Below are 56,428 nucleotides of genomic sequence, written 5' to 3'. Positions count from 1 at the left end.
CAATGCCGGCCTGGCAACGCTGGAAGAACTGGCGGAAGCTTTCGGCTACGCGATCGCCGCCGGGCATCACTGCGTCCACGTCCCTCGCCTGCCATTCCGCGAACTCCACGGGGTAGCGCTCTGCGATCTCCGTATATAAGAGGCCCTCGAAAGCGCCGTAGCCGCGCTCGCGTAGCTCAGGGTCGGTGTGCATCGCGAGATGGGGATGGTGCGCGGCCACCGCCTGCGCGGTTTGCAGCGCGCGTCCCAGGTCGCTGGAGATGATGGCGTCCAGCGGCTCGTCCGCCAGCGCACGCGCCAGGGCTTCAGCCTGGCGTTCGCCGGTGGGGCTAAGGGGGATATCGGTGTGGCCTTGCAGGCGGCGCACGGCGTTCCACGCGGTTTCGCCGTGGCGGATCAGCAGGATTCTTGTCATTCAAATAGCGAGTAGCTGCCGATCACCTGCGCCTCGTCGAGGATATGGCCGTGAATGGCATGCAGCACGTCCTGGCAAGTGAAGCGACCTTCCAGCTCCAGGCGCGGGGTATCCAGCGCGTACAGGCGGAAAACGTAATGGTGGGTGCGCTCGTCGTTCCATGGCGGGCATGGGCCGTCGTAGCCGTAATAGTCGCCGGCCATGTCCTTGTCGCTGGCGAACCAGCCGGTGTAGTCGTTGACGCCATGGCGCAGCGGCGTTGGCAGGCTGGCCGGTTTGCCTTTTGGCGTCACTTCTTTCGAGAACTCGCCGGCGGCGATACTGGTGCGCTGGGGCGGAATGTCGATCAGGGACCAGTGGTAGAAGTCAGTGCGCGGCATGCTGGCCGGGAGCGTGTGGCCTTCCTGGTTGACGTGGGTGCCGTCGGTGGGGGCGTCGCCGTCGATGCAGAGAAGGACCAGGGATTCGGTGCCTGGTGGGACTTCGGACCAGGCCAGCTGGGGGTTCTTGTTGGCGGACAGGCGCACTTTCGTGGCCTTGTCGCGCACGGCGAAAGCAAAATCGCCGGGGATGGCGCCGCCATCCTTGAAGGAATCGCTCCAGATTTTCATCTTTATCTCCCAGCTTGCTTTTTTAAACCGGTAAACCAGTGTCAGACCCGCAGGGTCTGACACTGTCTGCTCGCCTGCCCGAGGGAGGTTCGAGGCTTTTGACTTTCGATGAAGATCAAAGGCCTGGAACCAGCCCGCGGCAGCGGGTCAGACCCCGGTTTACCGGGTTTTATTTCGGATTCACCTGCAACCAAAACGTCACCGGCCCGTCATTAGTTAAGGACACCTTCATATCCGCCCCAAACACGCCCGTGCCAACTACCGCGTGCCTGGCGCGGGCCTGCGAAACAAAATACTCAAACAGCCGCTTCCCATCCGCCGGCGCAGCCGCCGGGCTGAACGACGGCCGCGTTCCCGAATTGGTATCCGCCGCCAGCGTAAACTGCGGCACCAGCAGCAGCCCACCCGCGACATCGGTCACCGACTTGTTCATTTTGCCAGCATCGTCAGAAAACACGCGATACGACAAAAGCTTGGCCAACAGCTGGTCCGCCTCCTTCTCCGTATCGCCCTTCTCCGCGCACACCAGCACCATCAGGCCGCCGTCGATAGCGCCGGTAGTCTCGCCATCGACAACGACCTTGGCGGACGTTACCCGCTGCAGCAGCCCGATCATGCCGACAGGGTCACTTTAGCGAACTTGCGCTTGCCAACCTGCAGCACGAAGGTACCTGCCTCAATTTTCAGCGCCTTATCGCTAATTACAGCGCTGTCGATCCGCACACCGCCCTGGTCAATCATGCGCAGCGCTTCCGAAGTCGACGCACACAGGTTGGCCTGTTTCAGCAGTTGGCCAATACCCAACGGCGCACCCGAAAGAGCGACTTCCGGCAAATCGTCGGGGATGCCGCCCTTGGAGCGATTGACGAAATCCGCCAGCGCATCTTCCGCTGCCTGGCGCGAATGGAAGCGTTCCACGATTTCCTGCGCCAGCGCCACCTTGGCATCGCGCGGATTCGCTCCAGCCTCGATCGCCTTCTTCAGGCCCGCGATGTGCTCGATCGACTGCCACGACAGCAGGTCGTAGTAACGCCACATCATCACGTCCGAAATCGACATCACCTTGGCGAACATGGTGTTGGCCGGCTCGGTAATACCAATATAGTTGTTCTTGGACTTGGACATCTTCTCGACGCCATCCAGGCCTTCCAGCAGCGGCATGGTCAGGATGCACTGCTGCTCCTGGCCGTAATCCTTTTGCAACTCGCGGCCAACCAGCAGGTTGAACTTCTGGTCGGTGCCGCCCAGTTCCAGGTCGGCCTTCAGCGCGACCGAGTCGTAACCCTGCATCAGCGGGTAGAGGAACTCGTGCACCGAAATCGGGGTGCCATTCTTAAAACGCTTGGAAAAGTCGTCGCGCTCCATCATGCGCGCCACGGTGTAGCGCGAGGACAACTGGATCATGCCGCGCGCGCCCAGCGGATCGCACCACTCCGAGTTGTAGCGGATTTCGGTCTTGGCCGCATCCAGCACCAGCGACGCCTGCTTGAAATAAGTCTGGGCATTCAGCTCGATCTGCTCGCGGGTCAGCGGCGGACGGGTCACGTTGCGGCCCGAAGGATCGCCGATCATCGACGTGAAGTCGCCGATCAGGAAGATCACCTGGTGGCCCAGGTTCTGCAACTGGCGCATCTTGTTCAGCACCACGGTGTGTCCCAGGTGCAAGTCAGGCGCGGTCGGGTCCAGGCCCAGCTTGATGCGCAGCGGCACGCCGGTCTTTTCCGAGCGCGCCAGTTTTTGAGCGAATTCGCTTTCGATGATGAGCTCGTCCACACCACGCTTGGTGATGGCGAGGGCTTCCTGGACGCTATCGGTCAGCGGCAGGATTTTGTTGTCTGTATCCATTTTTGCGAAATTCTCTCAAATTGTTGGCACGGCTCAGGACTTTGTTATAATGCCCGATCCCATCAATCTTGCCCGATGAAAACGAATTAAATCAACAACTTAGAACAAAATACCAAGAATCCTAAAAGTTCAAGCGGCAAATTTTAACTGATTGCATGAACCCTATAAACAAGTTCACAAGCTCACGCTTGCACAATCTGCTCGGTTCGACGCGTAAGTCGCGAATCATTAGCGCATCGGCGATCTTCCTCGCCGTCTGCGCTTTTGGCGCCGCTGGCGTGGCTCCGCTCGCGCCCGACGCGAGCGACCTGCCCGTGAAGACCATTGCCCAGGATATCCAGCTACCTGACCTGTCCTCGCAGATCACCGCCCTGCAGCAGCAAGAAGCTTCCCAGAAATACGTCCACGAAGAAAAGATCCGCGCCGGCGACACGCTCGCGACGCTGCTCAATCGCTTGGGCGTGGAAGACGACGCTGCAGAAAACTTCATCAAGAAAGACAAGACCGCGCGCGCCATTATGCAGCTGCGCAGCGGCAAACGCGTGCAGGCGCAGACCGACGATAACGGCAACCTGCTGTGGCTGAAGGCCACCGTTGTGGACGGCAAAGATAACCCCGTCAAGAATATTATGGTCTCCCGTTCGGGCGACGCCGAGTTCACCGCCGAAGAGACCGCCGCGAAACTCGAACGCCGCGTTGAAATGCGCGCGCGTGAAATCACCACGACCCTGTATGCCGCGACCGACTCCAGCTCCGACGGCAGCAGCCTGCCCGACTCGATCGTCGCGCAGATCATTGAAATGTTCTCCACCAACATCGACTTCCGTTCCGACCTGAAGCGCGGTGACCGTTTCAATGTGGTGTACGAAACCTTCTGGCAGGACGGCGAGTTCGTGCGCGCCGGCCGCATCCTGGCTGGCGAATTCACCAACAAAGGCACCACCTACCAGAGCGTGTGGTTTGAAGACCCGCTGACCAAATCAGGCGGCGGCTACTTCAGCTTCGACGGCAAATCGCTGAAAAAAGCCTTCCTGAAATCGCCGCTGGAGTTCTCCCGTATTTCGTCCGGCTTCGGCATGCGTTCGCACCCGATCTCCGGCAACTGGAAGCAGCACAAAGGCACCGACTTCGCCGCCGCGACCGGCACTCCGATCCGCGCAGCCGGCGACGGCGTGATCGACTTTGCCGGCGTGCAAGGCGGTTACGGCAACGTGGTCGTGATCAAGCACTGGGCCAACTACTCCACCGCCTACGCCCACATGAGCCGGTTCGGCGCAGGCATGAAGAAGGGCGCGAAAGTCAGCCAGGGCGACATCATCGGCTACGTCGGCACCACCGGCTGGTCGACCGGCGCCCACCTGCACTACGAATTCCGCGTTGCAGGCGAAGCCAAGGACCCAGGCAAGCTCAACATCACCGCCCAAGCCCCGCTGACGACCGCCGAACTGACTCGCTTCAAATCGGTGGCCGGCGACATGATCCACCGCTTCGCCCTGCTGCGCCCGAACAGCAACACCAGCAACCTCGCTGCCAAATAAAAAGTCGGAGTCAGCTCCGGCAATCGGACAAAGAGGCGCACAAATGTGCGCCTTTTTTTTATTTGACTCAACTGACCCCGAACTACAATAGGACCATGAGCTTATATATCGGAATGATGTCGGGTACCAGCCTGGACGGCGTGGATGGCGTCCTCGTGGACTTCTGGGCAGGCGCCGCACGCACCATGTCGGCCGCCTATGTTGAATTCCCGCAATCGCTGCGCGACGAGCTGATGGCGCTGCAAGCCGCCACGCCGAACGAAATCGAACGCGAAGCGCTGGCGGCCAACAAGGTGGCCGAGCTCTACGCGGATTGCGTGGCCGAGCTCCTGGCCAAGGCGGAAATGAAATCGGCTGACGTGCGCGCCATCGGAGCGCATGGACAAACCATCCGCCATCGCCCCGAACTAGGCTTCACCCGCCAGATCATCAACGCCTCCCTGCTGGCCGAACTGAGCGGTATCGACGTGGTCGCCGACTTCCGTTCGCGCGACGTGGCGGCCGGCGGCCAAGGCGCGCCACTGGTACCGGCTGGTCACAAAGCCCTGTTCGGCAAGGAAGGCAAGATGCGCGTGCTGGCCAATATTGGCGGCATCGCGAATATCTCCCTGCTGCATAAGGATGGCACGGTCGGCGGCTACGACACCGGCCCCGGCAACGTGCTGATGAATGCCTGGATCTCGCGCCACCAAGGCGTGGAGTTCGACGACAACGGCGCCTGGGCCGCTACTGGCAAGGAAGTGCCGGGCCTGCTGGCCGCGCTGCTGTCCGAGCCCTACTTCGCCCAGCCTGCACCGAAAAGCACCGGCCGCGACCTGTTCCACGCCGACTGGCTGGACGCCCGCCTGGCGCCTTTCGCCGGCGCGAGGCCGGAAGACGTGATGTTCACCCTGCTCCGCCTGACAGCAGTCAGCCTCGCGCGCGAAATCATCCCGCACGAGCCCGATGCACTCTACGTTTGTGGAGGAGGCACCTACAACGCCACGCTGATGCGTGAATTGCAGGCAGAGTTAGGCGAGTCGGCCCGAGTAGAGTCGACAGACGCGCTGGGCGTGCCCCCCAACCGGGTGGAAGCGATGGTCTTCGCCTGGCTGGCCCACCGTTTCGACGAACGCCAACCCGGCAACCTCCCCTCCGTCACCGGCGCGCGCGGCGAGCGCATCCTGGGCGCCCTCTACCCCCGTTAACGCACGAGCCCGTGTCACACCTGGGGTGTGACCCCAAGGTGTGACACGGGCTGGGCCGTATGCGGTTTGCTTAGACGGAGAAGGAGGAACCGCAGCCGCAGGTCGACGTTGCGGATGGGTTCTTGATCACGAACTGCGCGCCTTCCAGGTCGTCCTTGTAGTCGATCTCGGCGCCTACCAGGTATTGGTAGCTCATCGAGTCGATCAACAGTTGAACGCCGTTCTTCACCATGGTGGTGTCGTCTTCGTTGACGATTTCGTCAAAGGTGAAACCGTATTGGAAGCCGGAGCAACCGCCACCCTGCACGAATACGCGCAGCTTCAGGTCTGGATTGCCTTCTTCTTCGATCAGTTGCGCTACTTTCTCGGCCGCGGCGTCGGTGAAAACGATCGGTGCCGGAATCACGTCTTCGGCTACTGCAGTCATGTGTTACTCCTACTTAAAATCAGTTGTCCCATTATAGTCCATGCCGGACTTGGCCGCTTTAGAGGCTGCGCACTGGCGTTGTCTCATCCACAATAACTTTGCCCTTTTCCGACAGGCTGACCTTGACCGCCACCACTTTGGCGCCTTCCGGCACTTCCAGCGTGCCATCTACGCGCTGGTAGCGATCCACTTTCAGGTCGTAGCGTTCGGCACCCTCCTTCGGGTATTCGAGCACCGCCTTCTTGCCATCCTGGATGACTGCGACCGCCAGCTTGAGCCGGCCGGCGAAGGCGGATGGGCCCTTCTTCTTCGCACCATATTGGAGCAAAACCGTGTAATGCAAGAGCTTGGGCGCAGCCATGCGGGCTTGCATGCCACGGATCACCAGGCCGGAACCGGCCTTGGCCGGCGGCAGCACTTCTTCCAGCAGGGCCAGGTCGGCATTCAACTTTGCCAATTCGGCATCGGCAGCCACCGGCACAGGTGCGGCAGCAGGAGCCGCCTTCAGCTTCGCAGCCAGCTCATCACGCTCTGCCGTCATACGGGCCAACTCCAGCTCCGTCGCTGCGAGTTGTTTGGAAACCGTGGGGCCTGATTCGCCTTTCGAAACGCCAACCACACGCTGTCCCAGGTCGACGCCCCACACCGCCAGCGCACCGCCGGCGACCAGGACCGCAGCCAGGCCAAACACGCGCACCAGCATTGGCGCGCGCACCTGCTCCATGCGGGCTTCCACTTACGGCATCAGGGCGATGGTTTGCAGGCCCAGGCCTTCGTCCAGGCCGAACATCAGGTTCATGCACTGCACGGCCTGGCCGGATGCGCCTTTAACCAGATTGTCCTGCACGACCAGCACGATCAGGGTGTCGCCATTATTCGGACGGTGCAGCGCCAGGCGCAGCATATTGGCGCCGCGGGTGCTACGCGTTTCCGGGTGCGAGCCCCATGGCATCACGTCGACGAACGGCTGGCCGGCGTAGGCATCTTCGAACAGCTTTTGCAGTTCTTCGTTCGGCACTTCCTTGGTCAGGCGCGCGTACAGAGTCGAGTGCATGCCGCGGATCATCGGGGTCAGGTGCGGGGTGAAGATCAGGTTGACCTTCTCGCTGGTGAAGCGCTGCAACTGGGCCGCGGTTTCCGGGGTGTGGCGGTGGCCGCTCACGCCGTAAGCCTTGAAGTTGTCCGACGATTCGGAGAACAGGGTGCCGATTTCTGCCTTGCGGCCGGCGCCGGACACGCCGGATTTGCAGTCGGCGATCAGGTGGCCGGCATCGATCAGGCCCGCCTTCAGCAGCGGAACGAAACCGAGCTGCATGGTGGTCGGGTAGCAGCCTGGGTTGGCGATCAGGTTTGCTTTCTTGATGTCTTCGCGGTTCAGCTCCGGCAGGCCGTACACGGCTTGCTCCAGCAGCTCCGGCGCGGTGTGGTCGATCTTGTAGGTCTTTTCGAACACGGCGCGGTCCTTGATGCGGAAGTCCGCGGCCAGGTCGATCACTTTCACGCCTTTGGCCAGCAGCTCTGGCGCCTGCGCCATGGCCACACCGTGCGGGGTGGCGAAGAACACGACGTCGCATTGGGTCAGGTCGACCTTGTCCGGCGAGGAGAAGGCGATGTTCACGCGGCCGCGCAGGGAAGGATACATCTCAGCCACCGGCAAGCCGTCTTCTTTGCGCGAGGTGATCGCGGTCAGTTCGACTTCAGGGTGTGCGGCTAACAGTCGCAGCAGTTCCACACCCGTGTAACCAGTGCCGCCGACGATGCCTACTTTGATCATGATCTCTTCCTTGCGAGGTAATTTTGAATGAGGGGTCATTTTATCAAAACCGGTAAATCGCGTATCAGGTGTCAGACCCTGCGGGTCTGACACCGGGTTACCGGTTCTAAAAACAAAAAGCCGCTGGAACCCAGCGGCTTTTTGTACGAGAGCGTAAAGATTAACGCTTCGAGAATTGCTTTGCGCGACGTGCTTTGCGCAGACCAACTTTTTTACGTTCAACTTCACGAGCATCGCGAGTGACGAAGCCGGCACGTGCCAGGTCGCCCTTCAGGCCTGCATCGTAGTCGATCAGTGCGCGGGTAATACCGTGACGCACTGCACCTGCCTGGCCGGACTCGCCGCCGCCGTGCACGTTGACTTTGATGTCGAAACGTTCAACGTTGCCGGTCAGTTCCAGCGGCTGACGGATCACCATCAGGCCGGTTTCACGGGAGAAGTACTCAGCTGCTGGCTTGCCGTTCACGATGATCTGGCCGGTGCCAGCTTTGATGAACACGCGAGCAACTGCACTCTTGCGACGGCCGGTGCCGTAGTTGTAGTTACCGATCATGTCAGTTCCTTAGAATTCGAGTGCTTTAGGTTGCTGGGCAGCGTGTGGGTGGGAACCCTCAGCGTACACTTTCAGCTTCTTGATCATGGCGTAGCCCAGTGGGCCTTTTGGCAGCATGCCCTTAACGGCTTTTTCCAGAGCACGGCCTGGGAAACGCTGTTGCATTTTCAGGAAGTTGGTCTCGTAGATGCCGCCTGGGTAACCGGAGTGACGGTAGTAGGTCTTCTCGGTTGCTTTGGTGCCGGTCACGCGCAGTTTGCCTGCGTTCACGACAACGATGAAGTCGCCGGTGTCAACGTGAGGGGTGAATTCTGGCTTATGCTTGCCGCGCAGTCGGCGTGCCACTTCGCTGGCAACACGGCCGAGGACTTTGTCCGTCGCGTCAATCACGAACCAATCGCGCTGGACTTCATGGCCCTTAGCGGAAAAAGTTTTCATGTTTGAACTTTCTGTGAAAGATAAAAAACGCTCTATCGGTGGTTCCGCCCCTATGCTTCAGCGGACGCAGCCTTCTTGTTTATTTCCCGAGCGAAAAGGAAAGCTGATGATTATAGCCCGGGCTTCCCTGCCGGGTCAACCCCGCCCTGTACCGGGTTGCCGTTGCTAAGCAGATATTGCCGGGCTACTATGGAACCCCAGAATCACAAGAGGAGACGGCCATGCGATCGCTCATGCTGGCCTCGCTGTTGACACTATCAGCAGCACCAGCCCTGGCCTTGGCCCAACCCGGCAAGGATTGCCACCTGCCCGGCACCGAAGAATCCCTGCGCTGCCTGCGCCTGGCGGTCCCGCTCGACCATCACGCCCCGGGCGCCGCCCTCAGCCTTCACGTCACCGTGGCCCCGGCCCTGCGCGAATCGGCGCGGCGCGACCCCTTGTTCCTGCTGGCCGGCGGCCCTGGCGAAGCGGGCTCCGACCTGGTGCCGCTGCTGAATACCACTTTCCGCAAGGTACGCGCTACGCGCGACATCGTGCTGATCGACCAGCGCGGCACCGGATTATCCGGCAAGCTCGATTGCAAACCCGGCAAGAATGCCGAAACGGCCACGGAAGACGAGCTGCTGGCCGAAACCCGCGCCTGCATCAAAGGCCTGAACAAGCGTTTCAATCTCTATACGACCGAGCAGGCGGCGCGCGATATCGAAGTGGTGCGCGCCGCCCTTGGCTATGGCCGCATCAACGTCTGGGGCGGCTCTTACGGCAGCCGCCTGGCCCAGGCCTATTCCCGCCTGTACCCCGGCAGCGTGCGCAGCCTGGTGCTGGACGGCGTGGCCGCGCCCGACCAGGTGGTGCCGGCCGGCGCGCACGATGCGCAGGCGGCGCTCGATGCCCTGCTCAAGCAATGCGCCGACGATACCGTCTGCGCCGCCGCCTTCCCTGCCCTGCGTTCCGAGTTCGACGCGCTGGCGGCACGCCTGGCAAAATCGCCGCAATCGCTCACCCTGCCCGATCCGCGCACGGCGGAAACCACCAAGGTCGAAATGACCAGCATGCGCTTCATCGGCACCGTGCATAACATCCTGTATTCACAGGCGGACAGCAGGCGCCTGCCTTTCCTGATCCACAGTGCCTACCAGGACCGCTGGCAGCCCTTCATCGCGCGCAGCAATGTGTCGCGCGACTTTTCCTCCGAGGGCGGGCCGGCCATGCCCTTGCACCTGGCCGTGGTCTGTGCCGAAGACTTTCCGCGCCTGACGCCTGAATTGCTGGCGGAAGACACCAAGGGTTCCTTCCTCGGCGCGCCGCAGATCATGCGCATCGGGAAAATGTGCGAGACCATGTCGGTGCCTGCCGTGCCTTACAAGGAGCCGGCCGTGATCGAGGCGCCGGTGCTGCTGATGTCCGGCGCCCTCGACCCGGTCACCCCTCCGCGCCGCGCCGAAGCTGCGCGCAAGTACATGAAGAACGCGCAGCACCTGATCGTCAAGAACGGCGGCCATATCGTGTCGCCTCTTGGCTGCATGCCGCGCCTGCTGCGCACTTTCCTCGACCAGCCGGGCGCGCCGTTGAAAGCGGAATGCCTCAACGAGATCCCGGCACCGACCTTCCAATTGAACAGCGCGGGACCGCAGCCATGATTGAAGTCAATAACCTCTGCAAGCGCTTCGGCAAGGTGCAGGCGCTGGCCGGCGCCAGCTTCACCGCGCGCGACGGCATCATCACCGCCCTGCTCGGCCCGAACGGCGCCGGCAAGACCACCCTGCTGCGCACCCTGGTCGGGCTGTTGCAGCGCGACCACGGCACCATTTCCATCGACGGTGTCGACCCCGCCGTCGACCCGATGGCGGTACGGCGCAACGTCGGCGTCCTGACCGACCAGTTCGGCCTGTACGAACGCCTGACCACACGCGAATACCTGCGCTACTTCGGCGAATTGAACGACATGGAAGATGCCGCGATCGAACAGCGCACCCGGGAAGTCACCGACCTGCTGTCGCTGGAAGACATCATCGACCGCCGCGCCAAAGGTTTCTCGCAAGGCCAGCGCATCAAGGTCGCCCTGGCGCGCACCCTGCTGCATCGCCCGCGCCACCTGCTGCTCGACGAACCAAGCCGAGGCCTCGACGTGATGAGCACGCGCGCTCTGCGCCGCGCCCTGGCCGCGCTGAAGGCCGATGGCTGCTGCGTCATCATGGCAACCCACGTGATGCAGGAAGTGATTCACTCCTGCGATGACGTGATCGTGATCGCCAATGGCACCACCGTTACCCAAGGCACCCCGCAGCAGCTTTGCGAGCAGGCAGGCCTGCCAAGCCTGGAAGACGCTTTCGTGCGCCTGGTCGGCACCGAAGAAGGGATCGAACTGTGAAGCTCAAATTTCCTATCGTTCTGCGCAAGGAACTGGTCGAAACCCTGCGCGACCGCCGCGCCCTCAGCCTCCTGCTGCTGTTCGTGCTGATGTACCCGATCCTGGTCGGCTTCATGCTGCAGCGGCAGATCGACCGCGCCACCAAGCCCGAACGCGAGGGCGTGGAGATCGCGGTAATCGGCAGCGAGCAGGCGCCGACGCTGATGAACCAGCTGCGCCAGCGCAACGTCAACATCACCGAGCTGGAACCAATGGGCGAGGAAGAAATCAATGCCCTGCTGCGCAAACAGACGGTGACCGCCGTGCTGCGCCTGACGCCGGAATTTGCGGAGAACTATCACGCCATGCGCCCGGCACGCGTCGAGCTGTGGTTCGACTCCGCCTCCGACAGTTCGCGCAAGATCGACGAGGTGGAATTCGTACTGCGCGACTACAGCCGCAACATCGCCAGCGCGCGCCTGCTGGCGCACGGCGTGTCGCCGGTCAACCTGAACCCGGTGCTGGTGCAGCGCTACGACGCCGGCACCAGTGCTTCGCGTTCCGCCAATACCATCAGCACCATGCTCGGCATCTTCTTCATCCCGGCCTTCATGTTCTGCATGAGCACTGCGGTCGACAGCACGGCCGGCGAACGCGAACGCCGTTCGCTGGAAGTTCTGATGGCGCAGCCGCTGCGCCCGGCCGATCTGATTATCGGCAAATGGCTGGCGGCCTCGCTGCTGTCGATCGTCGGCATCACGCTCGAATTGGCGATCGCGCACGGGATCCTGAAATGGCTGCCGCTGGAGGAAATCGGACTGTCGTGGCGCCTCGGCTGGCGCGACCTGGCCATGGTATGCCTGGCCTCCGCCACCTTGTCGCTGTTCGCCGCTGCGCTGGAGATCGCCCTGGCCATCAACGCCCGCTCCTTCAAGGAGGCACAGACCCTGGTCAGCTTCACCATGATCGTGCCGCTGGTGCCGGTAATCCTGGTGCCGATGATGAACCTGACCAATAGCTGGTGGATGTATATGGTGCCGGTGCTGTCCAACCAGACCTTGCTGCGCGAGCTGGCCAAGGGCGGCAGCATCGGCATGCTGCCCTTCCTGCAAACCTTCTTCAGCAGCCTGCTTTTGGCCATGCTGTGCGTCTGGTATACCGAGCGGCGCATGAAGAGCGAGAAATACATGATGACCGTATAATGCCCGGACGCATTTAACGGAGAGTTCAGATGGAAGTTAAAGTTAGCTGGAACGGCCCATCGGGCATGAGTTTCCGCGCCCAGACCGGTTCTGGCCACATGGTTGCCATGGACGGCGCCCCTGAAGGCGGCGGCCATAACCTGGCGCCGCGCCCGATGGAGATGGTGTTGCTCGGCACCGGCGGCTGCACCGCCTATGACGTGGTACTGATCCTGAAGAAGGGCCGTGCCGATGTCCGCGGTTGCGAAGTGGTGCTGCAGGCCGAACGCGCCGAGACCGAGCCCAAGGTCTTCACCAAAATTAACTTCCACTTCGTCGTTACGGGCAAGGACTTGAAGCCGGAAATGGTCGACCGCGCCATCACCCTGTCGCACGACAAGTACTGCTCCGCCAGCATCATGCTGGCCAAGACGGCGCAGATCACCCACACCTTCGAAATTATCGAAGCCTGAGCAAGGTCTCGGCAAAGCCCTGCCCGAACATGCGGGCCGTCTTGAGGTCACCGGCGGTGAATTCATGCGCCGCCGTTCCATGCCCGGCCTGCGCCATCAGGCCGGACCAGGAACCGAGGCGGTTGGCCGCTTCATCGTAGGGCACGCCCGAGTGCTGCTCTGGAATGATCGGATTGCCGGCCCATATCATCCCGTGCTGCATGCAGAAGGTGAACATCGACACCAGCGTCGATTGCTTGTCCCCTGCCGGCAGCGACGACACCGTGAAGCCTCCCGCCAGCTTGCCTTTCAACTGCTGCGTGCGCCACATTTTGCCGGTAGCGTCCATGAAGGACTTGAAGACGCCAGACACGCCGCCCAGGTAGGTCGGCGATCCAAGCAGCACGCCATCGTACTGCAGGAGCGTTTCGGGCGCCCCTGCCAGCTCCGATGCTTTCAACACATGCACTTCCGTTCCCGTCACGCTGGCGGCGCCTTGCGCGATGTGCGAAGCGATATGCTCCGTGTGGCCATGGGCGCTGTGGTAAATGACTGCGAGTTTCTTCATTGCGCGATTCCTTTGATGAGTAAAGCGGACAGGTAAAGTCCGAGTCCGAAAACGGTGTGGTTGGTCAGGCTGCGCAAGCAGTTCTGCACTGGCGCCGGTGTTTTGCGCGATGCCACGCCAAGTCCCATCGAAGGCTGCATGACGAACAGCGGCGCGCCAACGGTTGCGATGCCGACGGCCAGCGCGGGCCCGATGCTGGGTGCATGCAGCCATCCCTGGCCGGCAACCGCCACCAGCGCACCGGCAAACGCCACGCCCGTTGCGTAATGCACCAGCCACCCCAGCGCGCGCTCGCCGCTGACGGCTGGCGAAGCCGCAATCGACTGATGCGCAAAGCGGCCTTGCGCAAGGTGCCCGGCCCAGCGGCCGATGATGGCCATGTTCATGGTCTTCACGCCCATGCGCTTGAGCAGCAGCAGCCACAAGTCGAAAACGGCGGTGGCGCCAATGCCGATCATGATGATTTCCATTGCAATCTCCCTGGTTGATGGGCACACTGTAGAAGTTGAAGTCAACTTCAAGTCAAGGAATTTTTTGATGGATATTGCCGAAGTCGCGCAGCGCTCGGGCATGGCCGCTTCCACCTTGCGCTATTACGAAAAAAAGGGCCTGATCAAGCCGGCCGGCCGCCATGGCTTGCGGCGCACCTATGCGCCCGGCGTGCTCGATACGCTGGCCATCATTTCACTCGGCCAGTCCGCGGGCCTGTCGCTGGACGAAATCGGCTCGATGTTCACGCCCGACGGCGGCACCTCCATCGACCGCGCCTTCCTGCTGGCCAAGGCGGAGGAAATCGACGCGCTGGCCAAGCGCCTCAAAGCCATGAGCGAAGGGCTGCGCCACGCCGCAGCCTGCCCTGCACCCAGCCATGCGGAATGCCCGAAATTCCAGCGGCTGTTGAAGGCTGCCGCTTCCGGCGCCATCGAACGCAGCTTGCGGATGTGAGAAAGTGAGTATTTTGAAAGGCTTCCGGCCTGCTATCCTCTTGGGTTTATCCAAAAATAACTCAACGGGGAAATAACAATGAAGATTCGTAACTGGGTGGTTGCGCTTGCTCTGGTGCCGGTATTGGCCATGGCAGATCAAATGACTGCCGAACAGCGCAAGGCAGAATTCAATAAGCTGGACTGGCATACCGGGCCGCGCGCCGAAGCCATTGCCTCCAAGGCAACCCTGAAAACGCCAAGCGACAAGATCCAGTTCCTGGACGATAAGAATTCGCGCCGCTTCCTGGAGCTGACCGGAAACCTGCCGGAAAACGGCAACTACACCATCCTGGATACCGAGGGCGGCTGGTGGGCGACCTTCACCTTCGACCCAAGCGGCTACGTGAAGGAAGGCGACAAGATCGACGCCGATGCACTGCTGAAAACCCTGAAGGATAACGACGGCCCGGCCAATGAAGAACGCAAGCGTCTCGGCTTCGGCGCGCTGTACACCGAAGGCTGGTACGTTCCGCCGCACTACGACGAAAAGACCAAGCAATTGGAATGGGGCCTGAAAGTGCGCTCGGATGACGGCATTTCGCTGAACTACACCATCCGCCTGCTGGGCCGCAGCGGCGTGATGAGCGCGACCCTGGTGTCCTCGCCTGAAACCCTGGACTCCGACGTGGCAAGCTTCCGCAAAGTGTTGACCGGCTTCGATTACAACGACGGCGAGAAGTACTCTGAGTTCAAGCCGGGCGACCACGTTGCCGAATTCGGCCTGGCCGCGCTGGTGACCGGCGGCGCCGCTGTCATCGCAACCAAGAAAGGTTTCTGGGCCGCCGCGGCCCTGTTCCTGGCCAAGATGTGGAAACTGGTCGCTGTCGGTGGCGTAGCAGCCGTCGCCGGCCTGAAGTCGCTGTTCAAGAAGAAAGAAAGCAGCAATTGATTGCAATCCACGCCGAAATCCTGCTGGTAGCGGTCATGGTTGGCCTCTACCTGTACGACTCGGCGCGGCTGCTGCATTCGAATGAAGGCGTGCTGGCGGCTAGCCTGGGCGGCCGCTGGTCGCTGCATTTCGGCGCCGAGCATTACACCTTGCGCGGCAAGGAACCGTTCGTGCCCAATCCCTTGCTGCCCCACCGCCCAGTATTTCCGTTGCGCTGGAAGCAGCAGGTGCTGGCCGCGGCCCCTGCCTCGCAACGCTGGACGCCTCCCGCGTTCGGCCCTTACAAAGTGCTGGCGCCATTTGTCTGGTTGATGGCACTGGCCCTGTTTGGCCTTGTCCCTGCTGGCCTGTTTTCCCGCTATGGCACCATGGCCATCGCCGCCGGCATCCTGCTGTTCTACGCCGCCGCGCTGCTCGCGCTGGCCTACGTATGGTTCAAACGCAGCACCTTCAAGCTGACGGGCCGACAGGTCGGCGCGCTCGCCTTCGAATCCCTGACCTGCCCGCCGTTCGCCCTGAACCTGGTGCGTCACATCAGTTGGCGCGCCGCCCCAACCGAAGAATTAGTCTCCGCCAGCCGCCGCCTGCTGCGCAAGGACGACTGGATCGCCACCCTGCCCGCCGTGATCAAGCGCGTCGACAACGCCATCGCATGGGAAGACGAAGGCACGCCACGCGCCCGGGCATTGGCCGACTACCACGCCGCGCTCAACAGCGAACTCGCATCACACACCTGACGCGGAACTTTCCGCCCCCCTTCCTGTCCAAGCTCAAGGCCTCCCGCCGCAAACTGCGGCAGAGTCTAACCACTGTCAAGCGGGAGGGCGTATGGACTACGAACCACGTATCGTTAAGCTAGAGACTGAAATGGAGCATCAAAAGGAAGCCATTATCTTGTTACGCGGGGATATCAACCGACTCGACAACAAAATTGAATCGTTGCGAAGCGAACTACTTACACTGACACGCTGGGTCGCCGGATTGTCGATCACGAACGTTACCGTGATCATTGGGCTCGCGCTGAAGGCTGCCCGTGTGTTTTAGATGTAGTAGGTAGTCGAAGTCATGACCTTCGACATGGCCTTCATCGCCAACTGGATTGGCAGCGGGGTTTTCTCGGCGCCCATGTCTTCCGCCGCTTTGCCGTGTGCAATCTCATCAACGCGCATTTGCTCGACAATGGCGCGGGACTTGGCGTCCTGCGGCGGCAGGCGATCCAGGTGGCTGGCCAGGTGCGCTTCAACCTGGCGCTCGGTCTCCACGACAAAGCCCAGGCTTTGCTTATCGCCCGCCAGAGCGGCGGCCGTGCCCAGCGCATAAGCACCGGCGTAGAACAAAGGATTCAGGAAGCTCGGCTGCGAGCCCAGTTCCGACAAGCGTTGCGCGCACCACGCCAGGTGGTCTTCCTCTTCGCGGCTGGCCTTATCGAAGGCCGCACGCGCTTCGTCGCTCTTGGCAAAGCGCGACTGCGAGTTGTACAGCGCCTGCGCCATCACCTCTCCCACATGGTTCACCCGCATCAAGCCCGCGCTGTGGCGATGTTCCTGCTCCGTCATATCCGCATCGGCTGCATGCGCTGCCGGATTCGCTCGCGATGCCGAGTGCACACCAGCCAGCACGCGCAAAGCTTTGTCGGCGCCAGTGATGAAACGGTCGAGGGGATTGTGGTAGCGGTTCATGACGGTTCGTCCAGCTTGTTCGGAAAACCACATTATAGGCCGACGCGCCGGCCGCAGGCTGCCTATGGAATTCCGTGCCAGATTTCACACTCGACGATTTGCCCCGGCTTTGACGGTCCTGCAATTGAAAGCGCAGCTCGAATCCGAGGAGACTCACCTCGTGCGGTCCCATATTCGAGGCACCGAACTGGCCGACGCCATCGCCTTTTCCTCAACGATGTAGCAGAGATGGCTTGAAACGATCAGGTACCCGCTTATATCCACCGGGCGGCGCAAGGCTTGATCCGGCAACGCTAATACTTCGCTTACTTTCATCCTTCTTGTTCTTCACGCAGGATGCGCTGTTTTTCAAGCCAGTCGGCCACCGGGCCGCGGGCGTCGATCTTTGAGATGTCCTTTGCCACGCCCAGGTTCAGGCCAAGCAGGAAGGGAATAGAATCCACCGGCACCTCGGGCAGGTAATCGGCCATCGCGCGCATGAAGCGCGGCGACTCCAGCACCTCCACCACCTTTGCGCCGCTCATGAACTGCAGGATGCTGGTCATGCTGTGGCCACCCCCGATAGAGCGATAGACGAAGCGGTTGAAGGCCTTGTCGAGCGCCTTGAAATCCAGCTCTTCCTTGGTCATCAGGCTGGCCAGGTAATACAGCCCAAGCGCGGTGCGGAAAAAACCGGTGGACTCGCTGGCCGTCAGCCCGCAACGGGTCACAGTCAGGATCTTTTCCTGCACGTCAGCGTCGAGTTTTGGATGGAGTACTTGCATGTCCAGGAACTATATAGCACTTTTGTCCAGATTTGTTCCTTGCGCGGGGGTATCAACCTTGTTACCCTTGAAACTTTAATGCTAAACCAACGCTGGAAGCGCACTTTCCGTTCCCCGGAAAGTGCATCCTGGGGCGCTGAATGTGCGGGCCATCGCATACGGGCAACCGATATGTCGCGCATTCAATACAATGCCATCATGTGAAAAGGGGTTAGCGGAGCCACCATGCAATTGCGCATCAAGAATTTATCAAAGACCTATGCCAATGGGGTCGTCGCGCTCGACAATGTGTCGCTGACCATCCCGTCCGGCATGTTCGGCTTGCTGGGCCCGAATGGCGCCGGCAAGTCGACCCTGATGCGCACCCTGGCCACCCTGCAGGAATGCGATTCCGGCTCGGTCTTCTTCGGCGACCTCGATGTACTGGATGAAAAGGACGAAATCCGCCGCCTGCTCGGCTACCTGCCGCAGGACTTTGGCGTCTACCCCAAGGTCACCGCCTATGAAATGCTGGACCATTTCGCGCTCCTGAAAGGACTGTCCAACCGCGCCCGCCGCCGCGAAGTGGTCGACGGTCTGCTGCAGCAAACCAACCTGTTTGAAGTGCGCAACCAGCGCCTGGGCGGCTTCTCCGGCGGCATGCGCCAGCGCTTCGGCATCGCGCAAGCCCTGCTGGGCGACCCGAAACTGATCATCGTCGACGAACCCACCGCCGGCCTGGACCCGCAGGAACGCGTGCGCTTCCATAACCTGCTGTCCGACATCGGCGAAGACCGCACCGTGATCCTGTCGACCCACATCGTGTCCGACGTGGCCGACCTGTGCGCCAATATGGCCATTATCAACAAAGGCAAGCTGCTGGTGGCCGGCGCCACCCAGCAACTGATCGATGACGTGAGCTGCAAGATCTGGGCGCGCTTCATCGACAAGAAGGAACTGTCCTATTTCCAGCAGCGCCATGCCGTGATCTCGACCCGCCTGATGTCCGGCCGCACCCTGATCCACGTCTATAACGACGACGATCCGGGCGACGGCTTCGAGGAAGCGCTGGGCGACCTGGAAGACCTGTACTTCGCGACCATCCTCGGCCGCCACGACGTCAGCAAAGCCTGCGACTGACCGGGGCCGCCATGTTCGCCATCGCCCTCTTTGAAGCGAAGCAGCGCCTGAAGCTGTTCTCGACCTGGGTCTACTTCGGCATGTTCCTGCTGCTGGCTATCCTGTGGATGGCCGCTGCCGGCGGCGTGTTCAAGGAGGCCATCGTCAGTTTCGGCGGCCGTGTGTTCATCAACGCGCCGCGCTCAATCATGCTGACCTCCTCCTTCCTCGGCTGCATGGGCGTGATCATCGTCGCCGCCATGATGGGGCGCTCGGTGCAGCAGGACTTCGAGTACGAAACGCACCACTTCTTCTTCTCCGCCCCGATCCATAAATTCCAGTACATGCTGGGCCGCTTCCTCGGCGCCTGGCTGGTGCTGTGCGTGGTATTTGCCTCGATCCCGCTGGGCGTCTGGCTTGGCACCCAGGTGCCGGGCATCGACCCCGAGCGCCTTGGCCCGTTCAACCTGCTGCACTACCTGCTGCCTTACGCGCTGTCGCTGCTGCCCAATCTGTTCATCTTCGGCGCCATCTTCTTCGTGCTGGCGGCACTGACGCGGCGCATGCTGCCGGTGTATGTGTCGAGCGTGGTCATGCTGGTTGGCTATATCGTGGCGCCGGGCCTGGCGCGCGACCTGGACTACAAGACGCTGGCGGCCCTGATCGATCCCTTCGGCACCACTGCCGTCATCCGCCTCACCGAATACTGGCCGATCGCCGAACGCAATGTGCGCCTGGTGCTGCCGGAAGGCGTGTTCCTGCTGAACCGCGTGATCTGGTCTTCCTTCGCCTTGGTGGCGCTGCTGCTCGGCTACTGGCGCTTCCACTTTGTCAGCACGGTCGATAGCGGCGCTGCGGCGCGCGCAGACGGCGACTTGCCCGGCAACCTGACCCAGGCTGCCACCTCGACCAGCGAGAAGCCTGACTTCAAGGAGCGCAGCCTGGGCCTGCTGCTGATGCGCTTCAGCTACCTGAACCTGCGCGAGACCACCAAGAACATTTACTTCTTCGTCATCGTGCTGGCCGGCGTGCTGACCATGTATGCCGGTTCGCTGGACATGGGCTCGATGTATGGCACCGGCACCTACCCGGTCACCTACCTGGTGCTGGAAATGGTGACCAACACCTTCTCGCTGTTCATGCTGGTGGTGACCACCTTCTATGCCGGCGAAATGGTGTGGCGCGAACGCGAGCACCGCATGTCGCAGATGCTGGATGCGCTGCCGGTGCCAAGCTGGCTACCGATCCTGTCCAAGCTGTTTGGCCTGATCGGCGTGCAGGCGCTGCTGCTGTTCATCGTCATGCTGGTCGGCATGTCGATCCAGCTATTCCGAGGCTACTTCAACCTGCAGCCCGGCCTCTACTTCGAATGGCTGTTCACCGTGCAGCTTCCCGCCTGCGCCCTGATTGCCGTGCTGGCGATTACCACCCAGGTGCTGGTGAATCACAAATACGTGGCCTACTTCGTGATGATCGTCTACTACGTGGCAACGATCGCCTTCGCCACCCTCGGCCTCGACCATCCGCTGCTGATGTACGGCGTGACGCCGGCCCTGCCTTATTCCGACATGAACGGTTTCGGGCACTTCATGGCGCGCGAACGCTGGTTCGAGCTGTACTGGGCCGGCGCCGCCGTCATGCTGATGGTGTTGGCCGTGGTGTTCTGGCCGCGCGGCACCAACGAAGAATGGCGCCAGCGCGTCAGCCTGGCGCGCCACGGCTTGACGCTGCCGGTGCTGGGCGCCTTTGGCCTGGGCTTGGCGCTGTTCCTCGGCACCGGGGCTGTGCTGACATACAACCTGTGCGTCAGCAACTTCAAGACCCCGTTCGGACGCGACTCCTTGCGTGCCGATTATGAGCGCAAGTACAAGCAGGTACTGGCTGTGGCGCAACCGCGCATCACCGGCGTGCGGCTTGGCCTGGACATGTATCCGGAACAGCGCACCTTGAAAGTAAAGGGCTGGTACCAGCTCGAAAACAAGACCCAGCAAACAATCAACACCATCTACGTGCAGCAGGACACCGACGCCGACCTGCAGCCATTGCAGTTCGGCCGCAAGGCATTCCGCGTGCTGAACGACACGGAGCTGGGCTTCTACAGCTATCGCCTGGAGCAGCCGCTGCAGCCGGGCGAAAAAATCGCGCTGGACTTTGTACTGAGCTACGAACCGAAGGGCATCTTCAACCTCGGCAAGACCACGCCGGTCATGAACAACGGCACCTTCTTCAACAACACGGTGCTGCCGCACATCGGCTACCAGCGCCACGCCGAACTGACCGACCCGCGCGACCGCAAGAAACACGGCTTGCCGGCGCAGGAACGCAAGCTGCCGCGCGATGATCCGAAAGGCCTGGCCAGCAACTACATCGGTGCGGATGCCGACTGGGTCGACTTTGAGGCCACCCTGGGTACCTCCGGCGACCAGACTGCCGTGGCGCCGGGCGCGCTGGTGAAAGAGTGGCGCAAGAACGGCCGCCGCTACTTCCACTACAAGATGGAGCAGCCGATCCTGAACTTTTACGCCTTCCAGTCGGCGCGCTACGCGGTCAAGCATGACTGGTGGCAGGACGTGGGCATCGAGATCTACTACCAGCCCGGCCACGAGTACAACCTGGACCGCATGGTCAAAGGCGTCAAGGATTCGCTCGACTACTACACGCGCAACTTCAGCCCTTACCAGCACAAGATCGTGCGCATCGTGGAATTCCCGCGCTATGAGCGCTATGCGCAATCGTTCCCGAACACGATTCCATATTCGGAAGCGGTGGGCTTTATCGCCAGGGTGGACGACAAGAATCCGAAAGACATCGACTACCCGACCTACGTCACGGCGCACGAAGTGGCGCACCAGTGGTGGGCGCACCAGCTGATCGGCGGCAACACGCGCGGCGCCACGGTGTTGAGCGAAACCCTGGCCGAATACTCCGCGCTGATGGTGATGAAGAGGAGCTTCGGCCCGCAGCGCATGCGCCGCTTCCTGCGCTATGACCTGAACAAATACCTGTTCGGCCGCGCCACCGAGAACAAGAAGGAACTGCCGCTGGCCGATAACGAAGACCAGGACTACATCCACTATCACAAGGGCAGCCTGGCCATGTACCTGCTGGCCGACATCGTGGGCGAAGCCAGGGTCAACGAGTTGCTGGCTGAACTGCTGCGCAAGTACTCCTACCACGGCGATCCATATCCGAGCGTGACCGTGCTGGTGGATGGCCTGCGCCGCATCGTGCCGCCGGAGCAGGCTTATCTGGTGGATGACCTGTTCAATTCCATCGTACTGTTCGACAACCGCCTGGTTGCCGCCACCGCTGAGAAGCGCGCGGACGGCAAGTACGATGTGACGCTGACCGTGCATGCCGCCAAGCTGCGCTCCGACGAACTGGGCGCGGAAAAGGAAATCCCGCTGCACGACCTGATCGAGATCGGCGTCGACGACAAGGACGGCAACACCCTGCTGCGTGAGCGCAGGCTGGTTGACCGCAACGAATCGACCTTCAGGCTGGTGGTCAGCGGCCGCCCGGCCAAGGCCGGCATCGATCCGGACAATAAACTGATCGACCGCAAGCCGGACGACAACCTGGGGAATGTGGAAATCACTTCGCGCTAAGGTGCGCTAACGGTTAGCCAGCGCACGTTGTGCCTGGCCCATGCTTGCTAAGCTTTCACCCAATCGAAAGCGAGGCAAACATGGGCATCCTGAGCAATATTTTCCACAAGATTTTCCCGTCGTCGCATCAAGAGGCCGCCCCTTCACCGGCCTCTGGTGCGCCCTCTACCGCGCCCGCCGCAACGCCGGCCCCCATCCCGACCCAGCCCGCTCCTGCGCCAGCGGCCAGGGAGCCAGTCGACGTCGAAGCCATCCTCAATGCCAAAGCCGCCCAGGCTGGCCAGCCGCTGAACTGGCGCACCTCGATCGTCGACCTGCTCAAGCTGCTGGACATCGACTCCGGCCTGCAGGCCCGTAAGGAACTGGCGCAGGAATTGCACTACACCGGCGATACCGGCGACTCCGCCGCCATGAACATCTGGCTGCATAAGCAAGTGATGCACAAGCTGGAGGAAAACGGCGGCAAAGTGCCCGCCGAGCTGAAGGGTTAAAATGGCTGGATGAACCCGATTCGACGCGCACTTGCCGGCGCCTTCCTGGCAACCTGCACCCTGCCGCTGCTGCCCCTGCATGCAGCGGACCAGACCTACGGTACCCACGGCATGGCGTTGTTCGGCGGGCAGGAAGGCTTGTACGCCTCCCACCTGCCGATGTTCCATGCGCCGCACGACTACCAGGTCATCCTGCAAATCCACATCGCCGACCCGGCCACCGACGCCGCCCTGCGCAAGCGCCTGGACGGCAAGGACGCGCTGTGGACCATCGACCCGGAAAAGTTCGAACTGAGCACCCTGGCCCCGGACGCGAAGGCCGCGCGCAAGGAATTCAAGGCCGACCTGGTAGAGGGTCATTTTGAACGCGGCGGCGGTCCCCGCTACCCTGCTGCCAGGGTAGTGATCGACAAGGTGCTGGTGTTCCGCCAACTGGACGACAAGCCGCGCAACGCCAGCATGTCGCGCTACATGCAAATCGGCAGCGGCGCGCAACGCTTCCTCGTCAAGGAAATCGACAGCCGTCCCGACTTCGACCATATCGTGTCTTACCGCGCCACTCCCGGCGCACCGACCGCCTCGGTCCAGGTGCGCAAACTGGGGATCAAGGCCGCCGGCAACGACGCGCTGGCCATGGCGCTGAAAGCCAACCTGGCGGCCATCGGCGGCACCATCTACTTCGAAACCGACGACCTGAAATGAGCGTACCGCAGGCATACGAAGGGCTGTGGCGCCGCAAGGGCATCTGGCGTGCCAACGGCAGCAGCGACCTGGTGACGCCGGTCTGGTGGTTCCAGGCTGCCGACTTCCATATCGACCTGCGCATACCGGCCGACCGCAAGGCCATGACCGGCTTTGCCGGCACCACGGTGGTCGAGGGCGAGCGTTGCGAATGGCGCCCCGAAATCGCCTACCCTTTCGTCAGTCCCGAACTTGACGCGGGTTTCATGCGCTTCGATAGCGACGATGCGCTGCACGAGGCAGGCGTGGATGGCAGCTACAAGGAAGACTGGTGGCGCGAAGCCAGTGGCCCGGTGACAGCCAGCCGGGCGATGCTGGAAGACGGCCGCATTCAATACGAGATCGCCTGCGGCGAATTCCTGGCCCGCGCAACGGGCAAGCCGCACAAGGCGGCCGACATCACGATATGGCGCCAGACGCCGGGCGGGCCATGGAGGATCATTGCCTCCACCACGGCCGCCCGGGAAAACGTTATTGTTTCGACGCCTTGACCTTGCGGCGGCGCGACATGGCCAGGCCGAACAGGCCAGCCGACACCAGCATCATCGACGCTGGTTCCGGTACCGCTGCCGCAGCCGAAACTTCTTCAATCAGGATGCTGCCGTTGCCGTAGCCGACGCCGCCGAATGCCAGCTGGTCGAAGCCCACGTTCCACGAGCCGCCGCCGCCGGCGATAAAACCGCCGTCGCCGCCCGAGTAGCCACCGCCGCCGCCGCCGCCGCCGCAACCGGTGCCCGAACCGCCGCCGCCGAAGCCGCCGACCGAATTGCAGTAGGAATTGATGTTGCCGGTGCCGCCCACCAGCTGGTTCAGCCAGGACAGGCCGCCGGAGGTGTCGACGCCCATATCATCCGCGCCGTTGGAATAAAAGCCCGCGCCGCCGGCGCCGTAACTGTAGGACGACACGATGCCGCCCTGGCCCAGGCCGGTGGTCTTCACCTGTGCCGCACCGACATTGCCCCAACCGGAACCCTGCATGCCGAACGCGGTAAGGGAGGCGTCAAAGCCATTCTGGCCGGCGTAGGCGCGAATGCCGCCGCCACCGCCGGCGATCAGCAGCGCGGTGCCATCATCGTCGACCAGGAAGCTGCCGCCGCCGCCGCCGCCGTTGTAGTTATTGGCGTAGGAACTGCCCATGCCGCCGACCGCCAGCAGGAAATTGTCGCCTGCGTTGAAATTGAAGCTGCCAATGATCTGCGCACCGCGGCCGCCTACGAATGAATCGTTGCTGATGGTGCCGTGGCCGCCCTGCGCGCCGACTGCCGTTACGCGGTAGAGACCCGTAACCGGCGCCGACCAATTGGTGAGGCTGCCGGTATAGCCGAAGTTCCAGGATGGCGCTGCCAACGCAGCCTGGCTGGCCAGGATGGCGGCGGCGGCGATCACGCCGCGCAGCAGGGAGGAGGTTTTCATTGGTTTCATGCAATTATCCTTATCATAATTAAACAACAAGGAGGCTATAAAGCATGAAACGTGCCCGACACATGCACGGCAACTTTTCTTGAATAAATTCAACTACTTGGACTTTTTGGCAACTTCCACCGTGATCGCTAGTGTAAAGAAAGTCGACACTACAGGCTCAGCAAACTGCCGCTGCGGAACGGTTTGCTGCCGGCGATTTTGGCCACATTCATGCCGCGGATGATGTAGCGATGTGCCAGCCGGGTGAACAGCACGCCATCGACTTCGGCCTTCAGATGCGTGGTGTCGCCGCTGACCGGGTCCACCAGGTCGGCGATCACCTCGCCCGCGCGCACCGCGTCGCCCACTTCCTTCAGGTAGACCAGCATGCCGGCATGCGGCGCGTCGAGGCGCTGCGTGCCTTCCAGCGGCGTCGGGGCGCAGCCCTGCTCCGGCACCTTGACGTCGCCAGCATCGACAATGCCGCGCACGTGGAGATAGCCGATGATCGCTTCCGCATCGTGCGCCGCCAGCTGGTAGCTGACCGACACTTCGCCGCGTAATTCCACCGTCGCCGCCATGCAGGCGGAAGGGATCGGGAAGTCCGGGCCAAAGTGGGCGGCCAGGTCCCACCACAGGCGGCTGCAGGCTTCGTCGAATGGCTCGCCGCCCGCGCCCGTGGTGTGCAGCACGGCGCAGGCGCCCATCAGGTTGGCCAGCGGTTGCGCGATTTCGCACAGCGAGCTGCCGACATACAGGTGCAGCTCGCCCTCGTTCTCGCAATGCATGTCGAGCACGATGTCGGCATCGATCGCCATTTCCAGCAGCGTCTTTTTGAGCGTGGTGGCATCCGAAGTCGGCTGCCATTGCCCGACCAGTTCGCGCAAGTGGCGGCGGATGGTGCGCACGTTGGCGTCGGCATCACTGCCCAGTTGGCCCTGCAGGCGGGCCTTGAGCTGCTCGCAATAATGCGGGTAGCCGCGGTTGAAATTGATGCCGTTGCTCAGGTCAAAGCGCCCGAATGGACGCTCGTTGATGACCTGCCCCAGCCCGATCGGGTTGGCCGCCGGCACCAGGATCACTTCACCCGTCACCTTGCCCGCTGCCTCCAGCGCCTGCAGCCGCTTGCGCAGTTCCTGCGCCACCAGCATGGCCGGCACCTCGTCGGCATGCAGCGCCGCCTGGATATACGCCTTGGGCCCGCCCGTCTTGCCGAAGCGATGGCTGGTCAGTTCGTAATGCGCCGTGCCGTGGGGCGCGGAGAGCGGGTGTTTGATGGTTTCCATGACAGGCATCCTACCAGTTCATGAGGCAAGGCGGCACCAGCAACAGCAGCGCCAGGACCAGGTAAATCAACTGCAGCGGCACCATCCAGCGCGCCCAGGTCAGCCACGGAATGCGCGCCAACGCCAGCACCCCGACCGTGATGCCCGAGGTCGGGATCATCGGCGTGGTGAACTCACCGAACTGGAAGGCCAGGATCGCGGTCTGGCGCGACACGCCGACCAGGTCGGCCAGCGGCGCCATGATCGGCATGGTCAGCGCGGCCTGCCCGCTGCCGGAGTGGATGAAGAAATTGATCACCGACTGGATCAGGAACATCTTCTGCGCCGAGAAGATCGGTGAAGACGACGCCACCAGCGGCATCAGGCCGTGCAGCATGGTGTCGATGATGTGGGCATCGCGCGCCAGCACCATGGTGCCGCGCGCCAGTGCTATCACCAGCCCGGTGCCGACCAGGTCTTTCGCGCCCTGCACGAAAGCTGCCACTGCTTCGTCGGAATCGAGGCGCCCGATCAGCGCCACCACGATGGTCATGGCCAGGAACAGCGCACCGATCTCCTCGATGAACCAGCCGAACTTGACCACCCCGAACACCATGCCGCCAAGCGAGGCGGCAAAGACCCACAGCACCAGGCGATGGCGCGCCGTCATGCCTTCGAAGCCGCCGAAATCGACCACGCCTTCGGCGCGCTTTTCGATGTCGAGCAGGTAGGTCGGGCTCTTTTCCGGATGGCGCTTGATGCGCGCCGCGTACCACATCAGGAAAACGATGGTGACGATGGTGGCGATGAACCACACGATCACGCGATAGCCGATGCCGGAGAACAGCGGCACGCCCGCGATGCCTTGCGCGATGCCGACATTGAAGGGATTCAGGAAAGCTGCGCAGAAGCCCACCTGCGAACCGAGGAAGGGAATCGATACGCCGGTGATGGTGTCATAACCAAGCGCCAGCGCCAGCGGCACGAAGATCAGGATGAAGGGAATCGCTTCCTCGTTCATGCCGAAGGTGGCGCCGCCAATCGAGAACAGCGTCACGAACACCGGGATCAGGGCCACGCGCACCAGGCTCGAACGCGAGTGCGCCTTGGCGATGGACTTGATCATGGCATCGATGGCCTGGGTCTTGTGCAGCACGTTGAAGGCGCCACCCGTCAGCATCACGAAGCCGATGATCAGCCCGGCCTCGGCGAAGCCCTTGATCGGCGCCATCAGCAAGGCGGCCAGCCCCTGCGGCTTGCTCTCGATGTAGTGGAAGGTGGCCGGGTCGACCAGTTGCTTGCCGTTGACCAGGTGAGTCTCGTATTTGCCGCCCGGCACCAGCCAGGTGGCCAGAGCGATCAACGCCAGGATCAGGAACAGCAGGATGAAGGTGTTTGGTAATTTTATTTTATTCATACGGAATTTTAACCGTCAAGTAAGGAAAACACGCAGCAGTTCGGTCGTGCCGCAGCATCCTCGCGCAGATACTTTCATAACAATAGCCAATTGCACCCGCCAATGCGGCTCGCCAGGCGCTTCAAGGCAAATGACTTACTCATACTTGACAAAAATACACTCAACGAATAAAGGGTTCATTTAGAGCATTTCATCTAAATAACTTTCGTTGCAAAATTGAAAAGATCATTGACCAGGCTACTTTTCATTTTCTAAAATCATTTACCCAGATCAATTATCTTGGGAATTTAATAATCCAAAAGGAAATTCAAATGAAACAAACCGCAAACCAGCCAATGATCAACGTTGTTCCTCTGGAAGCAAAAAGCCACGCAGCCGGCTCCGAAAAAGGCCAGCAACTGATCCCGGCACTGGTAGGCCTGTTCGTTATCTGGGAAATGGCCCAGTAATTTAGCTGTAACGCCTCTCCCGGTCCAGGGAGAGGCACTACCTGAACGAGAACACATGAATCCCGAAACCTTCCAACGCATACTGGACTCGGCGGAGCCGCAGTGCATCTTTAATTTTGAAAAAGAATTCCGCGAAGTGATTCCGAATTTCGACTTCCAGGCCATGGTCGCCAAGGAAGTACGCAATGCCAGGGATTATTACCGCAAGCTGCCGCGACTGCAGTCCGAAACCGCGCTGACGCTGATGTCGGGCAAATGGTTCAATATTAATTTAATAACTTTCGACTGCAAGGAATTTGCGTCGGCTATTTTCACCCACAACGCGGACAATATCAGCTACTTCCTGGCTGATGCCGAATATCAGCTGTACACGCTGGAGAATTATCAGAACGCGACGTTCAGCATGAGCGCGCACGCGCGCCTTGAACAAAGCGGCAGCCTGAAACGCGGAGATTTCTTTTCGACCGATTCGGCCAATCGCATCCTGAGCCTGCGCGCCGACCATCCAGTGGCAGTATTGTCGCTGTCGCCCAAGACTTCCACACCGTATGGCTGGCGCTTTGATGCCGCAAGTGGCGCCCCCGTGTGCCAATGGAATGCCTTCCCGGTCGTCACCCTGGTCGAGCTGATGGCCAAATTCCTCGGTACTTATGGCGGCCCGGACAGTATCGAGTGCCTGCAATCGCTGAAGGACCACGACAGTGACACCGTCAAATGGCAAGCCGCAGTATCGCTCGCTTGCATTGACCGCGCCGCCGGCCTTGCCGCGTTTGCCGACCTGGCGCGCAGCGCGAATCCAATGATCGCCGCCGCCGCGGCAGCCACCCTCGAACAGACCAAGCAGGCCGCCTGATGCCAATCATCGACAAGTACACCAACCCACAAAGCATGGAATTGCAGGAGTTCGTCGATTACGCACTCAAGCATACCGATATGCACAGCACCGACAGCGTGCGGGCACTGGGCGAGCAACTCGCCATGCTGGGCAATAATCGCAGCTTCCTGTCCGATTTTTTTGCAGAGTACATCAAAGGCAATGTACTGACCAATCCGCAGGCCACCCTGACGGCGCAGTCCGTGGTGCTGTCGCGCCAGGATGACTTCTATTTGCGCGCCAATTTCTGGCTGCCGGAACACGAGATGACTGAAAACGAGTCCTACCTGTTCGCATATCACCAGGCGCACGACCACAACTTCGACCTGTTGTCGCTGGCCTATTGCGGCGACGGCTATGCCACCGACAATTTCCGCTACGACTATTCCAAGGTGCACGGTTACCTGGGCGAGGTGGTAGACCTGGAACCGCTGGGCCGCTACAAGCACGTCTATGGCGATATCCTGCTATACGAATGCAATAAGGACATCCATTTCCAGCGCCCCCCAGAGCAGCCGTCGATCACCCTGAACGTGATTCCGCTGGTTAATCAGCACGGACTGCGCGACCAGTATTTCTTCCAGATCGACGATATGGCCGCCACCAAGGGCACCATCTACCGTTATGGCCGCAACGTGATGGAACAACGCAAGGAACTGTTCGGCATCGCCAAGATGGTGGCCAACGATGAAATCGGCCAACTGTTCATCGACATCGCGCGTGCCCATCCATGCAACCGTACCCGCTACGAGGCACTGATTGCATTGAAGGACTACTCGCAGTCAGAGCACGATACCTTGTGCCATGAACTGCGCGACGACCGCGTGCCTATCATTCAGCATTACGTCGGCTCCGTGCTGGCTGGCGCCTGATTTTCGGCATGCAGCACTTTGACCTGCCGGCCGCCGCGCGCGGCTACTCCGCCGTCGTCTATTTCCCCCTGCAGCTGGATGACGATTCCGGCGTGGCGCACGTCCTGGAACACATGGTCGGCATGACCAGGACGGCGCATGGCAGTTCCTTTTATGCTTTGCCCCAGCAATTCCCCGAGCTGAAGGTCAATGCCATTACGGACGCGGAACACCTGGCTTTCTATTTCACCTGCCGTACCCGCGCCAGCTTCGAGCACGCGCTGGCAACGCTGTTGGATGCCGCGCTGGTGCAAGAGCTCGATGCCGCATTGTTCCGGCAAGAGTGCTTCCACTGGCAGGGAGATAGCGCCGGCGGGGTTGTCTACAACGAGATGAAGGGTGTGTATTACACGCGCTCCCGCCAGCTCGCCAAGGCAACCAGCAACCTGCTCTTTCCAGGCCAGCCGCTGGCCTACGAGCCGGGCGGCGATCCGGAATGCGTGCGGCGCCTGCGCCTGCCGCAGCTTGCCGCCTTTCGGCGCCGCTTCCTGCGGCCCGAAAATTGTATTGTGGTCACGCGCGGCCCGGATGCCTGCCGCGCGCTGCCGGCCTTGCCTGCCGGCGCCTCCCCGCAGGCGGAGCCGGCCACGCGCCGCCTGCGCAGCCGCGAAGGCCAGCACTATATTGCCGGCAGCGATGCGGCGGCGCCCACCTATCGCCGCCTGCTGTTCCCGCTCGGCCATCTCAGCGATACCAGGATACGCTGCCTGTCATGGGCGGTGGAGATCGTCTATGAACAATTCCTGCCGTTGTTCCAGGCCGTCTGTGCGCGCCACGCCGCCCCGCTGGCAGCACAGTTCAGCGGAGTGCAGGCAATCGGGCCGCAACTCTACCTGGCACTGACGCTGGAGTCGGCCGCCAGCGACGATAGCGCCTTGCCGGGCCGCCTGGCGGCCCTGGTGCGCCAGGTGTTCGGCGCCCAGGCGCAGGCGCTGGACATCAGCCAGGCCCTCGAAGCCAAGGAAATGGATTTACGCGAGGTCATGTCGTCGAATAATTCGCATACGCCAACGGACTTGCTGCAATTTATCCGCTTCGAGCGCGACGGGCGTGCGCCTGCCTTTCATTCGCTGGAGCAGGACCTGGCGCACTGCCTGGAACGCTACGCCGACCGCGCCACGCTGTTTGGCGAACTGAGCGAACTGTTCCAGGACAATGACCCGCATGTGCTGGAACTGGCCCCGGCCGGCCGTCGCCGGCAAGACATCGAAGCACACGAGCGTCGCCTGGCGGCACGGCTGGTGCGGGCCGGCGCGGCTGCCGCCAGTGCAACGCCGGCCCGGTCCGGCCCGGGCGCGGCGCCCCTTCCCATCGTCACCAACGGCGTCACCTATTGCCACCAACTGTACAACCTGACCAGCCTGGCAGGCGCCGAGCTGCGCTATGTTCCGCTGCTTCTGCGCTGCCTGGAAGCGCGCGCGACGGAACTGGGCTTGCCGGCATTCAGCGGCTTCCTGTTCGCCTATGCGGTCGGCAACGACCAGCACATACTGGTCGCCGCCTGCAAGGCGCGCCGGTTGGCGCGGCGCCGCTGGCAAGCCGACGACTTCGCCCAAGCCCTGGGACAAGTGCTGCTCTCCCTGTCCGGCAGCCTGACGCTGGACGACGGGCTCGTGCATGCGCTCAAGGCGCAGTTGCTGCAATCGCCGCTGGCCCTGGGCTTGCAGCAATGCTCGGCCAGCGCCGCCGCCGCCGCCGCTGCCAGCCGCTTGTGGAGCGGCGCACCGCAGCTGGCGTTTCTCGATCATGTCTTGCAGGTTCCGGCGGAGCGCGCCAACCATGTGGCCGCCCTGCGGCAATTGGCCGGGCAGTTGATCAAGCTGCCGCAACTGGTGTTCGCCATTGACGACCAGGCCGGGCAGGAACAGCTGCGTGCCGGCATGCAGGCGGCCATGCACCGGCAAGACTGGTTGGCTGGCGCCAGCCGCCAAGCGCTGGCACCCGCGCCGGCGCCGCTGCAACTGGTCAGCGGCAGCGGCTACGAGCCGGTCATCATCATGAAGATGGCGCTCGATCCGGGCCGCTTGGCGCAGTACGCCGCTGTGTGCGCCCTGGCCGATGCTATCAACGAACGCTACCTGGCCCCCATCCTGCGCGACCGCGATGGCGCTTACGGTGCCTACATGGCGGTCGACCTGGCCCAGGACCAGCTGTACATCGTAGTGCATCGCACGCCAGCCATCCTCACCCAGCTCGCCGCCCTGCAGCCCGGCGCCCTGCAAGCGTGCCTGGCCCAGGTCTCGGCCGCCGACTTCGAACGCTACCGGAAAAACTGCCTGCATCGGCTGGCCGGCAATGACTGTGCGCTGAACCTGGCCATTCTGTCCCTGTATAATCTGGCCACCCTGGCGCAGGATAAGCTGGACCGGCTGCGGCTCCAGCTTGCCGGCCTCGACTGCCAGCAGGCCCTGGCCAGTGCGGCAAGCTACCTGTTGCAAGCTTGCGCCAGTTATTTTGTCGCCGCCGACCTGGCGCCGGGAGAGCTGGACGCGCTGCGAGCGCGCGGCTTCCATCCCCTGGCCATGGACGCGGCCGACCACTTGGAACACTTTGCACATGATTGATGTCTCCACCCCGGCGGCGCAGGTGCCTGAACCGGCCCGGCCGCCATTCTGGCAGCGTGCGGCGGGCGTCATCGCCCGCTTCCTGCAGCCCCCCCAGGCCATCCACGACTTCCCGTTTGCCGACCACGAACTGGAGGCGCTGCACCATGCCACGCGGCGCCAGGACGACGGCGCCATCGACGCGCAAACCTGGCGCGACCTGCACCTGGCCAAGTATGCCGCTACCCTGGCACAGGGCCGCAGCATCTTCGGCCAGCAGGCGATCCAGCGCCGCCTGCGACAATGTCCCGACGAAACAGAACTGGCGCGCGCGCAGCAAGCCTATCGGCAACTGGCCGGCGCTCCGCTGCAGCGGCAAATGCTGGGCAAAACCCTGGAGCCATTGCGGCGGCTGGAAGAGGAAGTGTCCGGACTGGTATTCCAGCCGGTGGATGCGCACCAGCCCTGGTGGCTGCGCGGCATCTGGCTGTACCGCGCACTTGGCGTGCTGGCCATTGGCGGCGCGATCAGCAACTCCCTGGCCTGGCTGCTGGGCCTGGCAGGCATCATTGTCCTGTTCTTCCTGCTGCAAGCCACCTGGTTCAATGCCATCGAACTGTTCGACCGCAAGCTCAAATCCTTGCGCATCATGTGCCGCACGGCGCTGGAGCTGGCCAAAGCGGGCCAACCGGGCTTTGATGCGCTGCGCGCGGATATTGCCCAGCTGAGCAGCGGGCTGAGCCGCTCCCGGCTGGAGGCGGCGGTGCCGGGCCTGATGCTGTACATGGATTGGTTCCTGCTGTCGAACATCAAGCACCACTTCCGCGCGGTGGCCGTGCTGCGCCGCCACCAGGACAGTGCGCGCCGCTGTTACGAATTACTGGCGGAACTGGAAGCCGACCTGGCCGTGGCGGAGCACCTGGCCCAGGGTCCCCGCATCTGCTGGGCCGAGCGCTGCGCCAACGGCTCGCTGGAGCTGGCCGCGATGGTGCATCCCCTGCTTCCGGGCGCCCAGGCACTTTCCATCAGCCTGCAAGGACGCGGCGCCTTCCTGTCGGGGCAGAATGGCATCGGCAAGAGCACCCTGTTGCGCACGGCAGGCCTCAACCTGGTCGTCGGCCGCGGCCTGGGCTTCTGCTATGCCAGCCGGGCGCTTATCCCAGCGGCTCCGGTGTACACCAGCATCCAGATCGAAGATTCCATGGCCGGCGGGGAAAGCCTGTACCTGGCCGAATTGCGCCGCGGCCGCGAGATGCTGGCATCCAGCCGCGCTGCCTGTTCCGGCGTCTACCTGATTGATGAAATCTTCCGCGGCACCAACCACGTGGAATCCGTGGCCGCCGCCGCCGCCGTGGTCGACGCGCTGGCGCAGTCCGCTCTGGTCATCGTCTCTTCCCACAACCTGGTGCTGGCGGCAATCCTGCAACGCCAGTTGCAGCCGCTACGGGTGCAGGCGGGCGACGCCGGCCTGCAGCTGGAACCGGGCGTATTGGCACAGCCCAATGGCCTCGCCTTGCTGGCAAGCACCGGCTTCGATGCGTCGATCTGCGCCAACGCCGGGACTGTTGCCCAGTGGCTGAGCGGCTACCTGGCGCACCCCAAGGAATGCCCTGACCTGTTTGCTGCTCAGGGGTTGGCGAACAGGTAGTTGCAGCTCTGGTCGGCCGGGTCGCGCGCCAGGATGCGGTCGTACAGGCCAGCGCGCTCGGTGACGGTGCGCTCGACGTCTTCCTGCAGCAGCAGGCGCGCGGCAACCTGGCGCGCAGCGGCGGCGCGGGTGGCCGCGATGAAGGCATCGCGATTGGCATAGCGCGACTGCAGGCTTGGACGCGGGTCGTTGGCGGCCTTGCGTTCGGCTTCGGTGCGGGCGAACGGGACGAAGCTGCCGTCGTAGCGCGAGGTGGCCCAGGCGAAGCCGGTTTCCGGTGCGCGCAGGTTCCAGCCGGTATGGGTGCCGAGCGGCGCCTGCAGCTCCACCAGGCGCACGCCGCCACGGTCGTTGCCGTCGGCGTCTGGCGCCGGAACGCGGGTCTCGAACGCCATCTTCTGCGCCGGCGGCACCATGTCGGCAATACCCTGCGACAGGAAGCGTGCGCCGTAGTCAAGGCGCGGCTCGCGCAGGTTCTGCTCCGGCGGCGTCAGGCCCGGCACGGCGGGAAAGGCCTTGCGGTAAGCCTCCACAGAAACCAGGGAGCCGTCTTCCAGGCGCGGATAGGCGCTGGCGGGCGGCGGCGTGCCTTTGCTGGTCCAGCCATCCAGCGCCAGCATCAGCGCGCGCAAAGGCAGGTAATAGTTGGTGGTCGACACGCAGGCGGTGAACGGGGCGCGGGCAGGCGAGCGGCCCACGTAATGCTGTGCGCCCATCAAGCCGTACACCCGCACGTTGGCGGCCGGGGCAACGTCGCCTACGCCATCCGGTGCGGTAGTCACCAGCGAGGCACCGCGGTTCCAGTATTCCGCCGAGGTGTTAGCGATCAGCAGCTTGGGCAGCCGGCCCTGCCTGTCCTTTGCATGGTCCAGCGTAGAAGCCAGGCGGCCGGTCACCGGATCGCGCGTCGGCGTGCTGGTGAACGGGAAGGAGTCGGTCGGGTAGTCATGCTCTTCCAGCATCGAAGGGTGGCGCGTCACCTGCACGAAACGGCTGTTGAAGCCGCCCGAGCCGCCAGCGCCCGGCACTTCGAGCAAGGCGCCGTCGAATACCATGCGGCCCTGCTCATCAAGATTCAGGCCGTCATGCAGCATGCGGCCGATCAGGCGTGCCGACTGGCTGTAGCCGAACATCAGCACGGTCTTGGGCAGCGAAGCGCCTTCCACCTGGTTGTCGCGGAAGTAGGCCAGCAAATCGCGGATGCCAGCCAGGCCGGCGCCGGTCACGCGCGGGTCTTTCGCCTCGTAGCGCACTTCGTAAATCATGCCGGGCTGGAAACCGCCCTGCAGCTTGATACGGCCCGGGCCGCCCGGCTGTTCCGGCGCCACAAACTCCCAGCGATTGCGGTCGATCGGGCGGCGCATGTCGCCCTGGTGCGTGCGCTCCGTCAGCACGGCTTCCGGGTCGTTCGGCGTGGCAGGCTCGTAGCCGATGCCGCGCAGGCCGGCATAGCTGGCCACTTCGGCCGGCGCGTCCACGATGAACTCATTGGCCGACATGCCGCGCGGGCCTTTCACCACGGGCGCCTTGAAGACCAGCGGCCGCACGCCAGCGGGCGATGGCGCCACATCCCAGGTCCAGGCCGAGAACAGCATGCTGAAGCCATGCCGCATCATGAAGCCGTCGCCGGCATCTTCCGCCGTGGCCGGATCGTTGTTCTTCGGCGCCTTGCCATTGAGCTGGCCCAGCACCACGATGTTGCCGCGGTTGTTCACGTCGTACACCAGGGTGCCGGTCTTGGCGCTCACAGGGCGCAGCAGCACGAACTCGCTGGAGAAACGCACCATGCCGCGCTTGTCGCGCGGTGCGCGCTTCAGGTCGACGATAGGCAGGTTGGCGGTGGCCTTGGGATTGAGCGAGAAGTAAGCGATGCCGCGCAGCTTCTCATACTCGCCGGCTTCGCCGAACTTGACTCCCGGCGCGAACGGCACGCGCTCGGTAATCTCGATGCGGTCAACGGCGGCCTGCGTTGAACCGGCTGCAAGCAGAGTGGCAGCAACCGCCGCCCAGCGGGATTTCTTCATGGTGTCGAACAAAGTAAAACGGGACCGCGCGGTCCCGTTGGTTTATTCCGCTGCTGCGGTTTTTTTGGCGGCTGCCTTTTTCGCTGCCGGCTTTTTGGCTGCAGCTTTTTTGGCTGGCGCCTTCTTCGCGGCGGCTTTCTTGGCGACAGGCTTGGCGGCCGGCTTGGCAGTTGCTGCTGCCTCGGCCGCGCCCTCCGCGCTGTCGCCCTTCGCGGCCGTTTTCTTGGCCGCGCCCGGCTTGGCCTTGCGCTCCTCGAACTCGAAGCTGATCTTGCCGTCCTTGCCGCGCACCAGGAAGGCCTTGAACGGCCGGCGGGTACGCTGCGAGATGAAGCCAGGCAGCAGGTCGGTCTTGCCTTCGTTGAGCAGCTTGGCCATCTGCTCCGGCAGGATCTCCTGTTGCAGGATGATGCGGCTGGAACGGAAGTCGCAAGTCTTTGGCTTGGCCACCTGGTTTTCGCAGGTATAGGCCAGGCCCATCTCGTACACGCCGCCGGCGCATTTCGGGCAAGGGCCGAGCGGAGTCTGGCCGCTGAAGTCGACGCCTTCGCCGTCTTCCCCTTCCTCGTCGTTCTGGCCGAAATCGAACTCCAGCTTGAAGTTCTTGATTTCTTCATCCTTCACGATGCGCAGAATGGCGGCGAACGGACGGCCCATCTTGGAGCGGAAGCCTTGCAGCGGGCCGATGGTACGGTCGCGCAGCAGTTGTTCCACTTCCTCGATTTCGAACTGGCGGCCGCCAGGCACCTTGGTCATCGAGAATTCGCACTTGGTGCAGGCGAAGCGGCGGTAGTTTTCCTTGACCACGCCAGCGCAATTCGGGCACGGCGTATGCAGCGTCGCGTAATCGCCCGGAATGGTGTCGTTGTCGTATTCCTTGGCGCGCTTGACGATGATCTGGGTCATCTGGGCGATTTCGCGCATGAATTCTTCACGCGAGATCCTGCCCTTCTCCATTTGCGACAGCTTGTATTCCCACTCGCCGGTCAGTTCCGGCGCGGTCAGCTCGCTCACGCCCAGGCCGCGCAGCAGCGTCATGAGCTGGAACGCTTTCGCGGTCGGCATCATTTCGCGGCCTTCGCGCAGCAGGTATTTCTCTCCGATCAGGCCCTCAATAATGGCTGCGCGGGTCGCCGGCGTGCCCAGGCCTTTGCCGGCCATGGCATCGCGCAGTTCGTCGGAGTCGACCAGCTTGCCCGCGCCTTCCATTGCCGACAGCAGCGTCGCTTCGGTATAGCGTGCGGGCGGTTTGGTCACCAGGCCGTTCGGCGTGACTTTCTCGGTCAGGACTTTCTCGCCCTTCGCCACCGGCACCAGGTTGCCGCCGCCGCCTTCCTTCTCGTCGTCGCCCGCAGCATCCTTGCCGTAGATCGCCAGCCAACCCGGGTTGGTCATCACCTTGCCTTCGGTCTTGAACTGGTGGCCCGCCACTTCAGTGAAGCGGGTGGTGACCAGGAACTCCGCGGCCGGGAAGAACACCGCCATGAAGCGGCGGGTCACCAGGTCGTACAGCTTCTGTTCCGGCTCGCTCAGGTTCTTCGGCACGATGCCGGTCGGGATGATCGCGAAGTGGTCGCTGATCTTCGTGTTGTCGAAGATGCGCTTGTTCGGCTTGACCCAGCCTTTGTCCAGGATCTGCTTGGCGAACTGGTTGTAGTTATTGCTTCCCTTGAGAACTTCCAGCGTGTCCTTGACGGTCGGCAGGTAGTCTTCCGGCAGGTGGCGCGAATCGGTACGCGGATAAGTCAGCACTTTGTGCTTCTCGTACAGCGCCTGCGCCAGGCCCAGGGTGTTCTTGGCCGAAAAGCCGAAGCGCGAGTTGGCTTCCCGCTGCAGCGAGGTCAGGTCGAACAGGCCGGGCGACATCGAGGTGGTCGGCTTGGACTCCTCGGTGACATTGCCCTGCTTGCCCTTGCAAGCCAGCGCGATCGTATCGGCGGCGGTCTTGCTCCACAGGCGCTCGGCGCGCTTCTCCGGATCGTTTTCGTCCTTCTTGAAGTTGGTGTCCAGCCAGCGGCCTTCATAGATGCCGGCCGCGCACACGAACTCGGCGCGCACTTCCCAGTAATCGCGCGAGACGAAACTCTTGATCTTCTCTTCGCGCTCGACCACGATCGACAGGGTCGGCGTCTGCACGCGGCCCACGGTGGTCAGGTAGAAGCCGCCCTCTTTCGAGTTGAAGGCGGTCATGGCGCGGGTACCGTTGATGCCGATCAGCCAGTCCGCTTCCGAGCGGCAGCGCGCAGCATCGGCCAGCGGCAGCATTTCGTCGTCGCTGCGCAGGTGGGTGAAGCCGTCGCGGATCGCGTTCGGCGTCATCGACTGCAGCCACAGGCGCTTGACCGGTTGCTTGGCTTTCGCATTCTGCGCAATCAGGCGGAAGATCAGTTCACCTTCGCGGCCCGCGTCGCATGCGTTAATCAGGGTGGTGACGTCCTTGCGCTTGATCAGCTTGTTCAGCACCTTGAGGCGCGATTCCGTCTTGGCGATCGGGTTCAGCGCAAAGTACGGCGGGATCATCGGCAAATGGGTGAAGGTCCATTTGCCGCGCTTGACGTCGTGCTCTTCAGGCACGGCGATTTCCAGCAAGTGGCCCACTGCGGAAGACAGCACGTAATCGTCGGATTCGAAATACTCATCGTGCTTGCTGAAGCCGCCAAGGGCTTTCGCGATGTCGTTCGCGACAGAAGGTTTCTCAGCGATGATGAGGGCTTTACTCATATTTATAGTTCTCGTCGGTGTATGCGGCAGCGCGCATCATACAACATTAGAAAGTAAACGATGCCAAGTGATGCTGCGAATGCATCACACGCTGCGAATATTATTACGGAATTGGCCGGCGCAGGGCAACGCTGGCAAGAGTGTGCTTAGTGCAACAGACGTGGCGCCTGGTCTTCTTCGGCGCCAAACAGGTCGTCGAACATCAGGGCGTCCGGTTCCTTGCCCTGGCTCCACAGCAGCATCAGCACGATGATCTTCAGCTTGCCCAGCGACACCGGGGCCTCGTCCAGCGCCAGGGCGCGTTCGATAACGATTTCACGTTGCAGCGGGGACAGCAGGCCGGCGCTCTCCAGGAACTGGATAAAGCCGACGGCAGGGGCGCCCAGTACGTCCAGCTCCTGGCGCACGTAGAAGCGCGTGCCAGAAGATGCGGCCGTCAGCGACTGCTCGACGCCAGCCATGGCGGCGAGGTCGTTCAGCCAGACCAGCGCCTCGGAAATCTCTACATCGTCGAAACCGACTGCGGAGAGTTTCTTTGCCAATGCTGCGGGTTCAGGGCAGGCATCAGGGCGGTAATAGGTCTCGTACAGGTAAACCAGGATGTCAAACATGGCGCTACTTTAGCAGGATCTGTGAGGCGGGCACAAGCATAACGGCGGTTCACGGGCCTTTCAGGCGCTGGAAAGCACCGCCCGGCAGCCTTTCCACCACACCCGCAAGCTCCAGGGCAAGCAAGCTTGCCTGCATGTCACTTGGCGGAAGTTGCAACCTTGTAGCAAGCTCATCGGCACCGACCGGATCATGGCCCAGGGCAGCCAACAGCCAGCCTGCGGCCTGGTCCATTGGCATCGCTGCCTCGCCCGGCGCAGCCAGGCCCAGGTCTTCCAGCAGGTGCTCCGGCGTTGCGACCAGCCGCGCACCTTCTCTTATTAGAGCATGGCAGCCGGCCGACTGCGGCGACAGCACGGAGCCCGGCAGCACCAGGACTTCGCGGCCGGCGTCCATTGCCGCATGCGCGGTGATCAGCGAGCCGGAGCGCGCCGCAGCTTCGATCACCAGCGTGGCGCGCGTCATGCCGGCGATGATGCGGTTGCGGATCGGGAAATGTTCGGCCCGCGCCGCCGTGCCCAGGACAAATTCGCTGACCAGGCAGCCCTCCTCCGCGATACGGCGTGCCAGGGCGGCGTTGCGGCGCGGGTAGATACGGTCGATGCCGGTGCCGATCACCGCCACAGTGCCGCCCGCCCCTTCCATCCCGCCTTCATGCGCGGCGGCGTCGATGCCCAGTGCCAGGCCGGAGACCACCGGCATGCCGGCCTCACTCAATACGCGTGCAAACCGGCGCGCATTGGACTTGCCTTGCAGGGTGGAGTTGCGAGCGCCCACTACCGCCACACCTTCGCGCTGGAGCAGTGACAGCTTGCCTTTGACATACAGCAGCAGCGGTGGATCGGCGATGTGCTTCAGGGTCGGCGGGTATTCCGGGTCGCCAAACAGGACCAGGTGGTTGCCCTCCTGGGCAGCCCATTCCAGCGCGGCCTGCGCCATGGCGAATATCCGCTCCGGCATGGGGCCGGCAAGGCAGAGGGCAAGTTCCAGCGAGACGTCGTCTTCGCCATCGCCGCCAGCCCGCTGCAGTGGGCGCGCGATATCCGCATCGGCCTGCGTCAGCATGCGCAAGGGCAGCGGAGCGGCATCATCCTGTGCCGGGGGCACAGCAAGACGGGCATTGGCGGCGGTGAAAACTGATTGGGGGGAGTGGTAACGCTGGAGCAGCCTGAAGGCTGTGTGGCGGCCGACGCCTGGCGTGTTCGCCAGGCGCAGCCACATCGCCAGGCGCTCGAGGTCCTGGCGGGTGGGGGTTGGGGCATCCGTGACTGGCACGGCCATGGGATTTACTCCGCTGTCTTGGCGACATCCCCCACAACGATTGGTTCAGTCACCTGCATGATCAAGCCATACGACACGTGCTTGAACACGCGGAAGATAAACAAGCTGCCCACGCGTTCATCCGGCAGCTTGACCGTCGGGTTGCGCAGATTGAGCAGGCCTTTCGACGCGCCCGGATCGCTCACCACTTCACCCTTATGGTATAGCTGCAGCACGGAACCGATATCGAGTCCGTCAAGCTTTCCGCGATTAATGCTGACAACCTGGTTCTGGCCAGCGTGCGTGACGCCGTTGTACACCGCCAGCACGTGGGCGTTGACTTCCACTTCCGGCGGATGCGGAACATAGTTCTGCATCGGCATTGGCGGCATTGCCATCAGCAAGTCGCCCTTGCCCATTTCTTCCTTGGCGCTGGCGACGACGAAGGTATGCACGTCGCTGCCCGCTTCGGCCGGAGCTTCCAGCTTCAGGGTACCGAGGTAGAACGCTTCCAGCGCAACCACCTTCTTGGTGACCGGGTCTTTCAGCGGCTTACCTGGGCGGAACACCTGGAACGAGGTGCTGCCTTTCAGGTCGCCGCGGACATAGGCTTTATCGTCCTTGCCGATGAACACGCGGGCGCCGCGCGTCGCAATGATGCGCGGTGCGTTTTTGAGTTCATCTTCTTCGATGATCAGGGGTTGGGTCAGGAACGGTTCGATTGCGCCGGACGGGATCGACTGGACGGCATCCTTGCCCAGGCCTTCGGTCCGCAGTTGCGGGCCAAGGCGCATATCGCCGGCCGTGCCATCGCCGCCGACCTTGTTGCCAAGGCGCAGTCGGCCGGCTTCGCGGTCGAACCAGACGATCTGCCCTGGATAGATCCAGTGCGGATTCGCGATTTCTTCTTTATTCATGCCCCAAACCTGCGGCCAGCACCAAGGCTTGTCGAGGAAGGTTCCGGAGATACCCCACAGGGTATCGCCTTTGACGACGGTATGGCTATCCGGTGCGTTCGGCTTAAATTCACAGACGATGGTCTTGGCGTGGGCCGGAACGGCCGTCACACCGCAAAACAGGGCTGCGGCCAACAGGCGGCTGCTGCTTGTGCTAAAATTTTTCATTGATATATCCGTTAGGTGCGGCAATGACGGAAGGCCACAAAGGCTTGCCTCACTGAAATCAAATTCTGCCCATATTACCCTGATCAAGCAAGGAATTCGTGTCACAGAAGCAATCGTGCACGCATAATATGCGCCATTTACCGCACAATCATTGTCGTTTAACTAAGATTCTCCCGTGAAACTGAATATTCTCCGCTACCCGGACCCTCGCCTGCACAAAATTGCGAAACCTGTTGCCGTGTTCGACGAGCGCCTGGCCAAACTGGTGGAAGACATGGCAGAAACCATGTACGACGCACCGGGCATCGGCCTGGCCGCAACCCAGGTGGACGTGCATGAGCAAATTGTCATCATTGACGTTACCGAAGACAAAACCGGCCTGACCGCCTTCATCAACCCGGAAATCCTGTGGTCGAGCGAGGAAAAACAGGTTTACGACGAGGGCTGCCTGTCCGTGCCGGGCGTGTACGACGGCGTCGAGCGCCCTTCGGCAGTGAAAGTGCGTGCTTACAACGTCAAAGGCGAACCGTTCGAAGTCGACGCCGACGGCCTGCTGGCAGTCTGCATCCAGCACGAAATGGATCACCTGAAAGGCAAAGTATTCGTCGAATACCTGTCTCCCTTGAAACGCAATCGTATCAAGACCAAACTGCAAAAAGAAGAACGTGGCATCCAGCGCGAAGAAGCGCTGCGCGCCGCAGGTCGCCGTTACTGATACCAGCGGGGGAAGCATGAAAGTGATCTTCGCGGGCACGCCTGAGTTTGCGGCCGTCGCCCTCCAGGCCCTGCACGAAGCAGGTTTCGAGATTCCCCTGGTACTGACCCAGCCTGATCGCCCGGCCGGCCGCGGCATGCAGTTGCAGCCGTCGGCGGTCAAGCAATACGCTGTCAAGCACGGCATCGAGGTGTTGCAGCCCCTGTCGCTGCGCACGGACGCCAAGGACCCGCAACGCGCGGCGGAAGCCAAGGCCGCCCACGAGCGCCTGCTGGCCACCGATTACGACGTGATGGTAGTGGCGGCCTATGGCCTGATCCTGCCGCGCTCCACCCTCGACATCAAGCCTTGTCTGAATATCCATGGCTCGCTGCTGCCGCGCTGGCGCGGCGCCGCCCCGATCCACCGCGCGATCGAATCGGGCGATGCCGAGACCGGCGTCACCATCATGGAAATGGAAGAAGGCCTGGACACCGGCCCCATGCTGCTGATCGAACGCACGCCGATCACGCCGCAGGACACCACAGCCACCCTGCACGACAAGCTGGCCGCCATGGGCGCCCAGATGATGGTCAAGGTGTTGCACAAGATGGAACAAGGCGTGGTGGAAGCCGTGCCGCAGCCGGAACAAGGCGTCACCTACGCCAACAAGATCCTGAAAGAAGAAGCCGCACTGGACTTCACCCTGCCGGCACGCGAAATCAGCCGCAAGATCCGCGCCTTCAATCCCTTCCCGGGCGCCCATGGCGAGGTGAATGGCACGGTGATCAAGCTGTGGGGCGCTGAAGTGCTGGAGCAGGGCAGCAGCGCCGCCGCTGGCCAGGTGGTCGCCGCGGACGCGCAGCACGGCATCATCGTCGCTTGCGGCGAAGGTGCGCTGCGACTGACGCAGTTGCAAAAACCCGGCGGCAAGCGCCTGCCTGCCGCTGAATTCATCAAAGGCTTCCCGCTCGACGGGCAGCGCTTCCAGTAAATGGACCAACTCGCGGCGCTGCGCGCGCTTCGCCGCGTTGTTGAACTGGGCAGCTTTACCGCTGCCGCCGATGCCCTCGGCATTTCCCACACCATTGTTTCGCGCCAGGTGCGCCAGCTCGAAGAACACCTCGGCGCCCAGCTCCTGAACCGCACCACGCGCCGCTTCGCCCTGACCGATGCTGGCCGCGATTATTACGAATCGACCCGTGAGGTACTCGACCTGCTGGACGACGCCGACCGCAATATCGGCCGCCACCAGGCCGAGCCCACCGGCGTCCTGCGCATCAACGCGCCGATGGCCTTCGGTACTATCGAGGTGGCGCAATGGCTGCCCGGCTTCATATCCCGCTACCCGGGTGTGCAGGTTGACCTGGTGTGCAACGACCGCATGGTGGATCTGATAGAGGATGGTTTCGATGTCGCCCTGCGCCTGGCACGCGAGCTGCCGGATTCCACGCTGGTCGCGCGCCGCCTGGCGACCAGCAAGGTGCTGCTCGTGGCGAGCCCCGATTACTTGCGGGCGCATGGCGCCCCCGCCGTGCCGGACGAGCTGGCGCAGCACAACTGCCTGCTCTACACGGCAGCCGCGCGCGCCAATGAATGGACGCTGGCGGGGCCGGATGGTTCCGAGCACGCCGTCGCAGTGCGCGGCTCGCTGCAAGCCAACACCAATATTGCCCTTCGTGCCGCGGCGGTGGCAGGCGTCGGCATTGCCAACGCCGCCGCCTTCATCGTGCGCGAAGAGCTGGCGCGCGGCGCGCTGGTGGAAGTCCTGCCCGGCTACACGCCGAAGCCGCGCGAGCTGTATGCCCTGTACCCGCAGAACCGCCACCTGTCGCCCAAGGTGCGTGCCTTTGTCGATTACGCTGCCGGCGTTTATATCAACATCTTCTGAACTGCACGGAATTGCTGCGTGAGGCCGCCCCAGCCCCACGCGGCCGGCCGCGCGTCATCGATATGGATGTAGCTGACTTCATGCAGCTCCCCGAGCAGTTCCTGCAAATCCTTGTAGACCGCAGCGATATAGGCCGACTTTTCGTTGGCGGTATTGGTTTCGTCGGTCACCTTGATGTCGAAGAAGAAGCTCGCCTTGCCCAGCTCCACCAGCGATTCGCCGCCGACAAACCACTGCTCGCGCGGCGTGTAATGCACCGCGATGGCGGTCAGCGCCGGAGCCTTGTGCAGGATGTCGCCGGTGTGCTTCATCAAGATGTTGGAGACTTTTTTGGCAGGCACTTGTTCTGGGGTGCCGCTGACGGTGATGTTCAGGATAGGCATTTTGAAGCTCCTTCAAAGTGGTTGGTTGATGGAGTCATCTTAGGCGGGCCAGTCGAGGTTTAGTAGCAGTCTGGCAACACATGATTTGTGCAAATCCAGCACAAATCACGCTAGAATTATCGGAAATGCAATTCCAGTAAAGACCATGCGCCGTGTCCTTTTGTTGACTTGCCTGTTCGCTTGCCTGCCCGGCTTCGCCAAACCAGACGTATCGCTGGGGCGCTTTGACGATCCGGCAGTCCAGCAGGCGGTACGCGAAGCGGCGGCGCAAGCGCCGGCGCCGAGCGCACAGCCGACCGCCGATTTCACGGGCGGTGAACAGGCCCGGCGTCTCGACCTCGCGTTCAAGGAGGCCGAGGTGCCGGATTGTCTGCATTCGGAAGGCTTGAAACGCCAGCCTCCGGTAATACTCTTCATCCCCCTGAGCGGCGTACTCGCCCTGCCCTTCGTCGGCATCGCCAAACTGCGGGGCAAGTGCAAGTAAGCCGCAGGCCTAGCGCTGCGAGTCGAGCTGCTCGTGGTCTTGCACCACTTGCTGGGCTTTGCCGTAGCTCTCGATCAGCAGCTGGTAGGCCGGGAAGATCCTGGTGTATACCTGCGCCCATTCGGCGGCATCTTCACGGTTCCAGGTCTGCTGCAGTTCGGATGCCACGCCCGCCGTATCGATCGGCACCACGCCAGCCTGCACCACCCGCGTCAGGGTGATTTCCTGCGCCATCTTGCTGTAGGTGCCTGAAGCGTCGACCACGGCAAACACGCGATAGCCGTCGTAGGCAGCGGCAATCGACGGGAAAGCCATGCACACGCTGGTGATGGTGCCGGCGATGATCAGGGTCTTGCGCCCTGTCGCCTTCACGGCTGCCACAAAGTCCGGGTTATCCCATGCGTTGATCTCGCCGCGGCGCGCCACGTATTTTGCGTGCGGCGCGTTCTCGTGGATTTCCGGGATCAGCGGGCCGTTCGGGCCTTGCGGCACCGAGGCCGTGGTGATCACCGGCAGCTTGGCCAGTGTCGCCATCCTCGCCAGCGCCGCTGCCCGTGTGCGCAGTTCCGGCATTGGCATGTCGCCCACCGTCTGGAATAAGCCGCTCTGGTGGTCGATCAGCAGCATGGCGGTATCGGCTGGATCGATGACTGGGCGCTGGCCGTTGAAGTTTGCTGGGGTGCTCATGGTAAGTCTCCTCTTAGTGCTGGCCAAAACGGCCCTGGTTAAAATCGTTGATCGCTGCCACAATTTCCTGTTCGGTGTTCATGACGAAGGGACCGTGGCCGACAATCGGTTCATCAATCGGCTGCCCGGACAGGACCAGCAGCGTGGCGTCCGAGTTCGCTTCGATCACCGCGTTCTGGCCCTCTGCATCAAGCACCACCAACTGCGCTTCGCGGGCGATGCTTTCGCCATTGACCAGCACCGTGCCGCGCAAAACAACCAGCATCGCGTTCCAGCCGGCCGTCAGCAGCAATGGCGTGGTGCCGCCCTGCTTCAGGCGCATATCCCACACATGCATCTGGCTGTGCGTATGTGCTGGCCCCCACTGGTCGTCGAATTCGCCCGCGATCACCCGCACCTGGCCCGCGCCATCCGGCAAGTCGACGGTCGGAATGGTGTCGGCGGTAATGGCCTGGTAGCCGGGCCGGGTCATCTTGTCGCCGGCAGGCAGGTTGACCCAGAGCTGCACCATCTCCAGCACGCCGCCTTTGCGGGTAAATTCAGGCGAGTGGAATTCGTCGTGCAGGATCCCGGAGCCGGCGGTCATCCATTGCACGTCGTCAGGGCCGATCAAGCCGCCTTCGCCGGTCGAATCGCGGTGCGCAACCTCGCCCTGGTAGACGATGGTCACGGTCTCGAAACCGCGGTGCGGGTGCGAGCCAACGCCGCGTGGCTCGGTCGAGGGTTCGAACCTGGCCGGGCCGGCATAGTCCAGCATCAGGAATGGGCTGGCTTGCTTGCCGTGGCTGCGGTAGTTAAAGAGGGAACGCACCGGGAAGCCGTCGCCCACCCAGTGAGGGGCTTGTGCGCCGTAGATGCCGAGGACTCGTTTCATTGCCATCTCCTTCGTATGTGATGAAGACAGCTTAATTTCAGGACGACGGTGCCGGTAGTCTGCTAAATTACGACTCACAGTCCTACTTTTAGAACGATGGAAGATCTCAACGACCTGTATTACTTCGCCCAGGCAGTCGAACATGGGGGTTTTGCGCCAGCCGGCCGCGCGCTCGGCATGCCGAAATCAAAACTCAGCCGCCGCATCGCCCTGCTGGAGGAGCGGCTTGGCGTGCGCCTGGTGCACCGGACCACGCGCCAGTTCACCGTGACCGAGGTAGGCCAGACGTTTTACGAGCATTGCAAAGCCATGCTGGTGGAAGCGGAGGCGGCGCAGGACGCCATCGTCGCCCTGCGCAGCGAGCCCACCGGCACAGTGCGGCTTACCTGCCCGGTGGCCCTGCTGCATGTGAACGTGGGCGACATCCTGGCCGGCTTCATGGCCGCCAACCCCAAGGTGCAGGTGCAGCTCGAAGCCAGCAACCGCCGCGTGGACCTGGTGGCGGAAGGCATCGACGTGGCGATCCGCGTGCGCCCGCTGCCGCTGGAAGACAGCGAGTTAATCGTGCGGCAATTGGCCGACCGCGCCATCTGCCTGGCTGCCAGCCCGGCGCTGGTGGAGCGCATGGGCATGCCTTCCGCTCCCGCCGCCCTGACTGGCTGGCCCAGCCTCGGCCTCGGCCAGCCGCAACAGACCCATAGCTGGGAGCTGTTCGGGCCCGGCGGCGCCCAGGCCACGGTATTCCACCAGCCGCGCTTCATCACCACCGACATGATCGCCCTGCGCAACGCCGCCGTGGCCGGGGTGGGCGTGGTCCAGCTGCCTCTATTGATGGTGAAGGAACAACTGGCCACAGGCGCCCTGGTGCGCCTGCTGCCCGACTGGGCCCCTCGGCGCGAGGTAATCCATGCCGTCTACCCTTCCCGGCGCGGCATGCTGCCCTCGGTGCGCGCCCTGCTCGACTACCTGGCCGAACGCTACGCCGCCATCTCCGAAGAATGAAATCGGAATAAGCAAATGCCGAATTTGTATCGGCCGCCGGGGCCGGTGGCCGGGGGAAAATGCTGCTTTGCCGTATAATTTCAGGTCCACGTTGCCCAATTCCGCGATATCAAAATGACTAACACGCCCCGTCCAGCATCCAAGACCGAAGCCCAGCTCCGCGAGATCCTTGCGAAGCGCATCATGTTCCTGGATGGCGCGATGGGCACCATCATCCAGCAGTACAAGCTGGATGAAAAAGCATATCGCGGCGAGCGCTTCGCCGATTTCGCGGCACCGCAAGGCAGTGGTCACCGCGAGCTGTTCGTCAAAGGCAATAACGAGCTGCTGACGCTGACGCAGCCCCAGGTGATCCAGGAAATCCATGAACGTTACCTGGCTGCGGGCGCAGACCTGATCGAAACCAATACCTTTGGTGCGACCTCTATCGCGCAGGACGACTATTTCATGGCCCACCTGGCCTATGAGATGAACGTGGAAGCGGCGAAACTGGCAAAGGCTGCCACCGCCAAATATTCCACCGCAGACAAGCCGCGCTTCGTCTGCGGCGCCTTGGGCCCGACCCCGAAGACCGCGTCCATTTCGCCGGACGTGAACGACCCGGCCGCGCGTAACGTCACCTTCGACCAACTGGTCGCGGCTTACTACGAGCAGGTGCGCGGCCTGGTGGATGGCGGCGCCGACGTGCTGCTGGTGGAAACCATCTTCGATACCCTGAACTGCAAGGCTGCGCTGTTCGCGATTGACCAGTACTTCGACGAGCGCCCGGAAATCGAACGCCTGCCGCTGATGATCTCCGGCACCGTGACCGACGCCTCCGGCCGCATCCTGTCCGGCCAGACCGTGCCGGCCTTCTGGAATTCGGTGCGCCACGCCAGGCCGCTGACCATTGGCCTGAACTGCGCGCTGGGCGCGACCCTGATGCGTCCATACGCCGAAGAGCTGTCGCAGATCGCCGATACCTTTGTTTGTATCTATCCGAACGCCGGCCTGCCCAACCCTATGAGCGATACCGGCTTCGACGAACTGCCGGAAGACACTTCGCGCCTGCTGCGCGAGTTCGCCGATGCGGGCTTCATCAACGTGGCCGGAGGCTGTTGCGGCACCACGCCCGACCACATCGCCGCCGTCGCCAAGCTACTGTCCGCCGCCGCGCCGCGCAAGCTGCCGCACGTGCCTGTGGCGCAGCGCCTGTCCGGCCTGGAGCCGTTCACCATCGATGACGATTCGCTGTTCGTCAACGTCGGCGAGCGCACCAACGTGACCGGCTCCAAAGCCTTTGCGCGCATGATCCTGAACGAGCAGTACGACGAGGCGCTGTCGGTCGCACGCCAGCAGGTGGAAAACGGCGCCCAGGTCATCGACATCAATATGGACGAGGCGATGCTGGATTCCCAGGCCGCCATGACCCGCTTCCTGAACCTGATCGCTTCCGAGCCTGATATCTCTCGCGTGCCGATCATGATCGACTCCTCCAAGTGGTCGGTGATCGAAGCAGGCCTGAAGTGCGTGCAGGGCAAGGCCGTGGTGAACTCTATCTCCATGAAGGAAGGCGAGGAAGAATTCATTCGCCAGGCGAAACTGTGCCGCCGCTACGGCGCTGCTGTCATCGTGATGGCATTCGATGAAACTGGCCAGGCCGACACCTTCGCCCGCAAGATCGAAATCTGCGAACGCGCATACAAGGTGCTGACCGGGAAAGTCGGCTTCCCGCCGGAAGACATCATCTTCGACCCGAACATCTTCGCGGTGGCAACCGGTATCGAAGAGCACAACAACTACGCGGTGGACTTCATCGAAGCCACGCGCTGGATCAAGAACAACCTGCCCCACGCGAAGATTTCCGGCGGCGTGTCGAACGTATCGTTCTCCTTCCGCGGCAACGACCCGGCGCGTGAAGCAATCCACACCGTGTTCCTGTACCACGCCATCAAGGCTGGCATGACCATGGGTATCGTCAACGCCGGCATGGTGGGCGTGTATGACGACCTGCCGGCCGAACTGCGCGAGCGTGTGGAAGACGTGGTGCTGAACCGCCGCGAAGACGCCACCGAGCGCATGATCGAATTCGCGGCGACGCTGAAGGGCGGCGCCAAGCAAGAGACTGCGAACCTGGAGTGGCGCAATGCGCCGGTCGAAAAACGCCTGGCGCACGCGCTGGTGCACGGCATCACCCAGTTCATCACCGACGACACGGAGGAGATGCGCCTGCAGGTGTTCAATAGCGGCGGCCGGCCGATCAATGTGATCGAAGGCCCGCTGATGGACGGCATGAATATCGTTGGCGACCTGTTCGGCCAGGGCAAGATGTTCCTGCCGCAGGTGGTGAAGTCGGCGCGCGTGATGAAACAGGCAGTAGCCCACCTGATTCCTTACATCGAGGAAGAAAAGAAGGCGGAAGAAGCGCGTACCGGCATCGTCGCCAAGCCGAAAGGCAAGATCGTGATCGCGACCGTAAAAGGCGACGTGCACGATATCGGCAAGAACATCGTGTCCGTGGTCCTGCAGTGTAATAACTTTGAAGTTGTGAACATGGGCGTGATGGTGCCGGCCTCCGAGATCCTGGCACGCGCCAAGCTGGAAAACGCCGACATCATCGGCCTGTCCGGCCTGATCACGCCATCGCTGGAAGAAATGGCGCACGTTGCTAAGGAAATGCAGCGCGACGAGCACTTCCGCATGATGAAGATTCCGCTGCTGATCGGCGGAGCGACCACCAGCCGTGCCCACACTGCGGTGAAGATCGCCCACAACTACGAAGGCCCGGTGGTATATGTGCCAGATGCTTCGCGCTCGGTGTCGGTGGCGCAGTCACTGCTGACCGACGAACAGCGCAGCAAGTTCGTGGAAGAACTTGACCACGACTACGCCCGCATCCGCGAGCAGCACGCCAACAAGAAGGCCCTGCCGACCGTGTCGCTGGAAGCTGCGCGCGCCAACAAGGCGAAGCTGGAGTTTGCTCCTGTGCGTCCGAAGTTCGTTGGCCGCCGCGTGTTCAAGAATGTCGACCTGGCAGCGATTTCCGAATACATCGACTGGGGCCCGTTCTTCCAGACCTGGGACCTGGCCGGCCCCTTCCCTGCCATCCTGACCGATGAAGTTGTCGGCGAAGCGGCCTCCAAGGTATTCGAGGAAGGCAAGGCGCTGCTGAAGAAGATTATCGAAGGCCGCTGGCTGACCGCCAATGGCGTGATCGCGCTGCTGCCTGCCAATACCGTCAATGACGACGACATCGAGGTCTACACCGACGAGTCGCGCTCGGAAGTGGCGTTCACCTACTACGGCCTGCGCCAACAGGGCCTGAAGCCGGTGATCGATGGCGTGCAGCGTCCAAACCAATGCCTGTCGGACTTCATCGCACCGAAGGATTCAGGTAAGCAGGATTACATCGGCATGTTCGCAGTGACTGCGGGCCTGGGCATTGAGAAGTATGAGAAGCGCTTTGAAGATGCGCATGACGACTACTCGTCGATCATGCTGAAGGCGCTGGCTGACCGCCTGGCCGAGGCATTCGCGGAATACCTGCACGAACGCGTGCGTAAAGACCTGTGGGGCTATGCTGCGGAAGAAGTGCTGTCGAATGAGCAGTTGATCAAGGAAGAATACAAAGGCATTCGACCTGCGCCTGGCTACCCGGCCTGCCCTGAGCATACCGTGAAGGCGGATGTGTTCCGCGTGCTCAACGCGAATGAGATCGGGATGGAGCTAACTGAATCGTTTGCGATGTTCCCTGGCGCCGCGGTTTCGGGCTTCTACTTTGCGCACCCGCAGTCGAAGTACTTCACCGTCGGGAAAATCAACGAGGACCAGTTGATCGACATGGCGGCTCGCCGTGCCGTGGCCAAGGAGCAGCTTGAGCGCTGGCTGGCGCCGAACCTTTAAAAGCCGAAGCTCAGGCTTGTCGCAATGGAGGCTGCCGGTCGGAGGGCAGCTTCCGCCCCCTATGCGCAGTTCGCAACTATGCGCAGGTCGTCCCAGGATTATTGTGCTGGTTCAGTCGTAGCTTGGCATTTCGCGAGGTCGATCAGCGTAGATCTGGACATAGTTTACCCACCGCTACGTCGAGGCCGATCCAGCAATGAAGGAAAAGGCGCTCGCCGGACTTGTGCCGCCCGATGCCAGCATGCGTAGTTCCGGGCACCAGACTCACTCATGCTGTTCCTGTAGGCGCTGTAACTATGCATAGATAGATCCGGCCACCAAGGCCCGCCGCTACGGGGGCCGGAACCATCATTCTCGTGTCACCTGCGCATAGGGGGCGCTATGTAAACCTTTACATAGCCCCCCCTGAGCTGACCTTCGCGCGCGACAGAAGCGGACCTCCAACGTCGGAGGTAACTGGCGTTGCTACGGCGGGCCAGCCAGCCGTAGCAACGTCCGTGTTGACTGACCTGTTCGACCGCCACTCACCACGCGTCATGCGGGAATGCCCTTTCGCGCCGGATCTACCAGCCAGCTTCTGATATCACGTACAAACTCCCATACGTCCCCCGCATTCGGGCGGACATAGTTGGCATTGCTAGGATCCTCTCCCATACGCTCAAAGACATCTATCAACCACGTAGGCCCGTGGCCACTAGCCCCGAGACCCTTCATCCAAGACTCTAGTTCGCCTCCAGGAATTGCAAAAATTCCATACTGTCTAAGTTGATTGAGCAGATCCTCTGCCGCCTGCCTGTCTGCGCCGCTAAGGATCGCCAGGCCCCCGTCCCGCTTCATGTCTTTGCCGGTTGCGTCCATCGCATTCTTCACTGCCACTCGCAACGTCGCAAACGACCCATGTGAGAGTTGGGGAACATCCGCACTCGACAGCAGGTTGGTCCAGTTCGACCCACCATCCTTCAGAACGTCCACGTCCACAACGCCAGCAGCAGGTATTCCAAGTTTTCGCAACGGCCTCAGCAACGTCTGCACCGTTTGCTTATTCTGGGCGTTCAAAAATAGGCAATTCGGGATGCCCCATTCAGGCTTGAACTGAAGCAACCGCTCATTGATTTCTTGATAGAACGCTCGATCCGCATCCGACTCGGTAACCACCACAAATTCGTAGAAGAGGCCACTTAGCAGCCCGGTCGAGCGCAGCAGTGGATGCCTCATGAGTTCCAGAATTTCGTCGCTCGGGAGAATCCGCGCCGTAGCCACTCCACCTCTGTATGTGAGCCTAATGATGTTTACGGGGGCACCTGACTGGATGCATCCCATCACGAACTGAGGGCTGTGCGTTGACACGAAGACCCTCTTGTCTGCGGACAGCGCTGCACGGGCAACCTCTTGCGCTAGTTTTGAGGCAAGTGATGGATGCAAAAAGGCTTCAGGTTCGTCAACAAGCACCACACTCGGATCTCCAGCCATGACTTCTGTAATGATGCCGGTGAAGGCCTTTACCCCGTCGCTCGCCTCATCAATGACCTGAGCGGAAGCATGAAATCGGACGGCGTCCGCATGGATACCCCGTTCTTCCATGTCGTCTCGTGGAGCTCGATCAGAAAGCCGGATTCGTAGCTGCCCCAGATTGGTCGGGTCTAAGACAAAGTGCCGACCGAAAGCATCGAATACGATTCTCCGCACTTCGTGCCGCTTGGCGTCGTCTCGGAAAAGAACCTGAAAGCTACTCTCTGGGGGGCGCTGAAGATCGCCAGCTCCTTGCTGGCCCACGAGGCCGATGCGACTGCTTCCGTCAAGCATAAGTGTTAGGTGTTTTAAATACCACTGGCAGAACGCAGACACATTTGAGGTGGGGGTCTGTAGGAACTGCTGGAGCGACGCAACAGGCACCTGCTGTCGCCCGTACTTGCTACCTACGAAGATATGATCGACATGCTGCGCCTCGCCCGGATGAGGGGGCTGGCGAATCCGCTCAATCGATTGGGCTGTGCGGTCCGAAGTTAGTCCGGCGAAGGTCAGCTCCGCGAGCAGCAGGTCATTGGCGTCATTCTGGCCGGTTCTGCAGTAGCGTTCGACTTCCCGTAAGACTCGGCTCTTTCCGGAGTTGTTCGGACCGACGAATACTGTCACGGGCGTCGCTGAGATCGCTTCCGCGGTCGCTCCCGGGGAGCGGCCAAACTTAAGCTGAAACGACGAAATCATTCTTATTCCTCCCCAGCCTTCGACTTTGCGGTCGAACTTGTTATAAATAACCCAAATGCCAGATTAACATGGCGAGCTGTCGTTTAACAAAGCCTGGACAGCTAGTCGCTGCCAGGTAAGAAACGTGTACGCCTGGACGACTGCTTTAGGGAAGCAGTCCAACCGGCCGCTATTGGCCGATTGCAGGAATCCGCCGGAGCGAACAGTTGATCAACCCGCAATGGGCCGGGTTTTCATACCAGGGTCGCGGATTGGATATTTTACAAGAATGGCTTCGCACGAACTGATGATCGCAGGAAGGTACGACTGGTCGATCTCATCTTCGTAATCATGGGTCTCCTTGATGTGATCAGGAGTAACCGAAAGATTGACCCCAATGTGGCCACGAGCGGAGCCCGAAAATTCGACCGAGATATACGGCTCCATACATTTCAGTTCGGCTTTGCCGCTTAACGTCGAATACAGTTTCTCACAGCCAGCTAGCAAACTTGCCACTTCGTCAGTACGAACACAGGCGATATTCTGAATTCGAACCGCAGAATGAGGATAGATGCAAGAGGCAGTAACGCGGAGCCAATTTCCATCCCAATAGTCGGTTGCGTCAGGAAACTGGCGCCCATGGATCCAAAGCCGCAGTCCACATATCGACAGGTCCGCTTCACCAAGCTGTTCTAGTTCTCTAAAATTCATGTCTCAAAGGATAATCGTCTTGAATCTGGCGGCACAATAGGCGTCCGCAAATGGCCGAACTCGGCCGGGTCAACGCACACTGTACTGCGCTACCGAATTATCCCCAGAAGCAGGCACACGGATCCGCGTCAATCTCGGCAATGACATCTTCAATTGATCGCACCGCTGGCAACGGCTCATAACGGTGCCACTTCAAGTCTCTGCGCTGCCAATACAATTGCCAATCGCCGCGTGTCCTGACAAACGTCGCTTTCGCGATAGGATTTTCATTCGTTTCTCCGTTCCCTTGCCATACGGGTCGAATCTCAAAAATTTCTATGCTCTGTCCTGCAATCCTGAAATCAAGGTCAACTTCTTTTCGAATGTGGACAGGCGGACGCCGCCTTGCGACGAAGGCTCCGACAACACGTTCAATCCTCTTTCTTTCCAGTTCGTTCAGCACTAGATGCTCCTCGACTTCCGGATGTGACGGTGGGCAGCTGCTGGCCACAGGTCCCCATTGGGCAGACACTTTCAAATCACTGGGCTGCTGTTTGTGGGGCAGAGCCTGCTTTACCGAGTTTGAGCGCGGAAGCGCCAGATCGCCAGCACCCCAAACACCGCAGCAAACGCCAGCTGCACACCCGCAGTCTGCAGCGCCACATCCATCCCCAACCCGCGCCAGGTCATGGCATCCAGCCCATCCACCGCCCAGCGCGTCGGCACCACAACGGTCAATTGCTGCATCCACGCCGGGAACACAAACGTCGGCACCCAAGCGCCACCCAGCATCACCAGGATCAAGGTGGCAAACGTCGCCAGCCCGCGCGCCGCCTCCGGCGTCTTGCCAAACGCCGCAATCAGCAAGCCGAACGAAGCCGTCATCAGCGCAAACGCCACGACAACCAATGCGAAGCCCACCACATTGGTCACCTCTACCTTAAACATCAGCATCGCCGCGAAGAAGATCGCCACCATCAACCCCGCCGCAATCATGGCGCCGGACAGCGCTCGCGACACCAGCACTTGTGACATCGTGATAGGCGCTGCCAGCAAGCGATTCCAGATCCCCATGCGGCGCGCCAGTAGGATGCCGATGCCAACATCAATTCCCGTGAACAGGATGAACTGAACTCCCATGCCCGCAAACGCGTGCGCATAGGCGTTGTACTTCGGCCCCGAACTCAGTGCCTCGTCCTTGGTCGTGAACGGCACGCTTAAGCCACCGCCGCTGCTGCCCGATTCCTTCGCCGGCTTGGCTGCCTCACGCTCCTGGAATTTCTTCAGGCTGCCCAGCAAGCTAACCAGCGCCTCCTTGTCTTCGTTCGCAGGCGAAGCTTCCAGCTTCTTCAAGCTGTCGTCGGTGAATTTGGCGCCGGTTGCACTACCGCCCATTACCTCGCCCGTAACACCTTGCATGACGTGCTGCGTCAGGAGACCTTTCACCATCGCCAGCACGGTCGACTGCGAAGGGTCGTAATACACAGGCAGTTCCGGCTTGTCGCCAGGCTGGAACAGCGACTTGCCAGCCGCATCGCCAAAGCCAGCCGGGATCACCACAGCCACCATCAGCTTGCCGGAGCGGACTTTGTCCTGCGCCTCCTGAAGGCTCATTTCCTTGACCGTCAACGTGCCATCGGCCTTCAGCGAATCGCCTACCTTGCGGCCGATCACGCTGCTGTCCTGCTGTACCAGGCCGATTTCTATCTTGCTGTTGTTGCCGCTGCCCGCACCGCCGAACAGCGAACCAAAGAAGGCCGCCAGCACGATCGGCATCAGCAGGTTAAGCATCAGCGCGCGCTTGTCGTTCAGGTAG

Annotated in this window: 54 protein-coding genes (2 of these 54 cut by a window edge); 26 read left to right on the top strand and 28 right to left on the bottom strand. The window is 61.9% G+C overall.

The features are described 5' to 3' along the window. The 4 genes from ASD58_RS10945 to tyrS all read right to left on the bottom strand — a co-directional run. Positions 1–415, bottom strand: partial view of a histidine phosphatase family protein gene (locus ASD58_RS10945; RefSeq protein WP_057261153.1) — the 5' portion only. 227 nt of this gene lie to the left of the window's left edge; only the first 415 of its 642 coding nucleotides appear in the window; it begins with the start codon at positions 413–415; its stop codon lies beyond the left edge, outside the window. Continuing rightward, positions 412–1,026: a YbhB/YbcL family Raf kinase inhibitor-like protein gene (locus ASD58_RS10940; protein WP_057261152.1), complete on the bottom strand. Its 615-nt coding sequence runs from the start codon at positions 1,024–1,026 to the stop codon at positions 412–414. Before ASD58_RS10940 ends, ASD58_RS10945 begins: the two co-directional genes overlap by 4 nt. Positions 1,027–1,195: 169 nt before the next feature. Beyond that, entirely contained in the window at positions 1,196–1,642 is a 447-nt protein-coding gene (gene dtd / locus ASD58_RS10935) for a D-aminoacyl-tRNA deacylase (protein WP_057261151.1), read from the bottom strand. Then, complete coding sequence (tyrS, locus tag ASD58_RS10930) at positions 1,639–2,871, bottom strand: tyrosine--tRNA ligase (protein ID WP_057261150.1); 1,233 nt, start codon at positions 2,869–2,871, stop codon at positions 1,639–1,641. Before tyrS ends, dtd begins: the two co-directional genes overlap by 4 nt. A 155-nt stretch (positions 2,872–3,026) precedes the next feature. Between tyrS and ASD58_RS10925 the strand changes: the two genes are divergently transcribed. Continuing rightward, complete coding sequence (locus tag ASD58_RS10925) at positions 3,027–4,409, top strand: M23 family metallopeptidase (RefSeq protein WP_057261149.1); 1,383 nt, start codon at positions 3,027–3,029, stop codon at positions 4,407–4,409. Positions 4,410–4,504: 95 nt separating this feature from the next. Continuing rightward, positions 4,505–5,596, top strand: coding sequence for an anhydro-N-acetylmuramic acid kinase (locus ASD58_RS10920; protein WP_057261148.1), 1,092 nt, complete (start codon positions 4,505–4,507; stop codon positions 5,594–5,596). Between the two features lie 70 nt (positions 5,597–5,666). Here the strand turns inward: ASD58_RS10920 and erpA are convergent, their stop codons facing one another. From erpA to rplM, 5 genes are all read right to left on the bottom strand, one after another. Beyond that, on the bottom strand, positions 5,667–6,023 hold the full coding sequence (erpA, locus tag ASD58_RS10915) for an iron-sulfur cluster insertion protein ErpA (protein WP_028102302.1): 357 nt from the start codon (positions 6,021–6,023) through the stop codon (positions 5,667–5,669). A gap of 58 nt (positions 6,024–6,081) precedes the next feature. Continuing rightward, a complete protein-coding gene (locus ASD58_RS10910) occupies positions 6,082–6,759 on the bottom strand; it encodes a DUF6776 family protein (RefSeq protein ID WP_156401235.1) in 678 nt (225 codons plus the stop codon). Further along, positions 6,760–7,797 carry an N-acetyl-gamma-glutamyl-phosphate reductase gene (gene argC / locus ASD58_RS10905; RefSeq protein ID WP_057261146.1) on the bottom strand — a complete coding sequence of 346 codons (1,038 nt, stop codon included), beginning with the start codon at positions 7,795–7,797 and terminating at the stop codon, positions 6,760–6,762. It lies immediately after the preceding gene. Between the two features lie 160 nt (positions 7,798–7,957). Beyond that, on the bottom strand, positions 7,958–8,350 hold the full coding sequence (gene rpsI, locus ASD58_RS10900) for a 30S ribosomal protein S9 (RefSeq protein ID WP_028102305.1): 393 nt from the start codon (positions 8,348–8,350) through the stop codon (positions 7,958–7,960). Positions 8,351–8,359: 9 nt separating this feature from the next. After that, a complete protein-coding gene (gene rplM, locus ASD58_RS10895) occupies positions 8,360–8,788 on the bottom strand; it encodes a 50S ribosomal protein L13 (RefSeq protein ID WP_028102306.1) in 429 nt (142 codons plus the stop codon). A 221-nt stretch (positions 8,789–9,009) separates the two neighbouring features. On the opposite strand from rplM, the gene ASD58_RS10890 reads away from it, so the two are divergent. Genes ASD58_RS10890 through ASD58_RS10875 form a run of 4 tightly spaced genes read left to right on the top strand, consistent with a single transcriptional unit; the run spans position 9,010 to position 12,792 of the window. Then, positions 9,010–10,428 carry an alpha/beta fold hydrolase gene (locus tag ASD58_RS10890; protein ID WP_057261145.1) on the top strand — a complete coding sequence of 473 codons (1,419 nt, stop codon included), beginning with the start codon at positions 9,010–9,012 and terminating at the stop codon, positions 10,426–10,428. Next, a complete protein-coding gene (locus ASD58_RS10885; RefSeq protein ID WP_057261144.1) occupies positions 10,425–11,159 on the top strand; it encodes an ATP-binding cassette domain-containing protein in 735 nt (244 codons plus the stop codon). The genes ASD58_RS10890 and ASD58_RS10885 overlap by 4 nt, the downstream gene beginning before the upstream one ends. Beyond that, the gene (locus ASD58_RS10880; protein ID WP_057261143.1) at positions 11,156–12,340 is read left to right on the top strand and encodes an ABC transporter permease; all 1,185 of its coding nucleotides are present in this window, start codon (positions 11,156–11,158) and stop codon (positions 12,338–12,340) included. The genes ASD58_RS10885 and ASD58_RS10880 overlap by 4 nt, the downstream gene beginning before the upstream one ends. A 29-nt stretch (positions 12,341–12,369) precedes the next feature. After that, positions 12,370–12,792, top strand: coding sequence for an OsmC family protein (locus ASD58_RS10875; protein WP_057261142.1), 423 nt, complete (start codon positions 12,370–12,372; stop codon positions 12,790–12,792). Here ASD58_RS10875 and ASD58_RS10870 read toward each other — a convergent pair. Both ASD58_RS10870 and ASD58_RS10865 read right to left on the bottom strand, forming a co-directional pair. Next, positions 12,779–13,339: a flavodoxin family protein gene (locus tag ASD58_RS10870; RefSeq protein WP_057261141.1), complete on the bottom strand. Its 561-nt coding sequence runs from the start codon at positions 13,337–13,339 to the stop codon at positions 12,779–12,781. The two genes, ASD58_RS10875 and ASD58_RS10870, sit on opposite strands and share 14 nt — an antisense overlap. Then, positions 13,336–13,809, bottom strand: a complete 474-nt coding sequence (locus ASD58_RS10865; RefSeq protein ID WP_057261140.1) for a DUF2938 domain-containing protein — start codon at positions 13,807–13,809, stop codon at positions 13,336–13,338. Before ASD58_RS10865 ends, ASD58_RS10870 begins: the two co-directional genes overlap by 4 nt. Before the next feature lie 67 nt (positions 13,810–13,876). On the opposite strand from ASD58_RS10865, the gene ASD58_RS10860 reads away from it, so the two are divergent. The 4 genes from ASD58_RS10860 to ASD58_RS10845 all read left to right on the top strand — a co-directional run bounded on the left by ASD58_RS10860 (position 13,877) and on the right by ASD58_RS10845 (position 16,258). Beyond that, on the top strand, positions 13,877–14,284 hold the full coding sequence (locus tag ASD58_RS10860; RefSeq protein WP_057261139.1) for a helix-turn-helix domain-containing protein: 408 nt from the start codon (positions 13,877–13,879) through the stop codon (positions 14,282–14,284). A gap of 78 nt (positions 14,285–14,362) precedes the next feature. After that, the gene (locus ASD58_RS10855) at positions 14,363–15,214 is read left to right on the top strand and encodes a DUF2167 domain-containing protein (RefSeq protein ID WP_057261138.1); all 852 of its coding nucleotides are present in this window, start codon (positions 14,363–14,365) and stop codon (positions 15,212–15,214) included. Then, on the top strand, positions 15,211–15,951 hold the full coding sequence (locus tag ASD58_RS10850) for a hypothetical protein (protein ID WP_057261137.1): 741 nt from the start codon (positions 15,211–15,213) through the stop codon (positions 15,949–15,951). Before ASD58_RS10855 ends, ASD58_RS10850 begins: the two co-directional genes overlap by 4 nt. 91 nt (positions 15,952–16,042) lie before the next feature. Next, complete coding sequence (locus tag ASD58_RS10845; RefSeq protein WP_057261136.1) at positions 16,043–16,258, top strand: hypothetical protein; 216 nt, start codon at positions 16,043–16,045, stop codon at positions 16,256–16,258. Here ASD58_RS10845 and coq7 read toward each other — a convergent pair. Beyond that, a complete protein-coding gene (gene coq7 / locus ASD58_RS10840; RefSeq protein WP_057261135.1) occupies positions 16,255–16,893 on the bottom strand; it encodes a 2-polyprenyl-3-methyl-6-methoxy-1,4-benzoquinone monooxygenase in 639 nt (212 codons plus the stop codon). The two genes, ASD58_RS10845 and coq7, sit on opposite strands and share 4 nt — an antisense overlap. A gap of 311 nt (positions 16,894–17,204) precedes the next feature. After that, the gene (locus tag ASD58_RS10835) at positions 17,205–17,657 is read right to left on the bottom strand and encodes a hypothetical protein (RefSeq protein WP_057261134.1); all 453 of its coding nucleotides are present in this window, start codon (positions 17,655–17,657) and stop codon (positions 17,205–17,207) included. A 225-nt stretch (positions 17,658–17,882) separates the two neighbouring features. Between ASD58_RS10835 and ASD58_RS10830 the strand changes: the two genes are divergently transcribed. The 5 genes from ASD58_RS10830 to ASD58_RS10810 all read left to right on the top strand — a co-directional run bounded on the left by ASD58_RS10830 (position 17,883) and on the right by ASD58_RS10810 (position 24,086). Further along, positions 17,883–18,776 carry an ABC transporter ATP-binding protein gene (locus ASD58_RS10830; protein ID WP_057261133.1) on the top strand — a complete coding sequence of 298 codons (894 nt, stop codon included), beginning with the start codon at positions 17,883–17,885 and terminating at the stop codon, positions 18,774–18,776. An 11-nt stretch (positions 18,777–18,787) separates the two neighbouring features. Beyond that, the gene (locus ASD58_RS10825) at positions 18,788–22,363 is read left to right on the top strand and encodes a M1 family aminopeptidase (RefSeq protein WP_057261132.1); all 3,576 of its coding nucleotides are present in this window, start codon (positions 18,788–18,790) and stop codon (positions 22,361–22,363) included. Positions 22,364–22,443: 80 nt separating this feature from the next. Beyond that, entirely contained in the window at positions 22,444–22,854 is a 411-nt protein-coding gene (locus ASD58_RS10820) for a DUF3597 domain-containing protein (RefSeq protein ID WP_057261131.1), read from the top strand. Between the two features lie 9 nt (positions 22,855–22,863). After that, positions 22,864–23,556 (top strand): hypothetical protein, encoded by a 693-nt coding sequence (locus ASD58_RS10815; protein WP_229209955.1) that lies wholly within the window; start codon positions 22,864–22,866, stop codon positions 23,554–23,556. Beyond that, entirely contained in the window at positions 23,553–24,086 is a 534-nt protein-coding gene (locus ASD58_RS10810) for a hypothetical protein (protein WP_057261130.1), read from the top strand. Before ASD58_RS10815 ends, ASD58_RS10810 begins: the two co-directional genes overlap by 4 nt. Here ASD58_RS10810 and ASD58_RS32540 read toward each other — a convergent pair. The 3 genes from ASD58_RS32540 to ASD58_RS10795 all read right to left on the bottom strand — a co-directional run bounded on the left by ASD58_RS32540 (position 24,067) and on the right by ASD58_RS10795 (position 27,678). Continuing rightward, positions 24,067–25,017 (bottom strand): PEP-CTERM sorting domain-containing protein, encoded by a 951-nt coding sequence (locus ASD58_RS32540; RefSeq protein WP_082565351.1) that lies wholly within the window; start codon positions 25,015–25,017, stop codon positions 24,067–24,069. The genes ASD58_RS10810 and ASD58_RS32540 overlap by 20 nt on opposite strands. A 149-nt stretch (positions 25,018–25,166) precedes the next feature. After that, on the bottom strand, positions 25,167–26,282 hold the full coding sequence (locus ASD58_RS10800) for a succinylglutamate desuccinylase/aspartoacylase family protein (protein ID WP_057261165.1): 1,116 nt from the start codon (positions 26,280–26,282) through the stop codon (positions 25,167–25,169). Between the two features lie 10 nt (positions 26,283–26,292). After that, complete coding sequence (locus ASD58_RS10795) at positions 26,293–27,678, bottom strand: YfcC family protein (protein ID WP_057261128.1); 1,386 nt, start codon at positions 27,676–27,678, stop codon at positions 26,293–26,295. Positions 27,679–27,989: 311 nt separating this feature from the next. On the opposite strand from ASD58_RS10795, the gene ASD58_RS31175 reads away from it, so the two are divergent. The 5 genes from ASD58_RS31175 to ASD58_RS10775 are packed head-to-tail and all read left to right on the top strand — an operon-like array spanning position 27,990 to position 34,103. Beyond that, a complete protein-coding gene (locus tag ASD58_RS31175; RefSeq protein ID WP_156401234.1) occupies positions 27,990–28,127 on the top strand; it encodes a hypothetical protein in 138 nt (45 codons plus the stop codon). Between the two features lie 55 nt (positions 28,128–28,182). Further along, a complete protein-coding gene (locus ASD58_RS32155; RefSeq protein ID WP_057261127.1) occupies positions 28,183–28,980 on the top strand; it encodes a hypothetical protein in 798 nt (265 codons plus the stop codon). After that, the gene (locus tag ASD58_RS10785; RefSeq protein ID WP_057261126.1) at positions 28,980–29,873 is read left to right on the top strand and encodes a hypothetical protein; all 894 of its coding nucleotides are present in this window, start codon (positions 28,980–28,982) and stop codon (positions 29,871–29,873) included. The genes ASD58_RS32155 and ASD58_RS10785 overlap by 1 nt, the downstream gene beginning before the upstream one ends. An 8-nt stretch (positions 29,874–29,881) precedes the next feature. Next, the gene (locus tag ASD58_RS10780; RefSeq protein ID WP_057261125.1) at positions 29,882–32,476 is read left to right on the top strand and encodes an insulinase family protein; all 2,595 of its coding nucleotides are present in this window, start codon (positions 29,882–29,884) and stop codon (positions 32,474–32,476) included. Beyond that, positions 32,469–34,103, top strand: coding sequence for a hypothetical protein (locus ASD58_RS10775; protein WP_057261124.1), 1,635 nt, complete (start codon positions 32,469–32,471; stop codon positions 34,101–34,103). Before ASD58_RS10780 ends, ASD58_RS10775 begins: the two co-directional genes overlap by 8 nt. On the opposite strand, the gene ASD58_RS10770 is transcribed toward ASD58_RS10775, so the two are convergent. From ASD58_RS10770 to ASD58_RS10750, 5 genes are all read right to left on the bottom strand, one after another. Then, a complete protein-coding gene (locus ASD58_RS10770; protein WP_156401233.1) occupies positions 34,082–36,127 on the bottom strand; it encodes an alpha/beta hydrolase domain-containing protein in 2,046 nt (681 codons plus the stop codon). The two genes, ASD58_RS10775 and ASD58_RS10770, sit on opposite strands and share 22 nt — an antisense overlap. A gap of 42 nt (positions 36,128–36,169) precedes the next feature. Further along, positions 36,170–38,848 carry a DNA topoisomerase III gene (locus tag ASD58_RS10765; RefSeq protein WP_057261122.1) on the bottom strand — a complete coding sequence of 893 codons (2,679 nt, stop codon included), beginning with the start codon at positions 38,846–38,848 and terminating at the stop codon, positions 36,170–36,172. A gap of 146 nt (positions 38,849–38,994) precedes the next feature. Next, positions 38,995–39,459 (bottom strand): DUF494 family protein, encoded by a 465-nt coding sequence (locus ASD58_RS10760; protein ID WP_057261121.1) that lies wholly within the window; start codon positions 39,457–39,459, stop codon positions 38,995–38,997. 49 nt (positions 39,460–39,508) lie between these two features. Continuing rightward, positions 39,509–40,738 carry a DNA-processing protein DprA gene (gene dprA / locus ASD58_RS10755; protein ID WP_057261120.1) on the bottom strand — a complete coding sequence of 410 codons (1,230 nt, stop codon included), beginning with the start codon at positions 40,736–40,738 and terminating at the stop codon, positions 39,509–39,511. Positions 40,739–40,743: 5 nt separating this feature from the next. After that, complete coding sequence (locus ASD58_RS10750) at positions 40,744–41,841, bottom strand: LysM peptidoglycan-binding domain-containing protein (RefSeq protein WP_057261119.1); 1,098 nt, start codon at positions 41,839–41,841, stop codon at positions 40,744–40,746. Between the two features lie 175 nt (positions 41,842–42,016). Here ASD58_RS10750 and def point away from each other — a divergent pair, with 175 nt between their 5' ends. Genes def through ASD58_RS10735 form a run of 3 tightly spaced genes read left to right on the top strand, consistent with a single transcriptional unit; the run spans position 42,017 to position 44,426 of the window. Further along, positions 42,017–42,556 (top strand): peptide deformylase, encoded by a 540-nt coding sequence (gene def, locus ASD58_RS10745; RefSeq protein WP_057261118.1) that lies wholly within the window; start codon positions 42,017–42,019, stop codon positions 42,554–42,556. 16 nt (positions 42,557–42,572) lie between these two features. Beyond that, positions 42,573–43,529, top strand: a complete 957-nt coding sequence (gene fmt, locus ASD58_RS10740; protein WP_057261117.1) for a methionyl-tRNA formyltransferase — start codon at positions 42,573–42,575, stop codon at positions 43,527–43,529. Continuing rightward, the gene (locus tag ASD58_RS10735; RefSeq protein WP_057261116.1) at positions 43,530–44,426 is read left to right on the top strand and encodes a LysR family transcriptional regulator; all 897 of its coding nucleotides are present in this window, start codon (positions 43,530–43,532) and stop codon (positions 44,424–44,426) included. On the opposite strand, the gene ASD58_RS10730 is transcribed toward ASD58_RS10735, so the two are convergent. After that, positions 44,408–44,809 carry a hypothetical protein gene (locus ASD58_RS10730; protein ID WP_057261115.1) on the bottom strand — a complete coding sequence of 134 codons (402 nt, stop codon included), beginning with the start codon at positions 44,807–44,809 and terminating at the stop codon, positions 44,408–44,410. The two genes, ASD58_RS10735 and ASD58_RS10730, sit on opposite strands and share 19 nt — an antisense overlap. A gap of 145 nt (positions 44,810–44,954) precedes the next feature. Here ASD58_RS10730 and ASD58_RS10725 point away from each other — a divergent pair, with 145 nt between their 5' ends. Next, positions 44,955–45,293, top strand: coding sequence for a hypothetical protein (locus tag ASD58_RS10725; protein WP_057261114.1), 339 nt, complete (start codon positions 44,955–44,957; stop codon positions 45,291–45,293). A gap of 9 nt (positions 45,294–45,302) precedes the next feature. On the opposite strand, the gene ASD58_RS10720 is transcribed toward ASD58_RS10725, so the two are convergent. Together ASD58_RS10720 and ASD58_RS10715 are read right to left on the bottom strand one after the other, a co-directional pair. After that, a complete protein-coding gene (locus ASD58_RS10720; RefSeq protein WP_057261113.1) occupies positions 45,303–45,980 on the bottom strand; it encodes an isochorismatase family protein in 678 nt (225 codons plus the stop codon). A gap of 13 nt (positions 45,981–45,993) precedes the next feature. Further along, a complete protein-coding gene (locus ASD58_RS10715; protein ID WP_057261112.1) occupies positions 45,994–46,854 on the bottom strand; it encodes a pirin family protein in 861 nt (286 codons plus the stop codon). 96 nt (positions 46,855–46,950) lie between these two features. On the opposite strand from ASD58_RS10715, the gene ASD58_RS10710 reads away from it, so the two are divergent. Both ASD58_RS10710 and metH read left to right on the top strand, forming a co-directional pair. Continuing rightward, positions 46,951–47,856 (top strand): LysR family transcriptional regulator, encoded by a 906-nt coding sequence (locus ASD58_RS10710; protein WP_057261111.1) that lies wholly within the window; start codon positions 46,951–46,953, stop codon positions 47,854–47,856. Positions 47,857–47,970: 114 nt separating this feature from the next. After that, positions 47,971–51,738 carry a methionine synthase gene (gene metH / locus ASD58_RS10705; protein WP_057261110.1) on the top strand — a complete coding sequence of 1,256 codons (3,768 nt, stop codon included), beginning with the start codon at positions 47,971–47,973 and terminating at the stop codon, positions 51,736–51,738. 534 nt (positions 51,739–52,272) lie between these two features. On the opposite strand, the gene ASD58_RS10700 is transcribed toward metH, so the two are convergent. From ASD58_RS10700 to ASD58_RS10690, 4 genes are all read right to left on the bottom strand, one after another. Then, the gene (locus tag ASD58_RS10700) at positions 52,273–53,943 is read right to left on the bottom strand and encodes an ATP-dependent endonuclease (RefSeq protein ID WP_057261109.1); all 1,671 of its coding nucleotides are present in this window, start codon (positions 53,941–53,943) and stop codon (positions 52,273–52,275) included. 210 nt (positions 53,944–54,153) lie between these two features. After that, complete coding sequence (locus ASD58_RS31165; protein ID WP_156401232.1) at positions 54,154–54,633, bottom strand: hypothetical protein; 480 nt, start codon at positions 54,631–54,633, stop codon at positions 54,154–54,156. A 97-nt stretch (positions 54,634–54,730) separates the two neighbouring features. Then, positions 54,731–55,075, bottom strand: a complete 345-nt coding sequence (locus ASD58_RS30475; RefSeq protein WP_229209954.1) for a DUF3024 domain-containing protein — start codon at positions 55,073–55,075, stop codon at positions 54,731–54,733. 110 nt (positions 55,076–55,185) lie between these two features. Further along, positions 55,186–56,428, bottom strand: partial view of an ABC transporter permease gene (locus ASD58_RS10690; protein WP_057261107.1) — the 3' portion only. 41 nt of this gene lie beyond the right edge of the window; only the last 1,243 of its 1,284 coding nucleotides appear in the window; its start codon lies off the right edge, out of view — the gene reads right to left on this strand; the stop codon is at positions 55,186–55,188.

It is taken from the genome of Duganella sp. Root1480D1, from assembly GCF_001427305.1.
GTDB lineage: Bacteria > Pseudomonadota > Gammaproteobacteria > Burkholderiales > Burkholderiaceae_D > Rugamonas.
The sequence above is the reverse complement of the archived record's forward strand: the minus strand, read 5'-3'. Positions and strand labels throughout refer to the sequence as shown.

Coding starts and splice junctions, on each gene's coding strand:
- ASD58_RS10770 (WP_156401233.1), bottom strand. CDS start 36,127: ATGAAGAAATCCCGCTGGGCGGCGGTTGCTGCCACTCTGCTTGCAGCC.
- ASD58_RS10725 (WP_057261114.1), top strand. CDS start 44,955: ATGCGCCGTGTCCTTTTGTTGACTTGCCTGTTCGCTTGCCTGCCCGGC.
- ASD58_RS10800 (WP_057261165.1), bottom strand. CDS start 26,282: ATGGAAACCATCAAACACCCGCTCTCCGCGCCCCACGGCACGGCGCAT.
- ASD58_RS10765 (WP_057261122.1), bottom strand. CDS start 38,848: ATGAGTAAAGCCCTCATCATCGCTGAGAAACCTTCTGTCGCGAACGAC.
- rpsI (WP_028102305.1), bottom strand. CDS start 8,350: ATGATCGGTAACTACAACTACGGCACCGGCCGTCGCAAGAGTGCAGTT.
- ASD58_RS10820 (WP_057261131.1), top strand. CDS start 22,444: ATGGGCATCCTGAGCAATATTTTCCACAAGATTTTCCCGTCGTCGCAT.
- ASD58_RS10735 (WP_057261116.1), top strand. CDS start 43,530: ATGGACCAACTCGCGGCGCTGCGCGCGCTTCGCCGCGTTGTTGAACTG.
- ASD58_RS10810 (WP_057261130.1), top strand. CDS start 23,553: ATGAGCGTACCGCAGGCATACGAAGGGCTGTGGCGCCGCAAGGGCATC.
- dtd (WP_057261151.1), bottom strand. CDS start 1,642: ATGATCGGGCTGCTGCAGCGGGTAACGTCCGCCAAGGTCGTTGTCGAT.
- ASD58_RS10890 (WP_057261145.1), top strand. CDS start 9,010: ATGCGATCGCTCATGCTGGCCTCGCTGTTGACACTATCAGCAGCACCA.
- ASD58_RS10775 (WP_057261124.1), top strand. CDS start 32,469: ATGATTGATGTCTCCACCCCGGCGGCGCAGGTGCCTGAACCGGCCCGG.
- ASD58_RS10760 (WP_057261121.1), bottom strand. CDS start 39,459: ATGTTTGACATCCTGGTTTACCTGTACGAGACCTATTACCGCCCTGAT.
- ASD58_RS10715 (WP_057261112.1), bottom strand. CDS start 46,854: ATGAAACGAGTCCTCGGCATCTACGGCGCACAAGCCCCTCACTGGGTG.
- argC (WP_057261146.1), bottom strand. CDS start 7,797: ATGATCAAAGTAGGCATCGTCGGCGGCACTGGTTACACGGGTGTGGAA.
- ASD58_RS10870 (WP_057261141.1), bottom strand. CDS start 13,339: ATGAAGAAACTCGCAGTCATTTACCACAGCGCCCATGGCCACACGGAG.
- ASD58_RS10710 (WP_057261111.1), top strand. CDS start 46,951: ATGGAAGATCTCAACGACCTGTATTACTTCGCCCAGGCAGTCGAACAT.
- ASD58_RS10700 (WP_057261109.1), bottom strand. CDS start 53,943: ATGATTTCGTCGTTTCAGCTTAAGTTTGGCCGCTCCCCGGGAGCGACC.
- ASD58_RS10920 (WP_057261148.1), top strand. CDS start 4,505: ATGAGCTTATATATCGGAATGATGTCGGGTACCAGCCTGGACGGCGTG.
- erpA (WP_028102302.1), bottom strand. CDS start 6,023: ATGACTGCAGTAGCCGAAGACGTGATTCCGGCACCGATCGTTTTCACC.
- ASD58_RS10750 (WP_057261119.1), bottom strand. CDS start 41,841: ATGAAAAATTTTAGCACAAGCAGCAGCCGCCTGTTGGCCGCAGCCCTG.
- ASD58_RS10795 (WP_057261128.1), bottom strand. CDS start 27,678: ATGAATAAAATAAAATTACCAAACACCTTCATCCTGCTGTTCCTGATC.
- ASD58_RS10815 (WP_229209955.1), top strand. CDS start 22,864: ATGAACCCGATTCGACGCGCACTTGCCGGCGCCTTCCTGGCAACCTGC.
- fmt (WP_057261117.1), top strand. CDS start 42,573: ATGAAAGTGATCTTCGCGGGCACGCCTGAGTTTGCGGCCGTCGCCCTC.
- metH (WP_057261110.1), top strand. CDS start 47,971: ATGACTAACACGCCCCGTCCAGCATCCAAGACCGAAGCCCAGCTCCGC.
- ASD58_RS10885 (WP_057261144.1), top strand. CDS start 10,425: ATGATTGAAGTCAATAACCTCTGCAAGCGCTTCGGCAAGGTGCAGGCG.
- ASD58_RS10860 (WP_057261139.1), top strand. CDS start 13,877: ATGGATATTGCCGAAGTCGCGCAGCGCTCGGGCATGGCCGCTTCCACC.
- rplM (WP_028102306.1), bottom strand. CDS start 8,788: ATGAAAACTTTTTCCGCTAAGGGCCATGAAGTCCAGCGCGATTGGTTC.
- tyrS (WP_057261150.1), bottom strand. CDS start 2,871: ATGGATACAGACAACAAAATCCTGCCGCTGACCGATAGCGTCCAGGAA.
- dprA (WP_057261120.1), bottom strand. CDS start 40,738: ATGGCCGTGCCAGTCACGGATGCCCCAACCCCCACCCGCCAGGACCTC.
- ASD58_RS10940 (WP_057261152.1), bottom strand. CDS start 1,026: ATGAAAATCTGGAGCGATTCCTTCAAGGATGGCGGCGCCATCCCCGGC.
- coq7 (WP_057261135.1), bottom strand. CDS start 16,893: ATGAACCGCTACCACAATCCCCTCGACCGTTTCATCACTGGCGCCGAC.
- ASD58_RS10780 (WP_057261125.1), top strand. CDS start 29,882: ATGCAGCACTTTGACCTGCCGGCCGCCGCGCGCGGCTACTCCGCCGTC.
- ASD58_RS32540 (WP_082565351.1), bottom strand. CDS start 25,017: ATGAAACCAATGAAAACCTCCTCCCTGCTGCGCGGCGTGATCGCCGCC.
- ASD58_RS10720 (WP_057261113.1), bottom strand. CDS start 45,980: ATGAGCACCCCAGCAAACTTCAACGGCCAGCGCCCAGTCATCGATCCA.
- ASD58_RS10730 (WP_057261115.1), bottom strand. CDS start 44,809: ATGCCTATCCTGAACATCACCGTCAGCGGCACCCCAGAACAAGTGCCT.
- ASD58_RS31175 (WP_156401234.1), top strand. CDS start 27,990: ATGAAACAAACCGCAAACCAGCCAATGATCAACGTTGTTCCTCTGGAA.
- ASD58_RS10845 (WP_057261136.1), top strand. CDS start 16,043: ATGGACTACGAACCACGTATCGTTAAGCTAGAGACTGAAATGGAGCAT.
- ASD58_RS10835 (WP_057261134.1), bottom strand. CDS start 17,657: ATGCAAGTACTCCATCCAAAACTCGACGCTGACGTGCAGGAAAAGATC.
- ASD58_RS31165 (WP_156401232.1), bottom strand. CDS start 54,633: ATGAATTTTAGAGAACTAGAACAGCTTGGTGAAGCGGACCTGTCGATA.
- ASD58_RS10785 (WP_057261126.1), top strand. CDS start 28,980: ATGCCAATCATCGACAAGTACACCAACCCACAAAGCATGGAATTGCAG.
- ASD58_RS32155 (WP_057261127.1), top strand. CDS start 28,183: ATGAATCCCGAAACCTTCCAACGCATACTGGACTCGGCGGAGCCGCAG.
- ASD58_RS10830 (WP_057261133.1), top strand. CDS start 17,883: ATGCAATTGCGCATCAAGAATTTATCAAAGACCTATGCCAATGGGGTC.
- ASD58_RS10825 (WP_057261132.1), top strand. CDS start 18,788: ATGTTCGCCATCGCCCTCTTTGAAGCGAAGCAGCGCCTGAAGCTGTTC.
- ASD58_RS10925 (WP_057261149.1), top strand. CDS start 3,027: ATGAACCCTATAAACAAGTTCACAAGCTCACGCTTGCACAATCTGCTC.
- ASD58_RS10875 (WP_057261142.1), top strand. CDS start 12,370: ATGGAAGTTAAAGTTAGCTGGAACGGCCCATCGGGCATGAGTTTCCGC.
- ASD58_RS10865 (WP_057261140.1), bottom strand. CDS start 13,809: ATGGAAATCATCATGATCGGCATTGGCGCCACCGCCGTTTTCGACTTG.
- ASD58_RS10855 (WP_057261138.1), top strand. CDS start 14,363: ATGAAGATTCGTAACTGGGTGGTTGCGCTTGCTCTGGTGCCGGTATTG.